This is a genomic window from uncultured Neglectibacter sp. (assembly GCA_937958185.1).
GTDB lineage: Bacteria > Bacillota > Clostridia > Oscillospirales > Acutalibacteraceae > Acutalibacter.
In genome coordinates this window covers 1-44,538 of record CALFFN010000020.1, presented here as the reverse complement: position 1 = coordinate 44,538, position 44,538 = coordinate 1, and the positions used below count along the sequence as shown (strand labels likewise).

Annotated in this window: 45 protein-coding genes, 1 tRNA gene and 1 pseudogene; 36 read left to right on the top strand and 11 right to left on the bottom strand. The window is 50.2% G+C overall.

Annotation, left to right across the window (positions count from 1 at the left end):
* Positions 1-76 precede the first annotated feature (76 nt).
* Positions 77-334: a helix-turn-helix domain-containing protein gene (locus AB8996_RS05710; RefSeq protein ID WP_369298009.1), complete on the bottom strand. Its 258-nt coding sequence runs from the start codon at positions 332-334 to the stop codon at positions 77-79.
* Between the two features lie 252 nt (positions 335-586).
* Here AB8996_RS05710 and guaA (AB8996_RS05705) point away from each other — a divergent pair, with 252 nt between their 5' ends.
* Positions 587-2,137 carry a glutamine-hydrolyzing GMP synthase gene (gene guaA, locus AB8996_RS05705; protein ID WP_369298008.1) on the top strand — a complete coding sequence of 517 codons (1,551 nt, stop codon included), beginning with the start codon at positions 587-589 and terminating at the stop codon, positions 2,135-2,137.
* An 85-nt stretch (positions 2,138-2,222) separates the two neighbouring features.
* Here the strand turns inward: guaA (AB8996_RS05705) and AB8996_RS05700 are convergent, their stop codons facing one another.
* Complete coding sequence (locus tag AB8996_RS05700; protein ID WP_369298007.1) at positions 2,223-2,714, bottom strand: TetR/AcrR family transcriptional regulator; 492 nt, start codon at positions 2,712-2,714, stop codon at positions 2,223-2,225.
* A 192-nt stretch (positions 2,715-2,906) separates the two neighbouring features.
* On the opposite strand from AB8996_RS05700, the gene AB8996_RS05695 reads away from it, so the two are divergent.
* Positions 2,907-3,863: a 3-hydroxyacyl-CoA dehydrogenase gene (locus AB8996_RS05695; protein WP_369298006.1), complete on the top strand. Its 957-nt coding sequence runs from the start codon at positions 2,907-2,909 to the stop codon at positions 3,861-3,863.
* Between the two features lie 171 nt (positions 3,864-4,034).
* Positions 4,035-5,003, top strand: a complete 969-nt coding sequence (gene guaA, locus AB8996_RS05690) for a glutamine-hydrolyzing GMP synthase (protein WP_369298011.1) — start codon at positions 4,035-4,037, stop codon at positions 5,001-5,003.
* Positions 5,004-5,174: 171 nt separating this feature from the next.
* Here the strand turns inward: guaA (AB8996_RS05690) and AB8996_RS05685 are convergent, their stop codons facing one another.
* Positions 5,175-5,732 carry a helix-turn-helix domain-containing protein gene (locus AB8996_RS05685; RefSeq protein WP_204791286.1) on the bottom strand — a complete coding sequence of 186 codons (558 nt, stop codon included), beginning with the start codon at positions 5,730-5,732 and terminating at the stop codon, positions 5,175-5,177.
* A 165-nt stretch (positions 5,733-5,897) separates the two neighbouring features.
* Between AB8996_RS05685 and AB8996_RS05680 the strand changes: the two genes are divergently transcribed.
* The 6 genes from AB8996_RS05680 (at position 5,898) to AB8996_RS05655 (ending at position 11,345) form a co-directional block, all read left to right on the top strand.
* A complete protein-coding gene (locus tag AB8996_RS05680; RefSeq protein WP_023345703.1) occupies positions 5,898-6,086 on the top strand; it encodes a hypothetical protein in 189 nt (62 codons plus the stop codon).
* 12 nt (positions 6,087-6,098) lie between these two features.
* Complete coding sequence (locus AB8996_RS05675; RefSeq protein WP_161929746.1) at positions 6,099-7,175, top strand: site-specific integrase; 1,077 nt, start codon at positions 6,099-6,101, stop codon at positions 7,173-7,175.
* A 3-nt stretch (positions 7,176-7,178) separates the two neighbouring features.
* Positions 7,179-7,499, top strand: a complete 321-nt coding sequence (locus tag AB8996_RS05670) for a hypothetical protein (RefSeq protein WP_369298005.1) — start codon at positions 7,179-7,181, stop codon at positions 7,497-7,499.
* A gap of 7 nt (positions 7,500-7,506) precedes the next feature.
* Positions 7,507-8,661: a helicase RepA family protein gene (locus AB8996_RS05665; protein WP_369298004.1), complete on the top strand. Its 1,155-nt coding sequence runs from the start codon at positions 7,507-7,509 to the stop codon at positions 8,659-8,661.
* 456 nt (positions 8,662-9,117) lie between these two features.
* A complete protein-coding gene (locus tag AB8996_RS05660) occupies positions 9,118-10,281 on the top strand; it encodes a plasmid recombination protein (RefSeq protein WP_369298010.1) in 1,164 nt (387 codons plus the stop codon).
* Between the two features lie 113 nt (positions 10,282-10,394).
* The gene (locus AB8996_RS05655) at positions 10,395-11,345 is read left to right on the top strand and encodes a DUF3658 domain-containing protein (protein ID WP_369298003.1); all 951 of its coding nucleotides are present in this window, start codon (positions 10,395-10,397) and stop codon (positions 11,343-11,345) included.
* A gap of 421 nt (positions 11,346-11,766) precedes the next feature.
* Here the strand turns inward: AB8996_RS05655 and AB8996_RS05650 are convergent, their stop codons facing one another.
* On the bottom strand, positions 11,767-12,291 hold the full coding sequence (locus tag AB8996_RS05650) for a helix-turn-helix domain-containing protein (RefSeq protein WP_369298002.1): 525 nt from the start codon (positions 12,289-12,291) through the stop codon (positions 11,767-11,769).
* Positions 12,292-12,563: 272 nt separating this feature from the next.
* Between AB8996_RS05650 and AB8996_RS05645 the strand changes: the two genes are divergently transcribed.
* The 14 genes and pseudogenes from AB8996_RS05645 (at position 12,564) to AB8996_RS05580 (ending at position 28,247) form a co-directional block, all read left to right on the top strand.
* Positions 12,564-12,764 (top strand): DNA-binding protein, encoded by a 201-nt coding sequence (locus AB8996_RS05645; protein ID WP_369298001.1) that lies wholly within the window; start codon positions 12,564-12,566, stop codon positions 12,762-12,764.
* Between the two features lie 2 nt (positions 12,765-12,766).
* Positions 12,767-13,858, top strand: coding sequence for a tyrosine-type recombinase/integrase (locus AB8996_RS05640; RefSeq protein ID WP_369298000.1), 1,092 nt, complete (start codon positions 12,767-12,769; stop codon positions 13,856-13,858).
* A complete protein-coding gene (locus AB8996_RS05635; RefSeq protein WP_369297999.1) occupies positions 13,848-14,174 on the top strand; it encodes a hypothetical protein in 327 nt (108 codons plus the stop codon). Before AB8996_RS05640 ends, AB8996_RS05635 begins: the two co-directional genes overlap by 11 nt.
* Positions 14,175-14,296: 122 nt before the next feature.
* Complete coding sequence (locus tag AB8996_RS05630) at positions 14,297-14,695, top strand: AAA family ATPase (RefSeq protein ID WP_369297998.1); 399 nt, start codon at positions 14,297-14,299, stop codon at positions 14,693-14,695.
* A 262-nt stretch (positions 14,696-14,957) separates the two neighbouring features.
* Positions 14,958-15,317 carry a hypothetical protein gene (locus AB8996_RS05625; protein WP_369297997.1) on the top strand — a complete coding sequence of 120 codons (360 nt, stop codon included), beginning with the start codon at positions 14,958-14,960 and terminating at the stop codon, positions 15,315-15,317.
* 286 nt (positions 15,318-15,603) lie between these two features.
* Positions 15,604-16,761 (top strand): annotated as a pseudogene (locus tag AB8996_RS05620) (plasmid recombination protein).
* Positions 16,762-16,770: 9 nt separating this feature from the next.
* Positions 16,771-17,148: a TnpV protein gene (locus AB8996_RS05615; protein WP_369297996.1), complete on the top strand. Its 378-nt coding sequence runs from the start codon at positions 16,771-16,773 to the stop codon at positions 17,146-17,148.
* A 145-nt stretch (positions 17,149-17,293) separates the two neighbouring features.
* Complete coding sequence (locus tag AB8996_RS05610) at positions 17,294-17,512, top strand: helix-turn-helix domain-containing protein (protein ID WP_369297995.1); 219 nt, start codon at positions 17,294-17,296, stop codon at positions 17,510-17,512.
* A gap of 14 nt (positions 17,513-17,526) precedes the next feature.
* Positions 17,527-20,106 (top strand): DNA cytosine methyltransferase, encoded by a 2,580-nt coding sequence (locus AB8996_RS05605; protein ID WP_369297994.1) that lies wholly within the window; start codon positions 17,527-17,529, stop codon positions 20,104-20,106.
* A gap of 18 nt (positions 20,107-20,124) precedes the next feature.
* The gene (locus AB8996_RS05600; RefSeq protein WP_369297993.1) at positions 20,125-21,348 is read left to right on the top strand and encodes a hypothetical protein; all 1,224 of its coding nucleotides are present in this window, start codon (positions 20,125-20,127) and stop codon (positions 21,346-21,348) included.
* Between the two features lie 18 nt (positions 21,349-21,366).
* Positions 21,367-21,663, top strand: a complete 297-nt coding sequence (locus tag AB8996_RS05595) for a hypothetical protein (protein ID WP_369297992.1) — start codon at positions 21,367-21,369, stop codon at positions 21,661-21,663.
* A 134-nt stretch (positions 21,664-21,797) separates the two neighbouring features.
* A complete protein-coding gene (locus AB8996_RS05590) occupies positions 21,798-23,000 on the top strand; it encodes a Shedu immune nuclease family protein (RefSeq protein WP_369297991.1) in 1,203 nt (400 codons plus the stop codon).
* 269 nt (positions 23,001-23,269) lie between these two features.
* Positions 23,270-25,831, top strand: coding sequence for an NACHT domain-containing NTPase (locus AB8996_RS05585; RefSeq protein ID WP_369297990.1), 2,562 nt, complete (start codon positions 23,270-23,272; stop codon positions 25,829-25,831).
* A 412-nt stretch (positions 25,832-26,243) separates the two neighbouring features.
* Positions 26,244-28,247, top strand: a complete 2,004-nt coding sequence (locus AB8996_RS05580; protein ID WP_369297989.1) for a cytidylate kinase family protein — start codon at positions 26,244-26,246, stop codon at positions 28,245-28,247.
* Positions 28,248-28,503: 256 nt separating this feature from the next.
* Here the strand turns inward: AB8996_RS05580 and AB8996_RS05575 are convergent, their stop codons facing one another.
* A complete protein-coding gene (locus tag AB8996_RS05575; protein ID WP_369297988.1) occupies positions 28,504-28,908 on the bottom strand; it encodes a hypothetical protein in 405 nt (134 codons plus the stop codon).
* A 464-nt stretch (positions 28,909-29,372) separates the two neighbouring features.
* On the opposite strand from AB8996_RS05575, the gene dcd reads away from it, so the two are divergent.
* Genes dcd through AB8996_RS05555 form a run of 4 tightly spaced genes read left to right on the top strand, consistent with a single transcriptional unit; the run spans position 29,373 to position 32,012 of the window.
* Positions 29,373-29,939: a dCTP deaminase gene (gene dcd, locus AB8996_RS05570; RefSeq protein WP_369297987.1), complete on the top strand. Its 567-nt coding sequence runs from the start codon at positions 29,373-29,375 to the stop codon at positions 29,937-29,939.
* The gene (locus tag AB8996_RS05565; protein ID WP_369297986.1) at positions 29,926-30,744 is read left to right on the top strand and encodes a hypothetical protein; all 819 of its coding nucleotides are present in this window, start codon (positions 29,926-29,928) and stop codon (positions 30,742-30,744) included. Before dcd ends, AB8996_RS05565 begins: the two co-directional genes overlap by 14 nt.
* 27 nt (positions 30,745-30,771) lie before the next feature.
* Entirely contained in the window at positions 30,772-31,230 is a 459-nt protein-coding gene (locus AB8996_RS05560) for a GNAT family N-acetyltransferase (RefSeq protein WP_369297985.1), read from the top strand.
* Positions 31,231-31,253: 23 nt separating this feature from the next.
* Positions 31,254-32,012, top strand: coding sequence for a methyltransferase domain-containing protein (locus tag AB8996_RS05555; protein ID WP_369297984.1), 759 nt, complete (start codon positions 31,254-31,256; stop codon positions 32,010-32,012).
* Positions 32,013-32,141: 129 nt separating this feature from the next.
* On the opposite strand, the gene AB8996_RS05550 is transcribed toward AB8996_RS05555, so the two are convergent.
* From AB8996_RS05550 to AB8996_RS05540, 3 genes are read right to left on the bottom strand one after another with little or no spacing between them, the layout of a single operon-like run.
* Complete coding sequence (locus AB8996_RS05550; protein WP_369297983.1) at positions 32,142-32,741, bottom strand: manganese catalase family protein; 600 nt, start codon at positions 32,739-32,741, stop codon at positions 32,142-32,144.
* Positions 32,742-32,993: a spore coat protein CotJB gene (locus AB8996_RS05545; RefSeq protein WP_369297982.1), complete on the bottom strand. Its 252-nt coding sequence runs from the start codon at positions 32,991-32,993 to the stop codon at positions 32,742-32,744.
* A complete protein-coding gene (locus AB8996_RS05540; protein WP_369297981.1) occupies positions 32,990-33,193 on the bottom strand; it encodes a spore coat associated protein CotJA in 204 nt (67 codons plus the stop codon). The genes AB8996_RS05545 and AB8996_RS05540 overlap by 4 nt, the downstream gene beginning before the upstream one ends.
* Positions 33,194-33,306: 113 nt before the next feature.
* On the opposite strand from AB8996_RS05540, the gene AB8996_RS05535 reads away from it, so the two are divergent.
* The 7 genes from AB8996_RS05535 (at position 33,307) to AB8996_RS05505 (ending at position 38,317) form a co-directional block, all read left to right on the top strand.
* Positions 33,307-33,618, top strand: coding sequence for a hypothetical protein (locus AB8996_RS05535; RefSeq protein ID WP_369297980.1), 312 nt, complete (start codon positions 33,307-33,309; stop codon positions 33,616-33,618).
* Positions 33,619-33,752: 134 nt separating this feature from the next.
* On the top strand, positions 33,753-33,977 hold the full coding sequence (locus AB8996_RS05530) for a heavy-metal-associated domain-containing protein (protein ID WP_369297979.1): 225 nt from the start codon (positions 33,753-33,755) through the stop codon (positions 33,975-33,977).
* 58 nt (positions 33,978-34,035) lie between these two features.
* Positions 34,036-35,994 (top strand): methionine--tRNA ligase, encoded by a 1,959-nt coding sequence (gene metG / locus AB8996_RS05525; RefSeq protein ID WP_369297978.1) that lies wholly within the window; start codon positions 34,036-34,038, stop codon positions 35,992-35,994.
* A 44-nt stretch (positions 35,995-36,038) separates the two neighbouring features.
* Positions 36,039-36,365, top strand: coding sequence for a hypothetical protein (locus AB8996_RS05520; RefSeq protein ID WP_369297977.1), 327 nt, complete (start codon positions 36,039-36,041; stop codon positions 36,363-36,365).
* A complete protein-coding gene (locus tag AB8996_RS05515) occupies positions 36,366-37,169 on the top strand; it encodes a TatD family hydrolase (RefSeq protein WP_369297976.1) in 804 nt (267 codons plus the stop codon).
* The gene (locus tag AB8996_RS05510) at positions 37,166-37,792 is read left to right on the top strand and encodes a TatD family nuclease-associated radical SAM protein (protein ID WP_369297975.1); all 627 of its coding nucleotides are present in this window, start codon (positions 37,166-37,168) and stop codon (positions 37,790-37,792) included. The genes AB8996_RS05515 and AB8996_RS05510 overlap by 4 nt, the downstream gene beginning before the upstream one ends.
* Positions 37,793-37,834: 42 nt before the next feature.
* Positions 37,835-38,317, top strand: a complete 483-nt coding sequence (locus AB8996_RS05505) for a hypothetical protein (RefSeq protein ID WP_369297974.1) — start codon at positions 37,835-37,837, stop codon at positions 38,315-38,317.
* Between the two features lie 63 nt (positions 38,318-38,380).
* Here the strand turns inward: AB8996_RS05505 and AB8996_RS05500 are convergent, their stop codons facing one another.
* From AB8996_RS05500 to AB8996_RS05490, 3 genes are all read right to left on the bottom strand, one after another.
* Positions 38,381-41,071, bottom strand: a complete 2,691-nt coding sequence (locus AB8996_RS05500; RefSeq protein ID WP_369297973.1) for a transglutaminase family protein — start codon at positions 41,069-41,071, stop codon at positions 38,381-38,383.
* A 465-nt stretch (positions 41,072-41,536) separates the two neighbouring features.
* Positions 41,537-42,691 carry a DUF58 domain-containing protein gene (locus AB8996_RS05495; RefSeq protein ID WP_369297972.1) on the bottom strand — a complete coding sequence of 385 codons (1,155 nt, stop codon included), beginning with the start codon at positions 42,689-42,691 and terminating at the stop codon, positions 41,537-41,539.
* A 3-nt stretch (positions 42,692-42,694) separates the two neighbouring features.
* Positions 42,695-43,633: an AAA family ATPase gene (locus AB8996_RS05490; protein ID WP_369297971.1), complete on the bottom strand. Its 939-nt coding sequence runs from the start codon at positions 43,631-43,633 to the stop codon at positions 42,695-42,697.
* A gap of 484 nt (positions 43,634-44,117) precedes the next feature.
* On the opposite strand from AB8996_RS05490, the gene AB8996_RS05485 reads away from it, so the two are divergent.
* Positions 44,118-44,327, top strand: coding sequence for a cold-shock protein (locus AB8996_RS05485; RefSeq protein ID WP_322181159.1), 210 nt, complete (start codon positions 44,118-44,120; stop codon positions 44,325-44,327).
* A 136-nt stretch (positions 44,328-44,463) separates the two neighbouring features.
* Positions 44,464-44,536, top strand: a tRNA-Gly gene (locus AB8996_RS05480).
* The last annotated feature ends 2 nt before the right edge of the window (positions 44,537-44,538 follow it).

The following is a 44,538-nucleotide window of genomic DNA, read 5'->3' as shown; positions in this document are numbered from 1 at the left end:
CCTTTAGGGGTGTGCCTGTATCCTGCCCTTTAGGGCTGTTATAAAACCACCGGCTCCGCCGGTGTGATATTTATTTTTACTTTTCAGGCGGGACGAATTCCAGCAGGTCGCCGATTTCACAGCCCAGCACAGTACACAGCCTTGCCAATACGTCAATGTCCAATCGGGCGATGGTGTTGTTGCAATAGCGGTTGAGCTGTGTCCGCTGCATTTCCGCACGCTGGCTGAGCTTGTTTTTGCTGATCCCGCTTTCTTCGATCAGCTTTGCAAGATTAATTTTGACCGACCCATATTTTTCCACGGTTTTCTGCCCCCGGCTTTTTGTAATTGACAAGATAAGTATAGCTTTGTTAGATGTGTTTTGTCAACTGTAAAATATTATGTGCTTAAATCTGCACATAGTAGAACTGTCAGACGTGATAGTCGCCTATGTCACGCACGGCTGGGGCGGGGCGGCGAAAACCCTTGCGTATGCAGGGAGAAAAAAGAAATTTGTCCTTTGCTTCCCGGCGTACAAGGAAAATCTTGAAGAAATGGAGCAGTTGTGATAGGATAGGGGCAGGAAAAAGAAAGGAATGGGGAAATCATGGAAAACTCCTCGCGCCAGCTTGTGCTGGTCCTGGACTTCGGCGGGCAGTACAATCAGCTGATCGCCCGGCGGGTCAGGGAATGCAATGTCTATTGTGAAGTGAAGCCGTACACCACGCCGGTGGACGAGATCAGGGCGATGTCGCCCATCGGCATTATTTTTACCGGCGGACCGGGCTCCGTCTATCTGCCGGATTCCCCCCAGGCAGACCCGGAGCTGTTCCGGCTTGGAATACCGATCCTGGGGATCTGCTACGGCTGCCAACTGCTGGCGCACAATCTGGGCGGCAAGGTCACGGAAGCGCAGGAGGATTCCGCCCGGGAATACGGGAAAACCAAGACCTTTTACAATACAGACTGCAAGCTGTTCCGCGGGCTGCCGGAGGAGGGCTTCTCCTGGATGAGTCACGGCGACTATATGGCAAAGGTGCCGGAGGGCTTCCGGCTGACGGCGCATTCGGACAACTGTCCCAACGTGGCGATCGCCGATGAAGCCAGAGGCTTTTACGGCGTGCAGTTCCACCCCGAGGTGAACCACACCGAAAACGGCACGAAAATGCTGCGCAACTTCCTCTATGAGGTCTGCGGCGCTGTGGGCGACTGGACGATGGAGGACTACTGCAAAACCGCCGTGAGGGAGCTGCGGGAAAAGATCGGCGGGGGAAAGGTGCTGCTGGCGCTGTCCGGCGGTGTGGATTCCTCCGTGGCGGCGGCGCTGCTGGCCGAAGCGGTGGGCAGCCAGCTTACCTGCGTGTTTGTGGACCACGGTCTCATGCGGAAGGACGAGGGGAACGAGGTGGAAGCCGCCTTCTCCAAATGGAACCTGAATTTTGTCCGGGTGGACGCCGGGGAGCGCTTTTTAGGGAAGCTCAAAGGCGTGACCGAGCCGGAACGGAAGCGGAAGATCATCGGCGAGGAATTTATCCGGGTGTTCGAGGAGGAATCCAGGAAAATCGGCAGAGTGGATTATCTGGCGCAGGGCACGATCTACCCGGACGTGATAGAATCCGGGCTGGGCGACGCCGCCACCATCAAGAGCCACCACAATGTGGGCGGTCTGCCCGACTATGTGGACTTTAAGGAGATCATCGAGCCTTTGCGCTTACTGTTCAAGGACGAGGTGCGTGAGCTTGGCAGGGAACTGGGGCTGCCGGAGTATCTGGTCATGCGCCAGCCCTTCCCGGGACCGGGGCTTGCCATTCGCATTATCGGCGAGATCACCAGGGAAAAGGCGGATACCCTGCGGGAAGCGGACGCCATTTTCCGGGAGGAAATTGCAAACGCCGGGCTGGACAGAAGCATCAACCAGTATTTTGCCGTGCTGACCAATATGCGCTCTGTCGGCGTGATGGGCGACGGCAGAACGTATGATTATGCCCTTGCGCTCCGGGGCGTGACCACCTCCGATTTCATGACCGCCGACTGGGCGCGCATTCCCTATGACGTGCTGGATAAAATCAGCGTCCGCATCGTCAATGAGGTGCAGGGCATCAACCGCGTGCTGTACGATATCACCTCAAAGCCCCCGGCAACGGTGGAATTTGAGTGAGAAGGTCCAGAGCCGGGAAGCTGCATAAACAGCGCTTTTCCCGGCTTTTGATGCAGGGCGATATCTTTTTGGTACAATATTAAGGCTAATTTTTTGTTGCGTCATAGACAATGGACGAAATAATTTTTTTCCCTATCGCTATCATTTCTTCGGGAGATTCTTCAAATCCGTTCAAAATCCATGCATTCAGAATACCAAAAAGACCATATTTGAAAAAAGAATTGGCATACTGCTGTTCTTTGGCTTCGCTCTGCTCGACAAAGATAGCGTCGAAAGCCGAAAGCAGTGTTTGCGACAGCCCTGCTTCATACGCAAGGAGAAACCATTCCCTATTGGCATAATTGAATCTGAAAAAAGCTTCCGTATTCTCAAGAGCAAAACCAGTCGTCATCCGAAGCCCAGCTTCTTCTGCCCATCTCTCCCAACACATCTTCAGCTTATAAACGATCAATTCTTCTTTGCTTTTGACATGGCGGAAATAAGTGGCTCTCCCTACACCAGCCTTTTCTGTGATCTCGTTGATCGTTATTTTGCTGTACTCTTTTTCTTTCATTAGCGCGATCAGAGAATCTGCCATGCATTCCAGCAGGAATTTCGTAGACTCATTTCTTCGGTTCACTATAGCGATCTCCTCTCTGAGATACTTTTTCACTGCAAAAGTATCAATACTGTCTTATTGAATTGACACTGCAATGGATCACTGCTAATATCTAAAATAAAGATACAAAAGTATCATCAATAAGTCAAGATGCAGAAAGTGGGGATCGTGATGAGCTATCAGAAAATCGTAGTAGCAGGCGGCGGCGTACTTGGCAGTCAGATTGCTTTTCAGAGTGCTTATTGTGGATTTGATGTAACAATTTGGCTTAGATCTGAAGGTTCCATCGGGCGTACCCAGCCAAAGCTCGATCATTTGAAAAAAACCTATCTGGATACCATCGAAAATATGGCAAACGGGGAAGGTCCTTGGGCTGCAGGTATTGCAGACAGCGACGCCTTTGATAAAAAAGAATGCGTTGCAAGGGTCGAGCGCGCTTACTCCAGCCTGAAGTTGGAGTTGAATATGCAAAAAGCGGTGGAAGATGCAGATCTGGTCATTGAATCAATGGCGGAAAATGAGAAAGATAAGATAGAATTTTATCAAAAGCTGGCTCCGTGCCTTCCGGCAAAGACTGTCATTGCCACCAACTCTTCTACCCTGCTTCCTTCTGCTTTCGCAAAATATACTGGAAGACCTGACAAATATCTATCTCTTCATTTTGCAAATTCTATCTGGCAGAACAATACAGCGGAGATCATGGCTCAGGATAAGACCGATTCCCGGTATTTTGAGGAACTGATTGAATTCAGCAACGAGATCCGAATGATTGCGCTGCCGGTCCGCAAGGAAAAAAGCGGTTACCTGCTAAACTCTATGCTGGTTCCTTTTCTCCTGAGTGGTCTTGATCTCTATGTGGCGGGGGTTTCCGATCCACAAAGTATTGATATTGCATGGACACATGGCACCGGCGCTCCCAAGGGACCTTTCCAGATCATTGATACGGTTGGACTTACTACCGCTTACAATATCGTTATGCAATATCAGAAAGTCCCCGGACTCCTGAGCCCACTCCTGAAGAAAATGATGATGCCGTACAATTTTAAGGAAATGGCGGCTGTACTAAAAAAATTCATTGATGAGGGCAAGTTGGGAATGTCTTCTGGCGAAGGGTTCTATCAATATTGAAAAGTGTTCCATTGTGATATATGTCTGGTATCCTGCAAGATGTTTTCGGAAAGTGATTTTAATATCCGGAATAGACGGGAAGCCCGCAGCGCACTTGCGCCGTGGGCTTCTTTGGTATATAATACAGAAAAACGGCGGAATACAAAGGAGAATGGAACAATGGAAAACAAAATGCGTCCCGCGGATATGAAGCGGATCAATACCCCGGAGCTGGCGGAAGCCTTTATCGAGGAGCAGGTGCAGGCTGTCCGGGCTCAGGTGGGGGACAGGAAGGTGCTGCTGGCACTCTCCGGCGGAGTGGATTCGTCGGTGGTGGCGGCGCTGCTCATCAAAGCCATCGGCAGGCAGTTGGTGTGCGTCCATGTGAACCACGGTCTGATGCGCAAGGGCGAAAGCGAGCAGGTGCTGTCGGTGTTCCGGGACCAGATGGACGCCAACCTGATCTATGTGGACGCCACGGACCGCTTTCTGGAGCTTCTTGCCGGCGTGGACGAGCCGGAACGGAAGCGGAAGATCATCGGCGGCGAGTTTATCAAGGTGTTTGAGGAAGAAGCCCGCAAGCTGGAGGGCATCGACTTCCTCGCCCAGGGCACGATCTACCCCGATATCCTGGAGAGCGACGGCGTGAAGGCGCACCACAATGTGGGCGGTCTGCCCGATGACTTTGATTTCGAGCTGGTAGAGCCGGTGCGCCTGCTCTATAAGGACGAGGTGCGAATGGTGGGTCATGCGCTGGGTCTGCCCGCGTCTATGGTGGAGCGCCAGCCCTTCCCCGGACCCGGTCTGGGCGTGCGGTGTTTGGGCGCTATCACCCGGGACAGGCTGGCTGCGCTGCGGGAATCCGACGCGATTTTGCGGGAGGAATTTGCAAACGCGGGTCTGGCGGGAAAAGTCTGGCAGTTCTTCACCGTGGTGCCGGACTTCCGTTCCACCGGCGTGCGGGACGGCAAGCGCGCTTTCGACTGGCCGGTGATTATCCGCGCGGTCAACACAGTGGACGCCATGACCGCCACCGTGCCGGAGATCGACTGGGCGGTGCTGAAGAAGGTCACCGACCGTATCCTCGCGGAAGTCCCCGGCGTCTGCCGCGTGCTCTACGACCTCACTCCCAAGCCCGTGGGGACCATTGAGTGGGAATGACCGTCAAAACGGCGCAAACCCGCATGAATACAGGGTTTTTGACCTGTCACTTTGCCTTGTGATACTGGTTTGATACTATTCGTTTCAACCCGGTCACACAAGAGAATGATTGCAAAGGGCAAGCGAACCGCCCTGCTGAACGACAAATTCAGCAGGGCGGTTTTGCTTGCCCTATTTTTCTTTTCTCCAGGGTACATAGTATTTCGATTCTTTCCCGTCATCGCAGGTACTCGGCCAGTTGATTTTCCATTCAAAGTATTCTTCCCTGGTAATCTCCCCGGCGTGTAGCTCCTGCTGGCGCAAGAGCCATTCCCTCATAAACTCGTCCACAAGGCCATAGTTGAAGTAGATACCCACAGGAGGTTGAGCGGGCCAGTCGTCCGTGTCATTGTAGCGGACGGCGGTATCATCGGAGGCCCCCGTCTTGCCGGGGTTGCGGACAAGCTGAAACAGGCGGATGGAGCCAGGGCTGTCCTCGTCCAGCCAGAAGAACGTCCGCATGAAGTCCTCGGCACAGCCGGGTTGAACCGTATAGAAGTTCTGACGGTCTACCCGCAGGGCCTGGGCAATCTTGTCCAGCAGCTCCCTCTTTGGCACACGGTAATTCGTTTCGTACTGGGCAATACGGTTATCCGCTCCCTTTTCCTCAAAGCCGATAGCCAGCCCCAATTCCTTTTGCGTCATACCTCGAAATATGCGGATTTTCTTGATTTTTTCTCCTACTGTCATATGTTCCACCGCCTTTGAAAATAGTATAGCGCAAATAAGCGAAATATGCAAGAAGAAAATTAACAAAATTGCGAAATAAACTCTTGACATTAACAACCATGCGAATGTATAATAAGGATGTCAGCATTAACAATTTTGCGAACTAACAATAAGGAGGTGTTGTATTTGAGCAAAGAGCTGTTTGTACGTGCCGAGGAAGTGGCCGGGGCGCTGGGTATCTCCAAGCCCTACGCCTACAAGCTGGTGCGGGAGATGAACGAGGAGCTGAAGCAGAAGGGTTTCCTCACCATCCCCGGACGGGTGAGCAGGCGCTACTTCGAGGAAAAGTTCTATGGACTGCGGGAAAATCAGTAAGGAGGGAAGAAAATGCCAGCGTACAAAGACAAGGCCAAGGGAACATGGTATGCGTCCTTTTACTTTGAGAACTGGACAGGGAAAAAGGAAAAGAAGATGAAGCGGGGCTTCAAGACCAAGCGGGAGGCGCTGGAATGGGAACGGACGTTCCTGCAACAGCAGACCGCCGACCTGGATATGACCTTTGAGAGCTTCGTGGCGCTCTACGCCGCAGACATGAAAGGCCGTATCAAGGAAAACACCTGGGGGACGAAAGAGCATATCCTCTACAAGAAGCTGGTGCCTTATTTCGGAAAGCGGAAAATGAGCGAAATCCACTCCAAAGAGGTCATGGCGTGGCAGAGCGAAATGCTGAACTACCGGGACAAGAACGGCAAGCCCTACTCCCCCGTGTATCTGAAAACGCTCCACAATCAGTTGAGCGCCGTTTTCAATCATGCGGTGAAGCATTACAACCTGAAAGCCAATCCCGCCGCCCAAGTGGGCAACATGGGCAAGGCCAAGGGCCGGGAAATGCTGTTCTGGACGAAAGCGGAGTATCTGAAATTCGCTGACGCTATGATGGACAAGCCCCTCTCCTACTACGCCTTTGAAATGCTCTACTGGTGCGGTATTCGGGAGGGGGAGCTGCTGGCCCTCACCCCTGGGGACTTCGACTTTGAGAAGCAGACGGTTTCTATCTCGAAATCCTACCAGCGTATCAAGGGCCAGGACGTTATCACCGACCCCAAGACGGCCAAGAGCAACCGGGTCATTCAAATGCCCGCTTTTCTCTGCGAGGAAATGGAGGACTACATCAGGAGCTTGTACGCCGTGGAGCCGACAGACCGCATTTTTGCGGTAACGAAATCCTATCTTCACCGGGAGATGGACAGGGGGGCGAAAGAGGCGGGGGTCAAGCGGATCAGGATTCACGATTTGAGACACAGCCACATTTCCCTGCTGATTGACATGGGCTTTACGGCCCTGGCAATCGCTGACCGGGTGGGGCACGAAAGCATTGACATCACCTACCGCTACGCTCACCTGTTCCCCACCCGGCAGGCGGAGATGGCGGACAAGCTGAACATGGAGCGAAAGGGGGCTTAAATCATGTCTGCGAAAAATCTCGACAACCACAACCGATGGAGAAGCAAGACCATAGCGTTCCGGGTGTCCCCGGAGGAAAACGAACAGATTGAGATTGCCGTCCGCCTGTCCGGGCTGACCAAACAGGACTACATCACCCGGCGGCTGCTGAACCGGGACATTGTGGTGCAGGGCAATCCCAGGGTTTACAAGGCCCTGCGTGACCAACTCGCCACCGTCCTGGGGGCGCTGCGGCGCATGGAGGCCGGGGGCGGGATGGATGATGAACTTCTCGCCACCATCCGCCTTATCACCGTGACGCTGGACGGCATGAAGGAGGATTGATAGATTGATGGATTCCAGAGAAGCGAAAAGGACTGTCCCGGTTCCGTCTGTTGGCGCAGACGGGGAACAGCCCATTTCACAAACAACTGCCCTGAGTATATCAGAAGCGGCTACCGAAAACAACCCCCAGGATGAAAGTATGGAGGATATTCTTCGGGAGCTTCAGCGGACAAGCGACCCGGCCTACCTCTACACCGTTTCCATGAACGAGCTTTACCAGAATGTCTACCAGAGCAGACCGCCAATCATTGACGGTCTGCTCTACCCTGGGACATACCTCTTTGCGGGAGCGCCCAAGGTGGGCAAGTCATTCCTGATGGCCCAGCTTGCCTATCATGTGAGCATGGGCCTCCCCCTGTGGGGCTATCCCGTCCACAAAGGCACCGTCCTCTATCTGGCGCTGGAGGACGACCACCGCCGCTTGCAGGGGCGGCTGTATCGGATGTTCGGCATGGACGGCACCAACGACCTGCTCTTTGCGATCTACGCCAAACAGCTCGGCCTGGGCCTGGAGGAACAGCTAAAGAAGTTTGTCCGGGAACACCCCGATACCAAGCTGATTATCATTGACACCCTCCAGAAAGTCCGGGAGGTCGGCGGGGACAAGTACAGCTACGCCAACGATTACGAGGTGGTGGGCAAGCTGAAACGCCTTGCTGACGATTGCGGTATCTGTCTCCTGCTAGTACACCACACCCGGAAGCAACAGGCCGATGATAAGTTCGATATGATTTCCGGCACCAACGGCCTGTTGGGGGCGGCGGACGGGGCCTTTCTTCTTCAAAAGGAGAAGCGGACGGACGGCAGCGCCATTCTGGACGTGGCAGGGCGTGACCAGCAAGACCAGCGGATGTATCTCACCAAGGACAGGGAGCGGCTTGTGTGGGAGCTGGAACGGCTGGAAACGGAGCCGTGGGTGGAACCGCCCGACCCGGTGTTGGAGGCCGTTGCCGCCCTTGTGACGGCGGACAGGCCCGCCTGGGGCGGCACCGCCACGGAACTGGCGGCGGCTATCCAGACCGACATGAAGCCCAACGCCCTGGCGATGCGGCTGAACGTCCGGGCCGGGAGGCTGGCGGCGGAGTACCACATCCGCTATGAGAACAGCAGGAACCACGCCGGGAGAAGTATCACCCTCACCCTGGAACCGCCCCAGGCGTGACGACCGTGACGGCTGTGACGGCTTTTTTGAGAGCGGAGGCGGTGTGTAAAACATCGTCACGGTCGTCACGGCCGTCACGGGGAGCGGGGCCAAAAGTCAAGGGGCCATACCTGGGGGTGGAGATTGCCGCAAGGCAATACAACCCGAACCCCTTGACTTTTGGCCCACGGAGGACACTGGCCGGGTGGGGGGAAAGGCTGTGCCTTTCCCCCCTGCCCAACGGCGAGTGTCAAAGTTTAGGCGGGGTGCAGGGTGCCCTTTTCAAAGGGCGGCCCTGCTGGGGGAGCCGTCCGCAGACGGCGGGGGCAACGCCCCCACTCCACCCCGTAGGGCGCAAATGCGCTTTTGATGGCCGCAAGGCTGTCAAAAGTGCTTTTGCGTTACTTTCGCAGAAAGTAACAAAGGCCGCCGCTTTGCGGCGAAAGGAGTGTTGATTTGAAAAGGACGATTAGCGCCATGGTGGGGCAGGGTTCGGTGAAACACAACAGCAGGGCGTTCAACGCCAAGAACACCGACCCGGAACGCTCCCATCTGAATATAACCTACTGCCACGAAAATATCAAGGCAGTTTTCCATGAGCTGTTTGACGAGGCCCTCAAGCGGTACAACGACAAGCAGACCAGGGCAGACCGCAGGATTGAGGACTACTATGAGAAGATACGTTCCAGTAAGCAGGAAAAGCCGTTCCATGAAATCATCCTGCAAGTGGGCAACAAGGACGACATGAGCGCCGAGGGCGAGGACGGCCGGCTTGCGGCGGCGGTGCTGGACGAGTACATGAGAGGGTTCCAGGAGCGCAACCCCCAGCTTCGGGTGTTCTCCGCTCACCTCCACATGGACGAGGCCACGCCCCATCTGCACATCGACTTTGTGCCATTCACTACCGGGAGCAAGCGGGGTCTGGATACAAGGGTATCGCTGAAACAGGCGTTAGCGGCCCAGGGCTTCAAGGGCGGCACCAGGGGCGACACAGAGTGGAACCAGTGGGTGCGCTCTGAAAAGGAACAGCTTGCCGCCGTGATGGAGCGCCACGGGATAGAGTGGGAGGACAAGGGCACCCATGACAAGCACCTGTCTGTGCTGGACTTCAAAAAGGAGCAGAGGGCGAAAGAGATTGCCAAGCTGGAGGCAGTCAAGGCCAAGAAGCAGGGACAGGTGGAACAGCAGGAGCAACGTCTAAAGGAGCTGGCCCCGGCTGTGAGGAACATGGAACAGTTGGCGGCGCAGTTCTCCGACGACCCGGAGCGGATATTGCCGGAGGCAGGGCCGTTGGAGAGCGCCAAGTCCTACCGGGAGAAGAAAGCCAAGCCCCTGTTGGCGCAGATCGTCAAGGTGCTGCGCTCTTTGTATCGGGCCTATGTCGACTTAAAAGGGAAGTATGAGCGTTTGCAGGGGGACTATGGCCGGGCGAGAGAGGGCAACGAGCGGTTGTCTGACCGCTTGCAGGAGGTAAAGATGGAGAACAAGGCCCTGCGGGGGACAGTTGCCGACTTTGAGCGGGTAAAGCGAGCTTTCGGCCCGGAGGAAGTAGAGCGGGCCGTGGAGGACGCCAGACGGCGAGAGGCGCAAGAACGAGAGCAGAAGAAGGCAAAGCGGAAGTTCAGCCGAGGGGCAAGGTAATGGATAACAGGAGGGCACTTCAAGGAGCGCCCTCCTGATTTATACTTGTCAGCGGGTGATTTTACTGCTATAATTGAGAGCGATAAAAAGGAATTTGAAACGGAGTTTTTATCATGCTACAGGTTGTTTTTTCTGAAAGTGAATGGGGAACATTGAAGATGGCCACGCATTGCAGGCCGTCCAGTTGGGATGATGGGGTGATTGGATTTATTTTCGGTGACGGAGAGAAAGAACCCACTCAGGAAGAGAAAGACCAAGTTATGGCCCGGTTCAAGGCCAAACGGGAGAAGGAGAACCGCCGGGCGCAGCCTGTGGGCGGCAATCCTGGAGATGTACTATGCCCATGCGTGGGATTGGACATCGGCCCCCTCAGCGGCCCTGATGCGGAGAAGGCCCGGTTTGATTTGCTCACAGCTTGGCTGGGGGGCGACTTTCCCCTCCCGGACTGCGACCCGGATGACCATACCCAGCGGGATATGCTCTGGGAACAACGCAAGCGAGACAGGGAGCGGCTTTTAGAGGGTGGAAAACACGGCGAGGCTGTGCGAATTTGGTACAGCAGCGCGCCCTACTCCCTGTGTGGGTTTTATGATGTGCTTTGGCAACTGAGGGACTTTGACTGTCCCGTGACTGCTTTAGAGATGCCCCGGTGGATGCCACTGGGAGATGATACGGTGCAGTCCTGTTTGAACTGGGGGGAACTGTCTCCGGGGGACTGGGCGGCGTATCTGCCTCTGGAGCGGGAAATCCCTAAAAATGTCCGCAGAGCCATCGCTATGGAGTGGTCACAGCTTCGAGAGGAAAATTCACCCTTGCGTGCTGTTGTCAATGGCCGTTTGCACAGTGTAGGGGAGGATTTCTACGATCCATTCATTCGTGCCCAAATCCCTGATGGAATTTTCCGAGTGGCTCATCTCATCGGTGATGTATTGGGGCGGTATCAATTGGGTATCGGCGACTGGTGGATTGCCAAGCGTATTCAAGCTATGGAAACCCAAGGGGAATTGATTACAGTGTCCAAGGGTAACGGCTTCTACCGGAACGAAATGCGTCGAGCGCAATAAAAGAGAACTTACGCTATATCAGGGTGTTTTCTATTGCTGAATACCCTGGGAAACGGTGTAAAAGGTAGTTGTATTCTCCTGCTTTTTGTGATACTATTTTGATACTAAAAAAATTAGCGGCCAAAAATAGCGGGTAAAATATTAACAAATTTGCGAATGTTATGACTGTGAAAGTATAGGAAATACAGCCCCATATAATAGGATTTGTCGAGTGGGAATGATTTCACACCCACGAAAAAGCCCGTAATTACTGGTTCATCGCTTCGGAAAGACCCGATTTGATAGCAAAATGATAGCAGGCTGAAAAATCGCATTTGTTGTGCGTTCCCTGCGGTTTGCGGGTATAATTATCCAATAACATTCAAAAAGGCATTCCTGACCTTTGCAGTCGGGAATGCCTTTTTTGCTGCTTTTTTATCACTTATTTCAGCTTGTCTTTGAACGCTTCCACCAGCGCATCGCTTAACTCTTGTGATGGAACCTTAGCCCAATGCCCAGAAGTATCGTATTTCGGATAGTGATAACGCCAGTAATCATAGTCCTCTTGCGTAATCTCTCCGGCACGCAGCTTTATTGCCTGTTCTGCCCAGGCACAAAGCATTTCGTGAAGCTCGGCAGCGTCCTTGCCCTCGTCCTTGTTGACTTTCAGACAGATTTCCCCGTCGGCTTCGCTGACGGTAAGACCGTAAATATCTTCAAGGGTAAACAGCGTGTGCATAAGACCTATATAGCTGTCAATGTCAGGAACATCAAGAGCTTGCGGGGAAACATCAAGCACCTGCGCCAATGCCGCAGTCAAGTCAGCTTTCGGCGTTCTTGTTCCCGTTTCATACTGCGCCAGCCGAACATCAGCCGATTTTTCGGGAAATCCGACAGCCTGTCCGAGATATTTTTGGGTCATGCCCCGCTTGAGTCTGAAAAAGTGAATCCGCTCTCCGATTGCCATACAGAACGCTCCTTTGCTCTATGTATAGGCCGAGTATAGCAGATATGTTTAGAATAGTCAAGAGAAATCTAAACAGATTTATTTAATATTTTCCTGCAAACCGCTTGACAAAAGCAAATATGCTTAGTATAATGAAATTAAGCTAATAAGTTTAGTATCCGTCGTGCGTCACGTTAATGGCACATCCGCTCGGGCAAATCGGGAGGCGGTCAGAAAGAATCCAGACACGAAAGAATTGAACTATATCCGAAACGGGGGAAGGAGATGGATAGATGGCAGAAACAATGTTTATGCGGGTTGAGGAAGTAGCAGAGGAAATGGGCGTATCTATTCCTTATGCTTATAAGCTCATTCGCAGGCTGAACAGAGAATTGCAGGAAACCGGCTGTATTACCATTGCCGGAAGAATTGACAGAAAGTTCTTTCACGAAAAGTTCTACTGTACAAAGTCAAACAATGAAGGGAGAAATTGAATATGGCAGCATTTAAGAACGAAAAGAACAGGACATGGTTTGTCCAGTTCCGATATACCGACTGGAAAGGAGAGCGTCAGCAGAAGTTCAAACGGGGCTTTGCTACGAAAAAGGAAGCGCAGGAGTGGGAACGGGAGTTCCTTATGCAGAAGCAGGCTGATGTGTCGATGGCCTTTGACAGCTTTGTAGAGCTTTATGAAAAGGACATTCGTCCCAGATTAAAGGAAAACACATGGCTGACCAAGGAGAACATCATCAAGAAGAAAATCGTTCCCTATTTTGAAAAGCGAAAGCTGTGCGAGATCACTGCAAAAGATGTCATTGCATGGCAGAACGAGATCAGGAAGCTGACGGGCAAAAGCGGGAGGCGTCTTTCTCAGACTTATCTGAAAACCGTCCACAATCAGTTAAGCGCCATTTTTAATCACGCTGTTCGATATTACGGCTTGAAATCCAATCCAGCGTCGATAGCAGGCAATATGGGGACTGAGGAGCGAAAAGAGATGAATTTCTGGACGGTGGAAGAATACAGGAAGTTCTCAGAAACGATGATGGACAAAACGGTGTCTTTTTATGCCTTTGAAATGCTCTACTGGTGCGGGATTCGTGAAGGTGAGATGCTGGCGCTGACGCCGGCGGACTTTGACTTCAAGGCCAAAACTGTCACTATCAGCAAGTCCTATCAACGGCTGCACGGCGAGGATGTCATCACGACGCCGAAAACAAAGAAAAGCAACCGTACAATCAAAATGCCGAAGTTCCTTTGTGACGAAATGCAGGAATATATCGGAATGTTCTATTCAGCAGTAGATAATGACCGCCTGTTTCCGGTTTCAAAAAGCTACCTTCACCACGAGATGGACAGGGGCGCAAAGGAAGCAGGGGTCAAGCGTATTAGAATTCACGATCTCAGGCATAGCCATGTTTCGCTATTAATCGAGATGGGATTTACGGCGCTGGCGATTGCGGACAGGCTGGGTCACGAGAGTATTGAAGTCACTTACCGCTACGCTCACCTGTTCCCGTCAAAGCAGGCGGAAATGGCGAACAAGTTAGACGATTTAGGAAAAGAAGGACTGAAAGATGTCAGCTAAGAATGTAGATAACCACAATCGTTGGAGAAATAAGACCGTTGCCTTTCGGGTGTCTCCCGAAGAAGATGAACAGATTGAAAGGTTTGTGAAGCTGTCCGGGTTGACAAAGCAGGACTATATCACAAGGCGACTGCTGTGCCGGGATGTTGTCGTGCAGGGCAATCCGAGGGTGTATAAGGCACTGCGTGACCAGCTTGCCGCTGTACTGAACGAGTTGCGGCGCATTGAGGCAGGGCAAAGCCTTGACGATGAACTGCTTGACATTATCGAAATGATTACCGTCATCATGGACGGCATGAAGGAGGAAAGCGAATGACAGAGGAAAAAGAAAAGACTGTCCTGAATCCATCTGTTGGCGCAGAAAGAGGACAGCCAATTCTATGTACCGACCAAAGTATATCAGAAGCGGCTACCGAAAACAAGGCTTCGTATGAAGAAATGCCCAGGAAATTGAATCGAGTGACAGACCCAGCGTATCTTCCTACGATCTCCATGAGTGAGTTATATGAGAATGTGTATCAGAGCAGACCGAGACCGCCCGTCATAGACGGTCTGCTCTATCCGGGGACATACCTCTTTGCAGGTTCGCCAAAGGTGGGCAAGTCGTTCTTCATGGCGCAGCTTGCCTACCATGTCAGCACAGGAACGCCCTTGTGGGACTTTCCCGTTCATCAGGGAAGCGTTCTCTACCTTTCCTTAGAAGACGATCACCGCCGCCTGCAAAAGAGACTGTATCGAATGTTCGGCGCAGAGGGAACCGACAATCTCCACTTCGCCGTATTTGCAAAGCAACTTGGAGACGGTCTGGAGGAGCAGCTCAAAAAGTTTCTGGAGTAACACCCTGATACAAGGCTCGTCATTATCGATACGCTTCAGAAGATACGGGGGCGAGGGCGGCGAGAAGTACAGCTACTCTAATGATTATGAAGTCATCAGTAAGCTCAAGGCGATTGCGGACAAAACCGGCATTTGCCTCCTGCTGGTACACCACACTCGCAAACAGCAGGCGGACGATAAGTTTGATATGATTTCCGGTACAAATGGCTTGCTGGGTTCGGCAGACGGGGCATTTCTTCTTTACAAGGAGAACAGGACGAGTATGGCGGCAGTCCTTGATGTTTCAGGCAGAGATCAGCAAGACCAGCGTCTATATCTGAGCAGGAACAAGGAACATCTCACTTGGGAGCTGGAAGAAGTCGAAACGGAGATCTGGGTGGAACCACCTGACCCTGTTCTTGAGGCGGTGGCAAAGGTTGTGACTGCGGATAATCCTGAGTGGCAGGGTACAGCGTCCGAGCTGATTGCCCTCACCAATCTTGACATGAAGCCGAACACTTTGACCCTGCGGCTGAATGTCAATGCGGGGCGGCTCATGAGCGAGTACCGTATCGCCTATGAGAGCAGCCGCACTCACGCCGGACGGAGGGTGAAGCTGGCGCTTCAGCCTGCGGTGGCGTGACGATGGTGACGGTCGTGACGATGTTTAGACAGCGGGTGGCGGTATTCAAAAGACCGTCACCATCGTCACGACCGTCACAGCAAAAGTTTAGACGGGGTTGTAAGGGTGTCCTTTTCAAAGGACAGCCCTTACCCCTCGGAGAGCGCAAAACTCGCTTGCGGGTTGCATTTTTGATAGCTCTGCTGTCAAAAGTGCTTTTGCGTTACTCTTGCCAAGAGTAACAGAAGCCCGGCTGACGCCGGATAAGGAAAAGGAAGTGATTTTTATAAAGAGAACGATCAGTGCAATGGTGGGGAAAGGCTCGGTTAATCACAACAGCCGTAAGTTTCGGGCGGAGAATGTGGACGGTGAGCGTACCTATCTCAATATCGATTAATGCAATGAAAACATCAAAAAGGTCTACCACGAACTCTTTGATGAAGCCCTCCAAAGGTACAACGAAAAGCAGACCAGAGCGGACAGAAAGGTAGAAAACTACTATGAGAAAACCCGAAACTCGAAGCAGGAAAAGCCATTTCATGAACTCATTTTGCAGATTGGCGATAAGGAAAATATGAGTGCCGAAAGTGAAAACGGAGAGCTTGCAAGGCGGATTTTGGACGAGTATTATCGTAGCTTTCAGGAGCGCAATCCTCAACTACGGGTGTTCTCAGCTCACCTCCATATGGACGAGGCTACGCCCCATCTGCACATTGATTTTGTGCCGTTTACCACTGGCAGCAAGAGAGGGCTTGATACCCGTGTATCTCTGAAACAGGCGTTAGCTACGCAGGGATTCAAGGGCGGCACCAGAGGTGATACAGAGTGGAACCAATGGGTACAGTCCGAAAAAGAGCAGCTTGCAGTAGTTATGGAACGTCACGGAATTGAGTGGGAACACAAGGGAACCCATGAGCAGCACCTCGGCGTTTTAGACTATAAAAAGCAGGAGCGTCAAAAGGAAGTAGAGGCCCTTGAAGAGCAAATTGCCACTAAAAAGGATGAGGTCAGAAGCCTTGGGAAACGAGTACAGAACTTTGATGGTGGACTGAAAGATTTACAAAATTTGGAGCAGGCTTTGGACTTTGACGAGGCGTTTCAGCTCCCAGAGCCACAAGGCTTGATGACCGCTAAAACCTACAAATCCAAGTTTGCCGAACCTCTGGTAAAGAAGCTGAAATCCCTTGTGAAAAAGGTTTTAGCCAGATGTTTTGAAGCGTTGGACAACTATCATCGGCTGAATACGGACAATGGCAGGCTCTATCGAGAGAACGAAAAGTTGGGAAAACTTAATGACCGGCTGAAAGATGAAAACAAGAATCTACGGTCAGAGGTCAAAGATTACAAGCTGCTCCGTAAGGTATTCGGCAGCAGGCAGATCGACGATTTGCTTGCAAAAGCAAGAGAATCACAACAGTCTAAACAGCGTGAAAAGCGCTTTAGAAAATCCAATTATGAAAGGTAGGCACAAGCGATGGAAAAGAAAATCTACGATGAGAAAAACGGCCTTTGGTACGAGTTGATGGGGGATTATTATCTGCCCTGTCTGAAACTCCCCGAAGAAGAACAGCGGCTTGTGGACATATGGGGACAGCGGCACCTGCGCTATATCAGAGAGCACAAGAAGGGGCTGCACTTCTCGCTACTGACCTCCGGCAAGCTGAACGGCTACCTTGCCGACATCGACCAGCAGGCGCAGGAAATGTATCTTCGGCTGGTGGAACAGATGGCAGAGAGTGAGGGGGTAACGGAAAAGCTCAAAGCGGAAAACCAGATGAAATGGGGCGGATTGATGAACAATATCGCTGACAGGGCAAGAGAGATTGTAAATGCAGAATTGATCCATGTATAATTTTAAGGGCGGAAGACTATAAACGGTCTGCCGCCCTTGATCTTTTATGTGTGTTATGTTATACTGATCTCAAATTCAGCGATTGCAGAATTGGATTCAGCATATTTTGAATTTCATTTTGATTTTAAGATATGGAGTCGAAGACATGGCTGTGAGCTACAAAAAGTTATGGAAAATCCTAATTGATAGAGACATGAAAAAGAAAGATTTGTGCGTTGCGGCAGGTATTAGCCATGCTTCAATGGCGAAGTTAGGAAAAGGCGAAAATGTTACTGTTGATGTATTGGTGAGAATTTGCTCTGCTCTTGACTGCGGAATAGAAGATATTATGGAATTGATTCCCGACGGTAGCCAAGTAATGTAATGGTGGTACAAGATATGAAACCAAATAACAAACTTACATACATTAGCTTATTTAGCAGTGCCGGGGTCGGATGCTACGGATTTAAGCTGGAGGGATTCGATTGTGTAGCAACAAACGAGTTGATTGCAAGAAGATTGGATATCCAAAGGTATAATAAGAAATGCAAATATGAAAGCGGATATATCTGCGGAGACATAACGGAAAGCAGTACAAAATCCGCATTGTATTCACAGATTGACTTGTGGCAGAAAAAAGAAAAGGTTTCTCGCATTGATGTTGTGGTTGCAACGCCCCCTTGTCAGGGAATGTCTGTTGCGAATCATAAAAAAAGTTCTACGGAAATTGTTAGAAACTCGTTAGTGATAGAGTCCATCAAAATTATAAAGCAGATTAATCCTCGCTTCTTTATTTTCGAGAATGTCCCAGCGTTTATGAAAACAATTTGTACAGATATTGATGGTGTGAATAAAACTATTGCAGAAGCTATTGAAAACAGTTTGGGTGCAAAGTATTCATATGTTTCTCGCATTATAAATTTCAAAGATTACGGGGCTTGTTCGAGCCGACAACGAACCGTAGTCATTGGTGTGTCTAAAGATTGTGCAGATGAAGTCTCTCCGTTGGAACTGTACCCAGATCTCGTGGCAGAAAAAACGCTTCGTCAAGTGATCGGAGCATTAAAACCTCTAAAGGAGTTCGGAGAAATTGATGAGAATGATATTTATCATTCTTTTAGAGTGTACCCCGAACATATGAGAGTATGGGTTGCCGACATAAAAGAGGGACAGTCGGCGTTTGACAATACTGAAGATTGTAAAAAACCACATCAAGTTAAGGATGGGAAAATCGTTATCAATCAACAGAAGAACGGGGACAAGTATAAGCGTCAGTATTGGGATAAAGTTGGTCCCTGTATCCATACAAGAAATGATCAGATGGCAAGTCAGAATACGATCCACCCCTGCGATGATAGAGTTTTCAGCATCAGAGAACTTATGATGATGATGACTGTTCCATACTCGTTTAAATGGGTAAATACCGACTTGGATACGCTCAATCATCTTCCATACGCCAAGAAAAGAGCATTCTTGAAAAAGGAAGAAATCAAAATCAGACAGTCTTTGGGTGAGGCTGTTCCTACGGCAATTTTCCAGTCCATTGCCAAGAAAATGGCTGAGGCATTGCGGCATTTGCCCATAAATACAGCTACAATCAATAAGATTATAAGGGAATATGGCTTGTCTGATATAGAAAAACTCAAAGAGTTTATCGCAGAAAATGTCTTGTCATTATCGGCTGCAACTTTGGGCAAGATTGCAGAGATGGCAAACACAAGTCGTACTGACAATGCTGCTTTTTTTACAAGTAAAACGCTCATCACAGAAATGATGAAATCACTACCTGATACAGATCAAGAAACGATTAGAATCCTTGAACCCTCCGTTGGTGTTGGGAATTTCATTCCCCTTATTGTTAAGAAATTTGAGGGCAAAAGAGTGATTCTTGATGTCGTGGATATTGATAAACACAGCTTGGAAATCGCAAAGCTGATATTGACTAACTATGATATTCCTGATAGCTGTACAATCAATTACATTACAGACGACTTTTTATTGCATGATTTTGAAGAACGATACAATTACATAATCGGAAACCCGCCATTTTACAAGATTGCATCTAACAACACATTACTGAGTGTATACCGCAAACAGTCAATCAACAGAGATACTACCAACATTTGCTCATTTTTTCTTGATAAAGCACTGACCATCGGCAACTATGTTGCACTGGTTTTTCCGAAATTCTTGCTGAATACGCCGGAGTTTACTAAAACAAGAGAATATCTGTCAGAAAAAGCTGTTGAGTGCATCATCGACTTCGGGGAAAAAGGATTTCCCGGTGTGCTGGTCGAAACCTTAGCTATTTTTATTAACAACCAACGCCGTCCCTCAAATACTCGGATAACTTCCATTACGCATGGTATTTATCTTAATCAGCCGCAAAGCTATATTTTTGATAGAAAGCTACCCTACTGGATTATTTATCGTAACAGCGAGTTTGACAAGGTGTGTAAACAGTTAGATTTCAATGTGTTCAGGGTGTTTAGAGATCGACAGATAACAAACAAGTTGCTGTCAGATGTAGGTGACATTAGAGTTTTGAAATCTCGCAATATCAGCGATGATGGAAAAACAATTCTTGATATTGATGGGTATGATTCTTATATATCCTCTGCATCTGCAAGACCTCTTTCTGTGTTTGAATACCTACAGAAAGACAATGTCTATCTTACGCCCAACATGACATATAAGCCCCGCATGATGAAAAAGCCGAAAAATACCCTTGTAAACGGATCATTGGCTATTCTTGTGCCCAAAAACGACATTGTACTTACAGAGGAACAAATGAAGTACTTTTCTACATCGGAATATAGGCGATTTTATCATGTGGCAAGAAATTATCAAACAAGGTCTTTGAATGTAGATGCTTGTTCAGTATTCTTTTACGGGTTATTACGAAAAGAAGAAAAGTCTGCTCCCATAACGGAAATGCTGTCTGAGCAAGAAAACATCCAATTATCTATATTGGACTAACGGAAAGAGGTGAACGACATGTTGACGCAACAAGCGATTGTAGATTTTTGCAATCAGTATGATTATGACATAAGGAAAAGTGGTAATGGCAGATGGATTGACCAGAAATGTGCTGCAGATGTTGTTACCGTTGTTGCAGACTGTATCTACAACTATGCTCTTCAGGATAAGGACAGCATATTTACAACGCTGGAAATCTGGCACTATCAATATACCGTCGAAAATGTTGAGGCCATTTTTAAGAAACCTGGTGTTGAAAGTGAAGCAGCCCGAAACGAATATGACAAATTCTTTCAGCAGCCTATGGAGATGTTAGCAAATGCAAATGTCTTGAAGAAAACGAAGCGAGGAAACCGAAATTTCTATCAAGTCAATAATCTCGAAATTCTTGAGTACATTGCCTTGCGAGAAAGAAACGCTCTGTTTTTCTTGAAAACCTATATTGAGAAAGTTTTAAGGGATAGTGGTATTTATTCTGCTTTCGATGAGTTCTTTAGAACGCAGACAAAGGATACATACCAATATGCCAAAGAGACTTTTTCAAGCTTTATAATCAAGCATACAAAAATCAACGGTGTTGTGGAATGCAACCGTATTTTCATCAAAGTGCTTAATCCTTTGGCATATTTCAACAATTCACATGGTACAGAGAAAAGACGCCTCTCCGAGCAGATCATTACCTATGATATGCTGATGTACAATCGAAACAACTTTAGAGATGTGTATGCTGACAAGCCAAAAGGTGTTACAAGAAAAGAATACGCAACGGCTCACCCTGCCGAAGTTAATGAAGCTTACTACCACTATCAATCCGCAAAGGCGAAAAGGTATCTCCGCCTGTTTAACGACCAAAATCGTGCCGGACAAAGCGAGCATCTTGAAGTAGCTCATATGCGTGATAAAGCAATCCATATGCACCACATTTTTCCGGAAGCTATTTATCCTGAAATTTGCTACTACTTAGAGAATATCATTGCTCTTACACCTACACAGCATTTGAATTATGCCCATCCCAATGGACATACGCAAGAGATCGACGAACAGTATCAGCATTTGCTGCTTCTTTCCAAAGTAGACCGTATCTACGAGAACTTGACAAATGCCGCTGTTGAGAAAATATATGAGTTCTCGAATTTCTTGTTTGTACTCAATGTGGGTTTCGATAATGACGATGTACTGGAAATTACGGATATGGACTTTTCTTCGGTTATCAACGCCATCAATGTGCATTATGCAGCATAAATGAAAGGAATGAAAAGGATGAGTCAACTTATTTACGGAAGAGACGGGCAAGTTCATTTTGATAGTGAAGAGGAAAAACAAATTGCAATAGAATATATTTTACATTCGCCTAATGTTGATTTCAATATTCATGAAAACAACCAAGAGCAAGGTGCGTGGGGACCAGAAGATAGGATACACTTCAGGAGTGAAGACGGCGTTCCAGAGTGTTTGAAACGCATTATGACTGCTGGGAATGGCTCATTATATGGTCGCATTAACTGTGCAGAGTTTTGTGCAGAAATACGTGCTATAGCTAATAATCAAAATCTGTAAACCGTTGCGATAAGCTTCTCATATGATATAACGCAGTTATAAGAGCTGTATGCATCAACAGAGAGCGACTTCAGTTGTCTTTCATTTGTGGAGGCATTATGCGTATAGACTTTAGGCCAACAGAAGTTCATGATATGAGTGAAAATGCTATAGATGTTGTATCTACCTCTGCACAAACAGCGGATGCTTCACCAATAGTATTGAATCACACAGACTTTCTGAGATTCAGATTTGTTCCTACATTGGTAGATAATCCGAAAGAGCCACAAAAATCAGTTTCAGGGAAATTGTTTTATGAAAAGAAGCAAAAAAGTGAGTCGCTCTTTCCGAGCGAGAAAGGAGATGCTTCAGAAAAAGTATCCCGTGGTTCGGTAAAAGTCGGAGATTGGATGGAAATCAAATTTAACACCAGCGAAACATATGCATTGTATACTGGGTTGAAGTCTCTGTATGAGCTTTATGAAAACATGGGAGAAATACCTTATGGTTCCGCCACTTTTGCCAGAGTAGATAGCAGCTTCAAACAGTTTTTATCTATAATACAGACTGACCCATCGGCTGCAAGAATGATTGGCGATGCAGATAACTATGAGCTCGTAAAACTTCTGCTGCGCTTAATTACACAAGCTGATTCTCGCGATTCTTTAAGAAAAAGCCTTTCAGAGTTGCAGGATGATAACCTGCAACACCTCTCGTCAACGCTGAATATTGAAAAACTTCAGCGGGTATCAACCCTTATGGAAAACAATCTTGGCAACGATGATGAGGAATTCTGGCAGACTGAAATTTTCAAGGAAAACCAGTGGGTCTTGGCACAGATATTTAGCTGCCCCTGTACTATCTTTGAAGACAAAGCATATGTCGGAGGGAAAAGTATTAGCAATAGCGGTGGAAATCTTTGTGATTTTATCTATCGGAATAGGCTGTCACAAAATATTGCTCTTATAGAAATCAAAACTCCCTGTACAGAGATAATCGGTAACCAATATCGAGGAACATTCAGCCTTAGTCATGAATTGAGCGGCGCAGTCAATCAAGTCCTAAACTATCGTGATAATCTGACTAAAGAATACTACTCGCTGTGCCATAATGGTGATGCACCGTTTGAGGTTCTTATGCCGAAATGTGTGGTTGTTATTGGCAAAATATCATCTTTGACCGTTGATCAAATAGCAGCTTTTGAAAACTTTAGGAATAGCTTAAACAATGTCATGATAATAACATTTGATGAACTACACAGAAAAATTGCAGATCTGATTTCTATTCTCTCCCAAGATGAAAACGCTACAGAGGATGAGTTGGAAGAAAATGCTGATTTGGATAGTCTTCCCTTTTAAAAGCAAAGAAACTCCGAAGCCTAATTTATATTGATAGCATCCGAGTGATAGCTATTTGATAGCAAACGTCTGAATACCTTGGAGAATCTGGATAATACATATCATTTCGTATCAAATCGAGTCAAAGCTCCAAAGCGAAACCAGTTAATATCGGTTTTGCACTTAGGAGTGGGAATGATGAAATGAGTTTGAGGAACTTCCACTATGTAACGGAGAAGTATTGTTTTGCACACATTACTGAGTTTTTTAAGAGAAGAGAGGAATAGGAAATGGATGTTGTGGTTTCAAACGTAGGATGTAGCATTTTGGCGTCAATTATTTATGATGTTAGCAAGGTTTATTTAGGAAAATTCATCTATAGAAGCGAGGAGTTTTCGATAAAGAAAGTAGAAAAATTGTTTCAGGAAAAATTGGATAGTAAGTTTGAAGTTCTATATATGTCAGGAGAATTTAATTTTTTTATTCAGACGCCTTTTTTTAAAGATACGATTGAAAATTATATCATATATAAAGTAACCGGAAATTGTGAAGGCAACATTCTCCAGATAAAGAAAACTGCTAAGCTAATTGGAGAAAAGGATGTCATTGATTTTTTATCTGATTACTTGATTCGCGAATATTACAAAAGTGCTTTAAATGTACCTTCCAAGACGCTCGTACGAAATTTTTTTGAAAACTATTTTGAAGTTGCAACAAATTGCATTGTATCCTCTTTTAATGATGAAGACAAAATGAATGTATTTCTGATTAATCGAAGGATAGATTTTGCACAGGAAAACATTTTGCTAAGGCTTAATGAAACGATTGAAACAATAAATCGCACAATGAAGTGCGAAATTATTCCTGTGAAAGATACATATGACGATTATGTAAAAAAATACCACGGGATACTTAAAACTATAAATTCTAAAGCACATGTATATCTTTTAGATACATTTGAGTTTTCAGAGTTTTATGTGCCACCTTTTTTAAGACATCTTTCTTCAGAATCGGAAGTGAAAGAGCGTACTCGTTTGGTACGTCGAGATCGTTTATTATATGCAAAACATCAGGCAGGGATCGAAACCGATGATTACTTTGATGATTGGAAACATATTTTTGACTCTAATAGCATAGTATATGTTACAGGAGGAGCCGGCTATGGCAAATCTCTGTTTCTTAAAAAGATTATAAATGATTTTTGCAATATGAATATATTAAACAGCTCAGAGTATTTGGTTATCTATGGAGATTTGAAGTCTTTTTATGCAGAAAGCAATCAACCCGTTTCAATAGTGAAATTTTTACAGAATAGCATGGTTAAAGAAACATTGATGGACGAAAAAAATTTTTCGGTTGATATGATAGAATATTATATAAAAATGGGGAGATGTTTATTATTATTTGATGCTTTAGATGAGGTTGAGAGAGAAAAGAGAGAAGAATTGCATAAAAAAATAATTGCTTATTTTAAAAATCAAAATCCCAATAATAAAATATGTATTACGTCACGCAATAGAGGATTTATTCCCGAAAAGGATGTGGAGGTTTTTGATATTTTGCCTTTGGATAAAATCCAGATAGAAGCTTATGTGGATAATATTATTAAGCTAGGACGATTTGATGCTAAAGATAAGGAAACATTTCTTGAACAATCAAGTATTTTGGTTGATAAAGGTTTTCTGAATAGTTTTTTAGTACTTTCATTATTGATTAACATATATAAAGCAGAAAGAGAACTTCCAGAAAATAAAATGGAACTGTATCAAAAGTGCTTTGATTATATAGCATATAGAAGAGAAAAAGAAAAAACAAAGGCAAAATTTAATTGGGATTTAATTTCGTGCATGATGAAAGATAATACATTTATGGAATTAGCTAGAATGTGCTTTCCCAACAATAATGATGTTGGCAAAGACGAAATTGTTGCTATGTTATGTAAGACATATAGAGGTAAATATAATTCGGATGCAGAAACTGAGCTTGCAGCGAATCACTTTTTATTATTCTGCTCAGATAGGACAGAGTTATTTGTACCAGCAGCAGGTGAGGATAGATTTAAATTTTTTCACAGATCCTTTTTCGAATATTTCTATTCGCAGTACATCTTTTTAAGAATAAGGGATGTAAAAAACGTATATAAGTCATTACAACAATTTGATGTAGATTCAGAAGTTTTCGAGTTGACTCTTGCAATGATGAAGCAAAAGGATGAACCAAGATATCAGAAACTAATGGAGTATATGTTTAGTAAACTGGAGACGGAAACAAGAGAGCAGAGCAAAAGCTTAAGTACATTTAATATTTTAACATTAGGAATGCAAGTAGTTGATGATAATATATATTTGAAAAAATATATTGATTACTTATGTCAAAATAGTGAAAGAGTAGTAGATAACATCGAGCTCATTCCAAATCAGGGGGTTATATACAGTATTATAGTTAATAATAATTTTATTCAACAAATTATCGACGCATATGGAGATTACGCAAAATTGCGAGTTGTAGAAACGTTATTGGAGGAACTCTCAGAGATTGCGCAGGTAATTAATAGAAAAGTATTTGAAGAACTTCCTAATGAGGAAAAACAAAACTATATTAGCTATAGATTTTATGGGGGGGATGGGAATTCTTTTTATTCGAGACTATATATTGAATATGCTGAATATAGGGACTTATTGCTAAGATTATCTAGAGATGAGTTAGAGACATTGCATTCGAGATGTAAAATTTCTAAAAGGGAAAGAGAAAGAAATATGAAATTATATAATAAGTATCAAGCATTTGATGAAGAAACCAAAGAAATGTTTCAAAATGTAATATCGCATTCAATCCATATAAATAAAAACTAAATCTGGAAAATGATATTGCGTTTTCAAAACAAAACTGCTTGCTTTAATTGTTAAACTATGTATGGCAACAAAAAATCGGATAGCCTGTGCTTTACCGATAATACAAATAATGCAGATACGGCCTGCTAAATCTCATAAACAGACTTGTTTAGAATTGGTTTAGCAGAAGCGAGTGGGAATAAGGCATCAGGTGTAGGAAGATGGAAAGCGGCAACAGCAAAATGATATGCTTTCCCTTCATGGATCGGCCCCTTGACAAAAGCGGGTTTTTCAGTTAAAATATGGAAGTCGAACAGCTGGAAGAGCGTAGAATCACGACGGTTCTACGTTCTTTTTTTCTTGTTCTTCGCAGTTTTCAGGCAGCTTTCTCTCTGATAAAGACTCCAAAGTAAATGATTTTCAGGAGGATTTTATGAATCAGTCAGAAAAGAGCCAGTTTCTTGGGACGGAAAAAATCGGAAAGCTTATGCTGAAATTTTCCATTCCCTGTGTACTCTCTCTGCTCGTCAGCGCACTTTACAATATTGTTGACCAGATTTTCATTGGCAACAGTGAATTGAGCGCGCTGGGAAATGCGGCGACAGGCGTTGTCTTTCCGATTTTCATTATCGCGCAGGCATTTGCCTGGTGCTTTGGAGACGGCTGCGCCGCTTACCTGAATATCTGTCAGGGCAAAAAGGACACACAGTCCGCACACAGGGCAATTGGGACAGGGATCATCGTCACGCTGGTCGCCAGTATTGTGCTGATGGCGGTATTTTTTCCGCTGAAGACGCAGCTTTTGACGCTTTTCGGCGCTTCGGAAAACAGCATTGGCATGGCGATCGAATACTTCAACATCATTTTAGCGTTTTTCCCTGTGTACATGCTGTCTAACATGATGAACGCCGTTGTTCGCGCGGACGGAAGCCCCGCCTGGTCCATGGCTTCCATGGCGGTTGGCGCCATAATAAACATCATTTTAGACCCTACCTTTATTTTTGGTCTGCATTGGGGCATGAGGGGCGCCGCCCTCGCTACGGTGATCGGTCAGCTGGTTTCCTTTGTGATAAGCTTCGCCTATTTCTTCCGCACCAGAACCTTCCGGCTTACCAGGAAAAGCTTTGTTCCCGATTTCAAAGCCTTTTCCGGCGCTCTGAAGCTGGGAGCTTCTTCCTTCATTACACAGATGACTATTGTTATTATCTCGCTGGTCTGCAACATCACGCTGGCAAAATACGGCGCAATGTCCCATTACGGCGTGGATATCCCTATTGCGATCATCGGGATCGAAAGCAAAGTGTTTACCGTGGTCATCAATCTGGTGGTCGGGATCGTTCTCGGCTGTCAGCCGATCATCGGCTATAACATGGGCGCAAATCATTACGGCAGAGTAAAGCAGCTGTACAGATACATTCTTTTTTGCACGGTTGTGATCGGCGTAATTTCCACCCTGCTGTTTGAGCTGGCGCCGCAGGCGGTCGTCGGCATTTTCGGAACGCCCACGAATATACCGAACCCCGAAGATTATTGGGTCTTTGCCGAAAAGACCTTCCGCATCTTCCTTTCGCTGGTCACCTTCACCTGCGTGATAAAAATGACCTCCATTTTCTTCCAGGCGGTGGGCAAACCGGCACAGGCGGTCATTTCTTCCATGATACGGGACATTGTTTGCTTTATTCCTCTGATTCTGGTGCTGCCCGTCTTCTTCGGCATCGAGGGAATTCTGTTCGCCGCGCCGATCGCGGATTTCGTCGCCATGATCGTGGCGGCAGCCCTGACCATAGCATTTATGCGGTCACTGAAGCCAAAACAAAGGGAAGAGCAGGGAGAAGCTGTTTTGAAGCCCTCCAGGCAGGGCGTCATCATTACGATCGGCAGGGAACACGGTTCGTCCGGCAAGCAGATCGGCAAGTTGGTCGCCGAAACGCTGGGTATCCCCTTCTATTACAAGGAAATGACGGCGCTGGCGGCGCAGGAAAGCGGTCTGGACAAGGAGTTTATCTCAGACATCAACGCAAATTCTCCCGCTGTGCTGCACAGCCTTTATCTGAGCACAGAGGTGATGCAGCAGGCGATCGCCGCTCAAGATAAGGTGATCCGCAAAATTGCCGATGAGGGCAGCTGCGTCATAGTCGGCAGAGCCGCCGACTATGTGCTGCGCGAGTATAAAAACGTCGTCCATATCTTTGTCTATGCCCCAGCAGAATACCGCGTACAGCGTGTGATGCAGGTGTATGGGGACGGTTTGGAAGAAGCGAGGAAGAATATCCGCCGTTCCGATGAGGCAAGAGCGGCATATTACAAAAATATTTCGGGACAATCCTGGGGGGATCGTCACAACTATGATCTGCTCATAGACAGCTCTGTCGGCGCGGAGGACTGCGCTACGGCGATCTGCCAGTATGTAATGAGCACGAAGACAAAAAATAATTGATTGGAAAGCGGCGGTCACTGTGAAAAGTTTCCGCCGCTTTTGCCGGACAGAGAAGGGGGATTATGAAAAAAGCAGAGCGGGCGTGCTCCCTATGTGCGGCAGAAAAGCGTGCCTTTTGAAATTTGCTGTTAGCGGGCGGCGGAGTGCAGATGGAAAGCGCATTTGTTGTGCATTTCCTGCAATTTACAGGTGAAGTTATCTGAATACAGTAAAAAGGCATTACTGACTTTTGCAGTCGGTAATGCTTTTTGTATGTTTATTTGTTGTGCCTTAGAAAACTCTCAAGCGCTTCAATTTTTTCATCAATGCCTTTCATTCGGTCACTTATACCGTTTTGACAGATGAGTTGTTGTGTTTTTAGTGTTTCATTTATCAATTCTTTCTCGCAATGTTTTCGTTCTTGTTTATCAGCTATTTGACAAAGCAGTTCAAATTTCAATGTTGTCTTAGGGTTTTCAATGCTTTCTTTGGTAAAACCCAAATAGTTTGGGTTCTTCTTCAATTCAAATAGATGAGTTGCACAACGAACTAATACAAAAACGGACTCGCCAATGTATAGGGGTGCTACATCGCCATTTGCCTTCACAACGCTTATTTTATAAATCCCTGCTCCGATTGCTTCTGTAAAATTATCTGAAAAGAAGTCAATTTTAATTTTCATAAATAATACTCACCCCTTAATGCTATTTGCAGAATAATTATAACGCCAAGTACCCTATTCCTCTTTCAAGCTTTCACCTTTCTTCAGCATTTTGCCTGCTTTTCCAAGCAGTTATTACGGAAAAAGCCAATGCTCTTTTCGGAAAAGACTGCCGCTGCACCGAAATATTTTTACGTGATATCCCGCAAAAGCCTGAAAGCACACTTTTCTGTCGAATGCCAAGTTTTTCTACGATTCTAGTACAGCACAAACGGTTCAGATTGTCAAGAGAAAGTAAGGAAATTGGTATTTTTTGGACAGCGTCTGACACGGGCAAAGCTAATTATGACCTTGAAACCCCCTGCTTCTTATGGTACTATTTTGAAAGAATAGGCTGCCCGAAACAGCGGGTGGAATATTGACAAAGGCATTCGGAAATTTATGGGGATACTGCCCTGCAGGGATTTCCGCGAAAGGAGCCCGATATGATCTTATCCGACAGGACCATTTTGAAAAAGCTGGAGGACGGTACGCTGAAGATCGCGCCGCTGACGGCGGAACAGATACAGCCTGCCAGCGTGGATATCCGGCTGGGAAACACGTTCAGCGTGGTGGAGGACGCGCCCTCCGGCAGGATCGGGCTGGAAGAAAGAATCAGCTACAGGACCATGCAGACGGACACCTATCTTCTGCTGCCCGGGCAGTTCGTGCTTGCCACAACGATGGAATATTTTGAGCTGCCGGATGACCTGACCGCCTTTGTGGAGGGGCGCAGCTCCCTGGGGAGAATGGGGCTTTTCATTCAGAACGCCGGGTGGGTGGACCCGGGCTTTCACGGGGAGATCACGCTGGAGCTGTATAACGCCAACCGCTGCGCCATCGAGCTGAAGGCAGGCAGGCGGGTGGGGCAGCTGGTCTTTGCTCAAATGGACGCTTCCGCCGCCCGCCCCTATGACGGAAAGTATCAGGGACAGACCGGCGCCACCGGGTCCCGGGTGTATCTGGACGGGGAAAACGGCAAGCCGGGGAGCAGCGAAAATGGAAGCGTATAAGCTGCTTGCAGAGCTGAACCGAAAGGAAGCTTTTTCGGAGAAAATTTCCGATTCGGAAAGGGAAAGCTCAGTATCCGCTTTTCTGGACAGTGCAGCACGGCAGGAAGAGGTCACGGTGTACAAAAAGCGGATGCGGACAGACCCGGGAACAGACGTCCAGTATCCCTTGTATTTTCTGCCGCCGCATAACGGCGGTAAGAAGCTGCGGCTGGTGCAGGGCTATTTGCCCAAAACCAATTTGCTGTATGCGAACCACTATGAGCTGGAAATTCTGCGGCTGCTGCACAAATTTGCGCCGGAAAACCAGATCGTGCTGGATATGGGAAAGCATACTTACGATAGATTGCAGAAGACCTGCTTTGGAAGCGCCTGCGCCCAGGGAGAGTGCATGGCGGCGGGGATCAGCGTCCTGCGTTTCCTTGCGGCTGCCTTTTCGGAGGACAGGGAATGGATCGACGACCTGGTGACAGCATTGGGGGAACAATTCCTTTCCATCGGGAATGGGCAAGCCGCCGTCCAGAACGGGCTCCCGCTCTCCTATCTGCTGATGGCGTTTACCGACGTCAATAACGAAAAGACCCGGGAGCTGATCTCCCGGAAAAAGGAATGGCTCCTGAACCTGCTGCGGCGCGGCTGGATCACGGGGAAGCTGTCGAACGGAAAAATTTCTGAGGGCGACACCTACAACCTGATGTACAAGCACATTCTGCGAAACGCCCTCGGCACTTTGCCGGAGTACGCGGATATTGCAAAGCATACGATTTATGTGGACCCGTCGGACGAAAGGTGCTACTGCGATATTTGACACGCAGCCAGCTTGTGGGAGAACGGTATGGAGATCGAAACAGGGTTTGCATTTTCAGAGGAATTTGACCATATCACGGAGGGAGATATGACCCTCTCCGTGACGCAGAAGTATGGCGGAGACAGGGTGATGCTGCCGTTTTATTACTGGGATATCTTAGTAAAAAACGACTGCGTGGGCAGGATCAGCCTGCGGATCGGCAGAAATTTCCACTCTTACTATAACGGTAATATGGGTTATGAAATTTTCCCCGAATATCGCGGAAACGGGTATGCCGGCAGGGCGTGCAGGCTTGTTTTTCCGGCGGCGCGGTATCACGGCATGAAAGAACTGCTTTTGACCTGCAGTGAGCACAACGCCGCTTCTTATCGCACCATAGAGCGCCTTGGCGCGGAGCTGGTAGAGATCGCTGAAGTGCCGAAGGAATACTTTGCATGGCGCGAGGGCATGGAACGGCAGAGGATTTACCGGGTCAAGCTGGGATAAAGTCAAAATTTCGGAGGTGCCTGATGTCAGACTGGAGCGCAAAGCAGTATTTGAAATTTCAGGAGCAGCGGACGCAGCCTGCGGTAGACCTGGCGATGCGGGTGAGGGAAAGAGACCTAAGGACTATTGCAGATATCGGCTGCGGACCGGGGAACAGCACAGTGGTGCTGAAAAAGCTTTTTCCCGGCGCCCGGATCGTCGGGATCGACAATTCGCCCAACATGATAGAAAAAGCCCGGCGGGAGCACCCGGAGCTGGAATTTTGCCTGTGCGACGCGCTGTCGCTGGACGGCAGGTACGACCTGTTGTTTTCCAACGCCTGCTTGCAGTGGATCCCCCACCATGAAACGCTGATTCCGGCGCTGATGGACAAGCTGGCGCCAAACGGCGTACTGGCGGTACAGATTCCTATGAACGGGGAAGAACCGCTGTTCCGCTTGATTGACGAAGTTGCCGCGGAGCCCCGGTGGGGCTTGCAGAATGTGAAATTGCAGCCCAACGAGACCCTGACGCCCGCAGAATATTTTGATATTCTGTCAGAATGCGTCACGTCTTTTACCCTGTGGGAGACAAAATACTGCCACCCCCTTGCCGACCATCGGGCACTGGTGGAATGGGTCAAGGGTACGCGGCTGCGCCCCTATCTGGGTTTTCTGGGAGAGACCGCCGGGAAAGAATTTGAGGACGAGCTGGTGCGCCGGGCGGAGGAAATTTATCCCGTCCGCAAAAACGGCAGCGTCGTGCTGCATTTCCGCAGATTTTTCTTTCTGGCTGAGAAGTGAAAAGCGGCTCGCGGAGCCGCAGATCGCATTTCTCTAAATTTATGGACAGCAGACCCCCGGCAGGGTTCTCTCCCTGCCGGGGGTCTTTTGCGCGTATTATGGTGGGTTTTGCAGCCGGTTTGGGTCAGGTCACTGCTTGTCGAAGGACGGGTTAAAGGCGTAAAAATTCTTGGAATCCAGCTTGTCGGTGAGGATACGCAGACCCTCTCCAAAGCGCTGGAAGTGTACGATCTCTCTGGCGCGCAAGAACTTAATGGGCTCCCGCACGTCGGGGTCGTCCGCAAAGCGGAGAATGTTGTCATAGCTCATTCTGGCTTTCTGCTCCGCGCTCAGGTCCTCGTGCAGGTCGGCAATGGTATCGCCGGTGACGGCAAAGGTGGAGGCGGAAAAGGGCACGCCGGACGCGGCAATGGGGTACACGCCGGTGGTGTGGTCCACAAAGTAATCCTGGAAGCCCGCTTCCTCGATCTGCTCCGGGGTCAGGTTCCTGGTGAGCTGGTACACGATGGTGCCTACCATTTCCAGATGGCTCAATTCCTCCGTGCCGATGTCCGTTAAAATTGCTCGCAGCTCCGGGTACGGCATGGCGTATCTCTGGCTCAGATACCGAAGCGAGGCGCCGATCTCCCCATGCGGACCGCCATATTGCGTGATGATGATTTTTGCCAGCTTGGGGTTGGGGGTTTTGATGTTGACAGGGTGCTGAAGACGTTTTTCGTATACAAACATTTAATTTGCCTCCTTTTCCCAGGGCCATGGGTCGCTGATCCATGCCCAGCGGCTGGTATTTTGAGGGGTTTCGCCGATGGGGCCGAATTTCTCCTCATACTCCTTGCGGAGCATTCTTGCCCGCTCCCGGCATTCGTCCAGCTTTTTGGACGCTTCGCTGTTATTGGGGTGGGTGTCTAAAAACAGGTGGAGCTCCCAAGAGGCAAATTCCACTGCGTAGATCCTCCGGCGCAGGGCTTCCTTTTCGCTCATCTGGGCTCCCTCCTTCCGCCGAGGAAGGGTTTATCCAGTACGGGGAACAGGGTCCCCGCCTCCAATGCCCGTTCCGCGCTGTGAAGCTGGTTGCTCCACTGCTGGTAGGGCACATATGCCATAGCGGGGACAGGGTCGGGCGGCAGGGGAGTGGGGTCGCTGTACAGACCGCACGCCATGCCGGTTTTTTCTTCTGACAATGTGATTCCCTCTTTCCTTTTTCGATAAGATACGGGGCGGCGCCCGCCGAAGGCAAGCGGTTGCCCGGCAGGTCTTGTCCCTGCTATCAGGGTATGCAGGGAGGGACAGGAGGGTGAAGGCTTTTTCCGTTTTTCTCCGTTGGGATTTCTTTACAAACCTGCAAAAAAGTGTTATGATAACTGTAATTCGCCGCTTGGCGGTGTTCCGAAAAAGTAAATTTGCCGGAAAGCAAGGGACGGACACGAATGCCAGCGGCGGCTCGCCGCTGTGGTCGGCGCATTCAGTGGCGCGCTGCAAAAAAGCAGGTTCACGAGAAAACAAGTGCGTTTTGCCGCTTAGTCGTGGTCGGCATACTCAGCGGCGTACTGTAAAAAGCAGATTCACGAGTAAGAAAGGAAGTTTTGCTGATGAAGGGATATCATAAGCGCAGGGCGATCGTCATTCGCGTGGTTGCGGCTCTGCTGGCACTGCTGATGATCGCCAGCGTGTTTTCCGCGCTGATTTTCAAATAATATTTTAAGAAAACGCGGCACATGCCGCCGAACAGGAGGTTTTTTTATGTTTGGAAAAAAGGACTGGAAAGAAGCTGTCATTCATATTGAGGGAATGCACTGTGCCATGTGCTCCTCCCGAATGCAGAAGGCGTTTACGGACGCCAAAGGCGTGCGTGACGCCGAAGTGGATTTGGAGCAGAAATGCGCCCGTGTGACCTATGACGGGGGCAGACTCACGGAAGATGACCTGAAAAAAATCGTAACGGAAACAGGGTACACGCCTGCTTAATTAGCAATTAGAAGTTAGGAATTCCAGTATCTAGTATCCAGAAGGAGCGAAACGCTTTATGAGCGAAAAAGGAAAATATTATATCACCACCGCCATCGCCTATACCTCCGGCAAGCCCCATATTGGCAATGTCTATGAGATCGTGCTGGCGGACGCCATCGCCCGGTTCAAGCGGCTGGAGGGCTACGACGTGTGGTTCCAGACCGGCACGGACGAGCACGGTCAGAAAAATGAATTGAAAGCGGAAGCCGAGGGCATCACGCCCAAGGAATTTGTGGACAGAGTAGCCGGTATCATCAAGGGACAGTTCGACTTGATGAACGTGTCCTACGACCATTTTATCCGCACCACCGACGACTATCATGAGCGGGAGGTGCAGAGAATCTTCAAAAAGCTCTACGACCAGGGCGACATCTACAAGAGCGCCTATGAAGGCTTGTACTGCACTGACTGCGAATCCTTCTTCACGGAAAGCCAGCTTGTGGACGGTAAATGCCCCGACTGCGGCAGGGAGGTCCACCCCGCCAAGGAAGAAGCCTATTTCTTCAAAATGAGCAAATACGCCCCCCGGCTCATCGACTATATCAATGAGCACCCGGAATTCATTCAGCCGGTCTCCCGGAAAAACGAGATGATGAACAATTTCCTGCTGCCCGGCTTGCAGGACCTGTGCGTCTCTCGTTCCTCTTTCAAGTGGGGCATTCCTGTGGAATTTGACCCCAAGCACGTGGTTTACGTGTGGCTGGACGCACTGACCAACTACATCACCGGCATTGGCTATCACTGCGATGGGAGCAGCACGGAACGATTCCAGAAGGAGTGGCCCGCCGACCTGCATTTGATCGGCAAGGACATCGTGCGGTTCCACACCATCTACTGGCCCATTTTCCTGATGGCGCTGGACCTGCCCCTGCCGAAGCAGGTGTTCGGTCACCCGTGGCTGCTGATGAACGGCAACAAGATGAGCAAGAGCAAGGGGAACACCATCTATGCCGACGATCTGGTAGACGTGTTCGGCGTGGACGCTGTGCGGTATTTCGTGCTGCATGAAATGCCCTATGAGAATGACGGCAACCTGACCTGGGAGCTGGTGACGGAGCGGAACAATTCTGATCTGGCGAACATTTTGGGGAACCTTGTCAACCGCACCATTTCCATGAGCAACAAATATTTCGGCGGCGTGGTGAAAAATTCCGGCGTGACCGAGCCGGTGGACGACGATTTGAAAGCCGTGGTTTCCTCCTGCCGTGACAGGACTGCCGCAAAGATGGCGGACCTGCGGGCGGCGGACGCCATCACGGAGATCATGAACCTGTTCAAGCGCTGCAACAAATACATCGACGAGACCATGCCCTGGTCGCTGGCAAAGGACGAAGCAAAGCTGCCCCGGCTGGAAACCGTGCTGTACAATCTGGTGGATTCCATCTGCGTGGGCGCGTCCCTGCTGCAGCCCTTCCTGCCCCAGACCTGTGAGAACATTTTCCGCCAGCTGAATACCCAGCCCAGAGCGTGGGACGAGCTGGATCAGACCGGGCTGTACCCCAGCGGCGGCAAGGTGACGGAGCAGCCGGAAATCCTCTTTGCCCGCCTGGCGGAAGACGAGGTCATCGCCAGGGCAGAGGAAAAGCGGCTGGCAAACCAGCCTGTCCCCGCCATCGAGGTAGAGCCTCAAACAGAAGAAAAGGTGGATTTTGACACCTTCTGCAAGTCCGATTTCCGCGCGGTAAAGGTGAAAGCCTGTGAAGCAGTGAAAAAGAGCGACAAGCTTCTGCGCTTTACACTGGACGACGGCACCGGCGTGGACAGGCAGATATTGTCCGGCATTCATAAATGGTACGAGCCGGAAACGCTGGTGGGCAAGACGCTCATTGCCATTGTGAACCTGCCGCCCCGGAAGATGATGGGGCTGGAGAGCTGCGGCATGCTGATCTCCGCGGTCCACAAGGAAAAGGGCGAGGAAGCCCTCCATCTGCTGATGGTGGACGACAGTATCCCCGCCGGCGCGAAGCTCTGCTAGACTAGACGCTGGATACTAGATGTTAGAAAGGGCAGAGATTTCGCATGGTTGGGAAAATCATTTTGATGACTTGCTGCTGGGTCTGCGCCGGCATCTTTTTCGGCTTCGGCGTATATTCCGCTCATCGGAAAGAACCCATGTGGTTCTGGTCGGGCAGCAAGGTTCCGACCGAAAGCATTTCTGATATTCCCGCCTATAACCGGGCGCAAAGCGCCATGTGGAAAGTCTACTCCTTGCCCTTCTGGGCTGCCGGAGCCGTTGCTTTTCCCTCTCCCATAGCGGCGGCAATCATTGTTGCTGCCACCTGCGTCTTCGGTATCCCTCTGCTGATTTTTGTTCATGAAAGAATCGAAAAAAGGTACAGGAAATAAATGGAAGAATTGATTTTTGACACCCACGCTCATTATGACGATGAGCAGTTCGACAGCGACCGTGAGGAGCTGCTGGGAAGTATCCTGCCGAATGCCGGGGTCTGCGGTATTATCAATATGGGCGCGGACCTCAAAGGCTGCCGGGACACCATCGCCCTGACGGAGCGGTACGGCTATGTGTACGGCGCGGCGGGAATCCACCCGGAAAATGCCCGAGAGCTGCCGGAGGACTGGCTTTCTCAAATTCGGGAAATGCTCCAAAGGGAGAAGATCGTGGCGGTGGGAGAGATCGGGCTGGATTACCACTGGCTGGACGAATGCCCGAAAGAACGCCAGCAGGAGGTATTTGCCGCTCAGTTGGAGCTTGCGGGCGAGCTTTCCCTGCCGGTGGCAGTCCATGACCGGGAAGCCCATGCCGACACGCTGGATTTTCTGCGGCGCTACCGCCCCCAGGGCGTGGTCCACTGCTTTTCCGGCAGCTGGGAAACGGCGAAGGAGCTTTTGTCTCTGGGAATGTATCTGGGCTTGGGCGGCGTGGTGACCTTCAAAAACGCCAGGCACGCCGTGGAGGTGGCGGAGAAAATACCGCTCTCCCGGCTGCTTCTGGAAACCGACGCCCCCTATATGGCGCCTGTGCCCTGTCGCGGCAAGCGGAACGATTCTTCCCTGATCCGCCATGTGGCGGAGAAAATAGGGGAGCTTCGCGGGGAAACGCCGGAAACCATTTTACGGGCAGCCGAAGAAAATGCCAGACGGCTGTTCCACATTCCAAAGAACGGAGAGATCGGAAAGGAAAGACTATGAGCAGGACAGAACAGAACACCAGTATCGTATACGAATACGAAACCGGGCTTTACATCAATTTGACGAACCAGTGCCCCAACCGCTGCGATTTTTGCCTTCGGCAGAACAGCGTGGGCAGCCTGTACGCGGACAATCTCTGGTATCAGGGCAAGGAGCCCACGAAAGAGGAGATCTGGGCAGAGCTGGAGCGCCGGGACCTGAACAAATACACGGAGATCGTGTTCTGTGGCTACGGAGAGCCCGCCTGCCGCTGGGACGACATGATGTGGCTCTGCGATAAGCTGCGCGCCCACGGCTCTCATTTTATCCGTATCAATACCAACGGTCTTGCGGACCTGATCGTGGGCAGACGGGTCGCAGAGGAGCTGGACGGCAGGGTGGACGCGGTGTCCGTCAGCTTAAACGCCAGTACGGCGGAGAAATACGACAGGCTGTGCCACAGTAAATTTGGCTTGGAAGCCTTTCCGGCTATTCTGCGGTTTACCTCCGGGGCGGTGCTGAATGTTCCCCATGTCCGCATGACGGTGGTCGGCACCATGCCGAAACATGAAATAGAAGCCTGTAAAAAAGTGTGCGAAAGCGTGGGCGCGGATTTCTTTGTCCGGGAATATATCGGCAAGTGACTGCGCACCCTGCTTTTTAAGAAAGGAAAAGAGGTAATTTTTATGAGGAAAATGTTTTTACTGGTTTTGACCGCCGCCCTGCTTCTGGTCTGCACCGCCTGCGGGCAGCCGGCTGAAAGCGTTGGCAGCAGCGGCGGGGAACGCCTCGAAGGAGAGCTTTCCGAGCTGCTCGCAGAGGTGACGAAGGACGCCACCGACCCGGAGCTTTCCCTGCTGGAGACGGAGGTCACCGAGGAGAACTTCTCCTGGTTCCTGTTTATCGACCCCATCGAGGGCGCGGAAGCGATCGTCTCCGAGCCGGCGATCGGCTCCATTGCCCACTGTGTCGCGCTGCTCCGTGTGCCCGATTCTGTGGACGCGGAGGAGGTCAGGGCGGAGATCGAGGAAAAGCTTGACCCCCGGAAATGGGTGTGCGCGGAAGCGGAGAAAACCGCCGTCCTGCGCCGGGGCAATGTGATCCTGATGGCAATGTCGAACAGGGACACCGTGGACAAGGTAGTGGAAAACTTCAACGCCCTGTCCTGATTTGTACGGAAAAGAAAACCCTCTCGAGGAAATTCCCGAGAGGGTTTTTGTGTTGGGAAAATTTCAGAACAGCGCCAGCAGGTACTTGCATTTCAGGCGCTGGTATTTGGGCAGCTCACGGTTCAGCTTCTTTTCCAGATAAGCGACCTGCTCTGCGAGGACTTTCAGCTCTTCCCGGGTCAGGGTGTGATCGCTGAACCGGGCCTTCAGGGCGAGCCCCTCCAGCTCCTCCGGGGGAGAGACCCCGTCGCCGGGCAGGGCGGTGTTCGCCCAGTACAGTCGCAGCAGATGGGAATACAGGCACAGCGCCGCCTTGTTCCTGTCCTTTTGCCGGAATTTTTTCCGGCGGAAGAACAACCGAATGGGGCGCAGCAGTATAATCAGCAGGAGGGGCAGGGAAACCAGCAGGAGGATCAGCAGCAGCCCCGGCAGGGTCATTCGCCCGTCACTGGTGGCAAGCCCCACACCCAGCAGGGAGGTGCTTCCCGGAGAGGGCGAAGGTGTTATGCTGCCAGTGATATTATCAGGGGCAGCGGAAGCGCTCGGCGTGGGCGAGGGTGAGACCGTCGGCAGGGCGCTTTCCGTCGGAGCGGGGGTGGGCGTAGGCGTGGGGCTGCTGCTGGCGGCAGTGAGAGAATCGGTCAAATGGTCATTTTCGCTGGGACCCGTGGCGTTGGCGTAAGCGGCGGGCACCATGGGACCCGCTGGGGTCATCTCCACAGGGACCCAGCCGATACCGCCCCAATACACCTCCACCCAGGCGTGGGCGTTGTAGTCCGGCACGTTGACCCAGCTGCCGCTGCTCCAATTGCCCTCGGAGGCAGTAATGGGCAGGCTGGTAGGAACAGCGTAGCCCTCCGCGTACCGGGCGGGAATGCCCGCCGCCCGCAGCAGCACCGTGGCGGCAGTGGCAAAATGCACACAGTAGCCGGTGCGGCTTTCCGTCAGAAAATACTGGACAAAGTCTTCTCCCTTTGGCAGCGCGGGCGGGGAAAGGGAATAGGTGCACTGCCGCGCCAGCAGCCGCTGTACCTGCTGGAGATAGGATGCCCGGCTTTCCGGCGTTACGGAAGTGGGCAGTCCGTTTTCTTCCGCGTACTCCGTGAGAAAATCGCGAAGGTCATCGGGCAGATGGGTGTATTTGGCATAGACAAATGCGTTGTATTGCTCCAGGGGAGACAATAGCTGCAGGGCTTCGTCTCCCTCCAACTGCTCCTTTGCCCAGTCCGGCGCCTGCCACAGGTCCCAATTCGCCGGGCTTTGCGTCGTGCCCTGTGTCGCGCTCAGGGAGTTTCGCAGGGTGAGCAGGGTGTTCAGCAGCGTTTCCCTGTCCCCAAAGTACCGCTCATTGGCAAAGGCTTCAAAATAGCCGGAAAACCGGGGCGCGTAGTAGGATAAATGCTCCAGGGTCGGCATTGCCACGGCGGACAGGGCATATTCCTCCGTGCCGGAAAACAGATGGGGGGACTGCAAAAAGCCGTCGTCTACATATTCCATGTTGTTGGGCGCGCCCAGGGGAGAGTACAGCCCATAGGGCGAGTAAATGCTCTGGGGATCCTTTCCCAGCTTGCGCACGGACAGGAAATAGGAATAGTGGGGGTCGGTAGAGCCGGGCATGGTCTGCATGAGGTCGGCGGGAAGGGTCTGGGGGTTCTGATCTCCCCACAGCTCCGCCACCAGCTCGGAATCCCGCTCCGGGAGCTTTTCCCAGCTTTCCCCGGTGTAAACGCTGCCCACAAAGCTCTTCAGGTAATCCTTCTGGCTGGTGGGGGATTCCAGAATGGTAGGAATGCCGTTCTGCCATTCATGCCGCACCTGTAAAGCGATCTTCCCGGTAAAATAGCGGTCGCCAAGGGAGGAAAATTCTACCCGTTCGCCGTTTTTTGTGTCGCCCCGGAAGATCGTGTTCAGATTCATGCCCTCAGTCAGCTCCCGCCGAAGGTCGACGATGAACTGCGGGCGCTCATAGGTTTCCGGCGGGGACACGCTGTAGAGGAAGATCATGCACAGCGCCAGAACGGGCAGCAGGGCAAGAGACGCCGGGCGGAAGAACATATCGCCGGAGGATTGGAACGCCACCCCGTTTTCCACCAGCTGACTGCGCTGCCGCAGGGAAGGGGCAGCCAGCAGCAAAAATGCCCAGAACAGCAGCAGGACGCCGAAGCACCAGCGGTTGGGCAGAATGGAAAAGGCAAGGTGCGCAAGCAGGAAGACCCCCGTCAGGCAAAAGGCGCCCAACACGCTTTTGTGCCGGATAAACAGCCAGGAAAGCAGCCAGAAAAAGAGGAACGCCAGAAAGAGGGAAAACACCGTCAGCACGTGGGTCGCCTCGGCGGCAGGCAGCTCCTCCACCGAAAACAGGGGCAGCGGCTCCCGCAGGTTCAGCTTGCCTGAATAGGCGGTCAGCATGGCGTTAGCAGTGCGGAGAAAGCCCTGCAGGACAACGTCAAAGTTCCGCCAGAGGGCAAAGCCCCAGATGGCAAGGGTCATGAGCGGCACCGCCCATCTCCGGCGCTCCGACAGAAACTGCGCCGCGCAGATCAGAACGAAAAATATCCCCAGAAAGGTGAGCTGACCCCAGTACAGCTCGATTTGAAAGGCGGTGTAAAAGCAGCCGAACGCCCCTGCGCCGGCAATCAGGAACAGCACCACAAAGAAGCTGTACGAGTCAAGGACCCCGGGCTTTGGCAGCATGATCCCGGGCTTGTTCAGCAGCGCGGCGGATCGGTTATCCACAGGATCGTTTCGCGGCATTTCAGCTCCCCCCTTTCAGATTTAGTCGTTAGCTTGGTAGTTATTAGTTATTAGTCGTTAGTTGTTAGATTGTCAGTTTTAGTTTTCAGCGGTCGAGTCAGGTGCTTTCCTCCATGCAAAAAGCAGCTTCCCGATTGCCCGCGGCGCAGCCGCTTCACGAGTAAAAAAACGGCGCAGCCACCAAGAAAGTAAAAGATTCTAGTGTTTCTCGGTCGGGTCAGGTGCTTTCCTCCATGCAAGAGAGGTTTCACGATTGCCCGCAGCGCAGCTGCTTCACGAGTGCTTCAAAAAGTAAAAGTCATAGTACCTTTCGGTCGGGTCAGCCACTTTTCTCCATGCAAGAGAGGTTTCACGTGTAAAAAAGCGGCGCAGACACCAAGAAAGTTAAAACTTCTGGTGTTTTCGGTCGGGCCGGTCGCTTTCCTCTATAGAAAGGCAGCTTCCCGATTGCCCGCGGCGCAGCCGCTAGAGATGGTAGCCGTTCAACGCGTCCATGATCTGTCCGGGCTTTACCGTGGTGAGCTCGACGCGGGAGGGCAGGCTTATCTGCAATTTGTCAGGTGATTCCGACGCCAGCAGTATGCTGAGCCGGGCGTTTGGAAGCTGCTGCTGCAAAGAGGAGGCGGTGCTGCCGTCCGGCACGCAGCAAAGGTACAATATGTGAGAGGCTCCGCGGGGCAGCGCCTGTGCGGGAACCGCCTTGCGGGCGTCATTTTTGCCGATTTTCAGCAGCTGCCCCAATACGGGGCGGATCGCTTCCTCACTGGGAATGCTTTCCAGGCAAAATTGGTTTTCCTCCCAGAACGCAGCCTGGTAGGAGACCCCGTGCCGGGAAAGATAGTGGGACAGCGTGGCAAAAATGTCCAGCAGCAGATCGGTTTCCCTGTTTGTGCCGTTCACGTCCAGCACAAACAGAATGTGGTCGGAAATGGGAAGCCCAAATTCCTTTACCAGCAGAGCGCCGCTTTTCTGGGACAGCTTCCAGTGGATCCGGGAGATCTTATCGCCCTCCCGGTATTCCCGCAGGTCGAACAGCTCCGAGGGATCGTCTCCCGGCTTTGTGTGGGAATACCGCTCGCCCTCGCCGCCGGGCAGGAACACCTGTTCCACGGAAAGCTCCGGCTGATAGACCGCGGGATAGAAGGTCACCTGGTACTGGGGGCAGCGGGAAAGGGAAAGGGGAAAAGAAAAAATCCCCATATAGTCGCAGACTTTTCCCCTGCGAAGCTCGCAGAGGACCTGCCCGCAGCAGGGGGAAGAAAGCTGGTGCACCACAGTCATGGCTTTCGGGCTGGCGGTAAAGGTAAAATATTCGTCCTGGGTCTCCCCGGTCAGGGTATTGTGTGTGTGCAGCGTCACGTGGGCGCGCCCGCTGACGAAAGGCAGCCGGCTATCGATAGTCAGCTGCAGCGGCACGCTCTGCCCCTTGTTGACCTCCGCCGCCTCCACCGAGAAGGTCAGGCGCACGCCGAATATGCCGGGCAGGGACACGAGGAGGGAGATCCAGGGCAGCGCCAGCGTGACCAGAAAGACATAATGGGAAATATACCCGTTATAGCATACAAAAAACAGGGCGGCGCCCAGCAGGACGGCAAGATAGGTCAGTCTGTTTTTCAGCATAGCTCATCTCACCAGCTTGGGGGCAGGAACGGATTTCAGTGTTTCCGCCAAGATACTGCGCAGGTCGATGCCGTTCACGGCAGCCTGGGGGGAGGGAATAATGCGGTGCTCCATCACATTCAGGAACAGCAGGTTGATGTCGCCGGGGATCAGATAATCCCTGCCCGCCATCCAGGCGGACGCCTTTGCAGCCCGAACCAGCGCCCCGCCGGCTCTGGGGCTTGCGCCGATGCGCAGCATGGGCCTCTCCCGGGTGGCGGCGCAGAGCCGGGCAACGTACTGGTACAGCTCGTCCGACACGTGTATACAGGCGGCTTCCGCCTGCATTTGCTGCAGGTCCCGGGCGCTGCACACGGTCTGCACCCGGTCGATGGGTCTGCCCCCGGCGGTCTGCTTCAAAATTTTGATTTCCTGTTCCAAATCGGGATAGCCGATGGAAAGCCGCATCATAAAGCGGTCCAGCTGGGATTCCGGCAAAGGCTGGGTGCCCGCGGAGCCCAGCGGGTTCTGGGTGGCGATGACAGTATAGGGCTGGGGCAGGGGATAAGAAACCCCGTCTACCGTGACCTGCCCCTCTTCCATTGCCTCCAGCAGGGCGCTTTGGGTCTTGGCACTGGTGCGGTTGATCTCATCTGCCAGGAACAGATTGCACATTGCCGCGCCCGGGCGGTACTCAAAGTCTCCCTTTGCCTGATTGTAAACGGAGAAGCCCACCACGTCCGCAGGCATGACCTCCGGCGTGAACTGCACCCGGTTGAACTGCAGGCCCATAGCTCTGGCAAGCGCCAGCGCCAGCGTGGTCTTACCCATGCCGGGGTTGTCCTCCAACAGAATATGTCCCTGTGCCAGTATCGCCATCATCACCTTGCAGATGACGGTATCCTTGCCGACAATGACCTTGCGCACTTCATTGATGACGCTGAGCGCCTGAGGCTGAATCATAAAAGGACCACCTTACGTTTCTTTCTTTTAGACCGTGCCTGTCCGATACCAGGTTCCGTTCCTAAAATTTAGCATAGCTGCCCGAAAAGGGGAAGTTCCAAAAGGTTTTCCAGTGATAACCTTTTCGTTAGGACAGAGACGCAAAACCCAAACTGCCCGCTTGCCAACAGCAGGTAATATTCAGTATAACATAAATGGGCGGAAAACACCAGAGAAGGCAGGAAAATTTACAAAGCCCCGCAGACAGCAAAATAAATTTTGAAAAACCTGTTGACATTATCCCCTGGGGGTGGTATAGTAACAGTGTATTCTGATAGCACGAAGATGAACTCACAGTTTTTGTAAGTCATTGAACGTCTGATGATTTACACAAGCTGTGAGCTTTTTTTAGCCGGGGTTTCCCGGATGGGCTCGGAGCGCAGGGAGTTTTCCCAGTGATACGGCGCAGCTATGCCGGATACAATTTTTTATGGAGGTGCCGAACATGAACGGTACAGTCAAATGGTTCAACGCAGAAAAAGGTTATGGATTCATCTCTAACGATGAGGGCGGCGAGGATGTTTTTGTACATTTCTCCGCGATCCAGTGCGAAGGCTTCAAGACTCTGGAGGAAGGTCAGAAAGTGACCTTCGAGACTGAGCCCGATCCCAAGAACAGCGAAAAGCTGCGGGCAGTCAACGTCCAGAAGATCTGATTTTCAGCATTTTCGGATCATGCAGCCGGGTCTTTCCTCAGGGAGAGACCCGGCTTTTGTATCTTTTTGCAAAAAATCCGAAATTTTCAGTTGACAAACCCGACTTTCTTCGATATAATAAATAGCGTTCTGATATGCGGACGTAGCTCATCTGGTAGAGCGCCACCTTGCCAAGGTGGAGGTAGCGAGTTCGAGCCTCGTCGTCCGCTCC

Excerpts from the sequence above, each read along its gene's own strand:
- guaA (WP_369298008.1), top strand. The coding sequence starts at position 587 with ATGGAAAACTCCTCGCGCCAGCTTGTGCTGGTCCTGGACTTCGGCGGG.
- AB8996_RS05700 (WP_369298007.1), bottom strand. The coding sequence starts at position 2,714 with ATGGCAGATTCTCTGATCGCGCTAATGAAAGAAAAAGAGTACAGCAAA.
- AB8996_RS05695 (WP_369298006.1), top strand. The coding sequence starts at position 2,907 with ATGAGCTATCAGAAAATCGTAGTAGCAGGCGGCGGCGTACTTGGCAGT.
- guaA (WP_369298011.1), top strand. The coding sequence starts at position 4,035 with ATGCGTCCCGCGGATATGAAGCGGATCAATACCCCGGAGCTGGCGGAA.
- AB8996_RS05685 (WP_204791286.1), bottom strand. The coding sequence starts at position 5,732 with ATGACAGTAGGAGAAAAAATCAAGAAAATCCGCATATTTCGAGGTATG.
- AB8996_RS05675 (WP_161929746.1), top strand. The coding sequence starts at position 6,099 with ATGCCAGCGTACAAAGACAAGGCCAAGGGAACATGGTATGCGTCCTTT.
- AB8996_RS05670 (WP_369298005.1), top strand. The coding sequence starts at position 7,179 with ATGTCTGCGAAAAATCTCGACAACCACAACCGATGGAGAAGCAAGACC.
- AB8996_RS05665 (WP_369298004.1), top strand. The coding sequence starts at position 7,507 with ATGGATTCCAGAGAAGCGAAAAGGACTGTCCCGGTTCCGTCTGTTGGC.
- AB8996_RS05660 (WP_369298010.1), top strand. The coding sequence starts at position 9,118 with ATGGTGGGGCAGGGTTCGGTGAAACACAACAGCAGGGCGTTCAACGCC.
- AB8996_RS05655 (WP_369298003.1), top strand. The coding sequence starts at position 10,395 with ATGCTACAGGTTGTTTTTTCTGAAAGTGAATGGGGAACATTGAAGATG.
- AB8996_RS05650 (WP_369298002.1), bottom strand. The coding sequence starts at position 12,291 with ATGGCAATCGGAGAGCGGATTCACTTTTTCAGACTCAAGCGGGGCATG.
- AB8996_RS05645 (WP_369298001.1), top strand. The coding sequence starts at position 12,564 with ATGGCAGAAACAATGTTTATGCGGGTTGAGGAAGTAGCAGAGGAAATG.
- AB8996_RS05640 (WP_369298000.1), top strand. The coding sequence starts at position 12,767 with ATGGCAGCATTTAAGAACGAAAAGAACAGGACATGGTTTGTCCAGTTC.
- AB8996_RS05635 (WP_369297999.1), top strand. The coding sequence starts at position 13,848 with ATGTCAGCTAAGAATGTAGATAACCACAATCGTTGGAGAAATAAGACC.
- AB8996_RS05630 (WP_369297998.1), top strand. The coding sequence starts at position 14,297 with ATGCCCAGGAAATTGAATCGAGTGACAGACCCAGCGTATCTTCCTACG.
- AB8996_RS05625 (WP_369297997.1), top strand. The coding sequence starts at position 14,958 with ATGGCGGCAGTCCTTGATGTTTCAGGCAGAGATCAGCAAGACCAGCGT.
- AB8996_RS05615 (WP_369297996.1), top strand. The coding sequence starts at position 16,771 with ATGGAAAAGAAAATCTACGATGAGAAAAACGGCCTTTGGTACGAGTTG.
- AB8996_RS05610 (WP_369297995.1), top strand. The coding sequence starts at position 17,294 with ATGGCTGTGAGCTACAAAAAGTTATGGAAAATCCTAATTGATAGAGAC.
- AB8996_RS05605 (WP_369297994.1), top strand. The coding sequence starts at position 17,527 with ATGAAACCAAATAACAAACTTACATACATTAGCTTATTTAGCAGTGCC.
- AB8996_RS05600 (WP_369297993.1), top strand. The coding sequence starts at position 20,125 with ATGTTGACGCAACAAGCGATTGTAGATTTTTGCAATCAGTATGATTAT.
- AB8996_RS05595 (WP_369297992.1), top strand. The coding sequence starts at position 21,367 with ATGAGTCAACTTATTTACGGAAGAGACGGGCAAGTTCATTTTGATAGT.
- AB8996_RS05590 (WP_369297991.1), top strand. The coding sequence starts at position 21,798 with ATGAGTGAAAATGCTATAGATGTTGTATCTACCTCTGCACAAACAGCG.
- AB8996_RS05585 (WP_369297990.1), top strand. The coding sequence starts at position 23,270 with ATGGATGTTGTGGTTTCAAACGTAGGATGTAGCATTTTGGCGTCAATT.
- AB8996_RS05580 (WP_369297989.1), top strand. The coding sequence starts at position 26,244 with ATGAATCAGTCAGAAAAGAGCCAGTTTCTTGGGACGGAAAAAATCGGA.
- AB8996_RS05575 (WP_369297988.1), bottom strand. The coding sequence starts at position 28,908 with ATGAAAATTAAAATTGACTTCTTTTCAGATAATTTTACAGAAGCAATC.
- dcd (WP_369297987.1), top strand. The coding sequence starts at position 29,373 with ATGATCTTATCCGACAGGACCATTTTGAAAAAGCTGGAGGACGGTACG.
- AB8996_RS05565 (WP_369297986.1), top strand. The coding sequence starts at position 29,926 with ATGGAAGCGTATAAGCTGCTTGCAGAGCTGAACCGAAAGGAAGCTTTT.
- AB8996_RS05560 (WP_369297985.1), top strand. The coding sequence starts at position 30,772 with ATGGAGATCGAAACAGGGTTTGCATTTTCAGAGGAATTTGACCATATC.
- AB8996_RS05555 (WP_369297984.1), top strand. The coding sequence starts at position 31,254 with ATGTCAGACTGGAGCGCAAAGCAGTATTTGAAATTTCAGGAGCAGCGG.
- AB8996_RS05550 (WP_369297983.1), bottom strand. The coding sequence starts at position 32,741 with ATGTTTGTATACGAAAAACGTCTTCAGCACCCTGTCAACATCAAAACC.
- AB8996_RS05545 (WP_369297982.1), bottom strand. The coding sequence starts at position 32,993 with ATGAGCGAAAAGGAAGCCCTGCGCCGGAGGATCTACGCAGTGGAATTT.
- AB8996_RS05530 (WP_369297979.1), top strand. The coding sequence starts at position 33,753 with ATGTTTGGAAAAAAGGACTGGAAAGAAGCTGTCATTCATATTGAGGGA.
- metG (WP_369297978.1), top strand. The coding sequence starts at position 34,036 with ATGAGCGAAAAAGGAAAATATTATATCACCACCGCCATCGCCTATACC.
- AB8996_RS05520 (WP_369297977.1), top strand. The coding sequence starts at position 36,039 with ATGGTTGGGAAAATCATTTTGATGACTTGCTGCTGGGTCTGCGCCGGC.
- AB8996_RS05515 (WP_369297976.1), top strand. The coding sequence starts at position 36,366 with ATGGAAGAATTGATTTTTGACACCCACGCTCATTATGACGATGAGCAG.
- AB8996_RS05510 (WP_369297975.1), top strand. The coding sequence starts at position 37,166 with ATGAGCAGGACAGAACAGAACACCAGTATCGTATACGAATACGAAACC.
- AB8996_RS05505 (WP_369297974.1), top strand. The coding sequence starts at position 37,835 with ATGAGGAAAATGTTTTTACTGGTTTTGACCGCCGCCCTGCTTCTGGTC.
- AB8996_RS05500 (WP_369297973.1), bottom strand. The coding sequence starts at position 41,071 with ATGCCGCGAAACGATCCTGTGGATAACCGATCCGCCGCGCTGCTGAAC.
- AB8996_RS05495 (WP_369297972.1), bottom strand. The coding sequence starts at position 42,691 with ATGCTGAAAAACAGACTGACCTATCTTGCCGTCCTGCTGGGCGCCGCC.
- AB8996_RS05490 (WP_369297971.1), bottom strand. The coding sequence starts at position 43,633 with ATGATTCAGCCTCAGGCGCTCAGCGTCATCAATGAAGTGCGCAAGGTC.
- AB8996_RS05485 (WP_322181159.1), top strand. The coding sequence starts at position 44,118 with ATGAACGGTACAGTCAAATGGTTCAACGCAGAAAAAGGTTATGGATTC.